General features: G+C 60.7%; 52 protein-coding genes, 1 tRNA gene and 1 pseudogene (2 of these 54 cut by a window edge). 30 read left to right on the plus strand and 24 right to left on the minus strand.

Going from position 1 to position 56,751, the window contains the following annotated elements:
* The 3 genes in view from J3P92_RS15645 to J3P92_RS15655 are tightly spaced (at most 10 nt apart) and all read right to left on the minus strand, a layout consistent with a single transcriptional unit that may run on beyond the window.
* Positions 1 to 62, minus strand: the beginning of a protein-coding gene (locus J3P92_RS15645; RefSeq protein WP_434648144.1) for a MaoC family dehydratase. The gene continues 463 nt to the left of window position 1, outside the view; 62 of the gene's 525 nt are visible here — the first part of the coding sequence; it begins with the start codon at positions 60 to 62; its stop codon lies off the left edge, out of view.
* Between the two features lie 10 nt (positions 63 to 72).
* Positions 73 to 900 carry an HpcH/HpaI aldolase/citrate lyase family protein gene (locus J3P92_RS15650; protein ID WP_434648147.1) on the minus strand — a complete coding sequence of 276 codons (828 nt, stop codon included), beginning with the start codon at positions 898 to 900 and terminating at the stop codon, positions 73 to 75.
* A gap of 8 nt (positions 901 to 908) precedes the next feature.
* Complete coding sequence (locus tag J3P92_RS15655; RefSeq protein ID WP_434648150.1) at positions 909 to 2,147, minus strand: aminotransferase class I/II-fold pyridoxal phosphate-dependent enzyme; 1,239 nt, start codon at positions 2,145 to 2,147, stop codon at positions 909 to 911.
* Positions 2,148 to 3,284: 1,137 nt separating this feature from the next.
* Between J3P92_RS15655 and J3P92_RS15660 the strand changes: the two genes are divergently transcribed.
* From J3P92_RS15660 to J3P92_RS15730, 15 genes are all read left to right on the plus strand, one after another.
* Entirely contained in the window at positions 3,285 to 3,698 is a 414-nt protein-coding gene (locus tag J3P92_RS15660; protein ID WP_030141323.1) for an NADH-quinone oxidoreductase subunit A, read from the plus strand.
* Positions 3,699 to 3,708: 10 nt separating this feature from the next.
* The gene (locus J3P92_RS15665) at positions 3,709 to 4,383 is read left to right on the plus strand and encodes a NuoB/complex I 20 kDa subunit family protein (RefSeq protein ID WP_039592874.1); all 675 of its coding nucleotides are present in this window, start codon (positions 3,709 to 3,711) and stop codon (positions 4,381 to 4,383) included.
* Positions 4,384 to 4,455: 72 nt separating this feature from the next.
* Complete coding sequence (gene nuoC, locus J3P92_RS15670) at positions 4,456 to 6,237, plus strand: NADH-quinone oxidoreductase subunit C/D (RefSeq protein WP_434559593.1); 1,782 nt, start codon at positions 4,456 to 4,458, stop codon at positions 6,235 to 6,237.
* Positions 6,238 to 6,239: 2 nt separating this feature from the next.
* Complete coding sequence (gene nuoE / locus J3P92_RS15675) at positions 6,240 to 6,737, plus strand: NADH-quinone oxidoreductase subunit NuoE (protein ID WP_092196990.1); 498 nt, start codon at positions 6,240 to 6,242, stop codon at positions 6,735 to 6,737.
* The gene (gene nuoF / locus J3P92_RS15680) at positions 6,734 to 8,092 is read left to right on the plus strand and encodes an NADH-quinone oxidoreductase subunit NuoF (RefSeq protein WP_420765866.1); all 1,359 of its coding nucleotides are present in this window, start codon (positions 6,734 to 6,736) and stop codon (positions 8,090 to 8,092) included. Before nuoE ends, nuoF begins: the two co-directional genes overlap by 4 nt.
* A 142-nt stretch (positions 8,093 to 8,234) precedes the next feature.
* Positions 8,235 to 10,949, plus strand: coding sequence for an NADH-quinone oxidoreductase subunit NuoG (gene nuoG / locus J3P92_RS15685; protein WP_420765865.1), 2,715 nt, complete (start codon positions 8,235 to 8,237; stop codon positions 10,947 to 10,949).
* Positions 10,946 to 11,953: an NADH-quinone oxidoreductase subunit NuoH gene (nuoH, locus tag J3P92_RS15690; protein ID WP_039592869.1), complete on the plus strand. Its 1,008-nt coding sequence runs from the start codon at positions 10,946 to 10,948 to the stop codon at positions 11,951 to 11,953. Before nuoG ends, nuoH begins: the two co-directional genes overlap by 4 nt.
* An 11-nt stretch (positions 11,954 to 11,964) precedes the next feature.
* Positions 11,965 to 12,513, plus strand: coding sequence for an NADH-quinone oxidoreductase subunit NuoI (gene nuoI, locus J3P92_RS15695; protein WP_215005602.1), 549 nt, complete (start codon positions 11,965 to 11,967; stop codon positions 12,511 to 12,513).
* A gap of 9 nt (positions 12,514 to 12,522) precedes the next feature.
* Positions 12,523 to 13,023, plus strand: a complete 501-nt coding sequence (gene nuoJ / locus J3P92_RS15700) for an NADH-quinone oxidoreductase subunit J (RefSeq protein WP_186609331.1) — start codon at positions 12,523 to 12,525, stop codon at positions 13,021 to 13,023.
* Positions 13,024 to 13,027: 4 nt separating this feature from the next.
* Entirely contained in the window at positions 13,028 to 13,336 is a 309-nt protein-coding gene (nuoK, locus tag J3P92_RS15705; RefSeq protein ID WP_003180046.1) for an NADH-quinone oxidoreductase subunit NuoK, read from the plus strand.
* Complete coding sequence (gene nuoL, locus J3P92_RS15710) at positions 13,333 to 15,186, plus strand: NADH-quinone oxidoreductase subunit L (RefSeq protein WP_420765863.1); 1,854 nt, start codon at positions 13,333 to 13,335, stop codon at positions 15,184 to 15,186. Before nuoK ends, nuoL begins: the two co-directional genes overlap by 4 nt.
* Positions 15,187 to 15,225: 39 nt before the next feature.
* Positions 15,226 to 16,758: an NADH-quinone oxidoreductase subunit M gene (gene nuoM / locus J3P92_RS15715; protein ID WP_434648153.1), complete on the plus strand. Its 1,533-nt coding sequence runs from the start codon at positions 15,226 to 15,228 to the stop codon at positions 16,756 to 16,758.
* Between the two features lie 7 nt (positions 16,759 to 16,765).
* Positions 16,766 to 18,229 (plus strand): NADH-quinone oxidoreductase subunit NuoN, encoded by a 1,464-nt coding sequence (nuoN, locus tag J3P92_RS15720; protein ID WP_186609337.1) that lies wholly within the window; start codon positions 16,766 to 16,768, stop codon positions 18,227 to 18,229.
* Positions 18,230 to 18,483: 254 nt separating this feature from the next.
* Entirely contained in the window at positions 18,484 to 19,593 is a 1,110-nt protein-coding gene (locus J3P92_RS15725) for an NAD(P)/FAD-dependent oxidoreductase (protein ID WP_434648155.1), read from the plus strand.
* A gap of 202 nt (positions 19,594 to 19,795) precedes the next feature.
* Positions 19,796 to 20,272 (plus strand): hemerythrin domain-containing protein, encoded by a 477-nt coding sequence (locus tag J3P92_RS15730; protein ID WP_420765859.1) that lies wholly within the window; start codon positions 19,796 to 19,798, stop codon positions 20,270 to 20,272.
* A gap of 51 nt (positions 20,273 to 20,323) precedes the next feature.
* Here the strand turns inward: J3P92_RS15730 and J3P92_RS15735 are convergent, their stop codons facing one another.
* The 7 genes from J3P92_RS15735 to J3P92_RS15765 all read right to left on the minus strand — a co-directional run bounded on the left by J3P92_RS15735 (position 20,324) and on the right by J3P92_RS15765 (position 27,110).
* Positions 20,324 to 21,202 carry a LysR family transcriptional regulator gene (locus J3P92_RS15735; protein ID WP_434648158.1) on the minus strand — a complete coding sequence of 293 codons (879 nt, stop codon included), beginning with the start codon at positions 21,200 to 21,202 and terminating at the stop codon, positions 20,324 to 20,326.
* A gap of 238 nt (positions 21,203 to 21,440) precedes the next feature.
* Positions 21,441 to 22,070, minus strand: a complete 630-nt coding sequence (ycaC, locus tag J3P92_RS15740; protein ID WP_014337664.1) for an isochorismate family cysteine hydrolase YcaC — start codon at positions 22,068 to 22,070, stop codon at positions 21,441 to 21,443.
* Positions 22,071 to 22,213: 143 nt separating this feature from the next.
* Positions 22,214 to 24,052 carry an amidohydrolase gene (locus tag J3P92_RS15745; protein ID WP_434564125.1) on the minus strand — a complete coding sequence of 613 codons (1,839 nt, stop codon included), beginning with the start codon at positions 24,050 to 24,052 and terminating at the stop codon, positions 22,214 to 22,216.
* Between the two features lie 118 nt (positions 24,053 to 24,170).
* On the minus strand, positions 24,171 to 24,809 hold the full coding sequence (locus J3P92_RS15750) for an antibiotic biosynthesis monooxygenase (protein ID WP_434606563.1): 639 nt from the start codon (positions 24,807 to 24,809) through the stop codon (positions 24,171 to 24,173).
* Complete coding sequence (locus J3P92_RS15755; RefSeq protein ID WP_434648160.1) at positions 24,802 to 25,215, minus strand: DoxX family protein; 414 nt, start codon at positions 25,213 to 25,215, stop codon at positions 24,802 to 24,804. The genes J3P92_RS15750 and J3P92_RS15755 overlap by 8 nt, the downstream gene beginning before the upstream one ends.
* Positions 25,212 to 26,159: a LysR family transcriptional regulator gene (locus J3P92_RS15760; RefSeq protein ID WP_434559605.1), complete on the minus strand. Its 948-nt coding sequence runs from the start codon at positions 26,157 to 26,159 to the stop codon at positions 25,212 to 25,214. The genes J3P92_RS15755 and J3P92_RS15760 overlap by 4 nt, the downstream gene beginning before the upstream one ends.
* A 129-nt stretch (positions 26,160 to 26,288) precedes the next feature.
* Positions 26,289 to 27,110: an alpha/beta fold hydrolase gene (locus tag J3P92_RS15765; RefSeq protein ID WP_434559607.1), complete on the minus strand. Its 822-nt coding sequence runs from the start codon at positions 27,108 to 27,110 to the stop codon at positions 26,289 to 26,291.
* 245 nt (positions 27,111 to 27,355) lie between these two features.
* Between J3P92_RS15765 and J3P92_RS15770 the strand changes: the two genes are divergently transcribed.
* Positions 27,356 to 30,166 carry an ATP-binding protein gene (locus J3P92_RS15770; RefSeq protein WP_434648162.1) on the plus strand — a complete coding sequence of 937 codons (2,811 nt, stop codon included), beginning with the start codon at positions 27,356 to 27,358 and terminating at the stop codon, positions 30,164 to 30,166.
* On the opposite strand, the gene J3P92_RS15775 is transcribed toward J3P92_RS15770, so the two are convergent.
* Together J3P92_RS15775 and J3P92_RS15780 are read right to left on the minus strand one after the other, a co-directional pair.
* The gene (locus J3P92_RS15775; protein WP_434648165.1) at positions 30,113 to 31,597 is read right to left on the minus strand and encodes an ATP-binding protein; all 1,485 of its coding nucleotides are present in this window, start codon (positions 31,595 to 31,597) and stop codon (positions 30,113 to 30,115) included. The genes J3P92_RS15770 and J3P92_RS15775 overlap by 54 nt on opposite strands.
* Before the next feature lie 183 nt (positions 31,598 to 31,780).
* A complete protein-coding gene (locus tag J3P92_RS15780) occupies positions 31,781 to 32,731 on the minus strand; it encodes a GlxA family transcriptional regulator (RefSeq protein WP_434648168.1) in 951 nt (316 codons plus the stop codon).
* Between the two features lie 237 nt (positions 32,732 to 32,968).
* Between J3P92_RS15780 and J3P92_RS15785 the strand changes: the two genes are divergently transcribed.
* Positions 32,969 to 33,691: a pirin family protein gene (locus J3P92_RS15785; protein WP_434648171.1), complete on the plus strand. Its 723-nt coding sequence runs from the start codon at positions 32,969 to 32,971 to the stop codon at positions 33,689 to 33,691.
* Between the two features lie 65 nt (positions 33,692 to 33,756).
* On the opposite strand, the gene J3P92_RS15790 is transcribed toward J3P92_RS15785, so the two are convergent.
* On the minus strand, positions 33,757 to 34,632 hold the full coding sequence (locus J3P92_RS15790) for a LysR family transcriptional regulator (protein WP_434648174.1): 876 nt from the start codon (positions 34,630 to 34,632) through the stop codon (positions 33,757 to 33,759).
* A gap of 111 nt (positions 34,633 to 34,743) precedes the next feature.
* On the opposite strand from J3P92_RS15790, the gene J3P92_RS15795 reads away from it, so the two are divergent.
* The 3 genes from J3P92_RS15795 (at position 34,744) to J3P92_RS15805 (ending at position 36,873) form a co-directional block, all read left to right on the plus strand.
* Positions 34,744 to 35,949, plus strand: a complete 1,206-nt coding sequence (locus J3P92_RS15795; protein WP_434648176.1) for a YbfB/YjiJ family MFS transporter — start codon at positions 34,744 to 34,746, stop codon at positions 35,947 to 35,949.
* Between the two features lie 138 nt (positions 35,950 to 36,087).
* A complete protein-coding gene (locus tag J3P92_RS15800) occupies positions 36,088 to 36,489 on the plus strand; it encodes a hypothetical protein (RefSeq protein WP_434648178.1) in 402 nt (133 codons plus the stop codon).
* A gap of 177 nt (positions 36,490 to 36,666) precedes the next feature.
* The gene (locus J3P92_RS15805; protein WP_434648180.1) at positions 36,667 to 36,873 is read left to right on the plus strand and encodes a hypothetical protein; all 207 of its coding nucleotides are present in this window, start codon (positions 36,667 to 36,669) and stop codon (positions 36,871 to 36,873) included.
* A gap of 6 nt (positions 36,874 to 36,879) precedes the next feature.
* Here J3P92_RS15805 and J3P92_RS15810 read toward each other — a convergent pair whose 3' ends face one another.
* The gene (locus J3P92_RS15810) at positions 36,880 to 37,923 is read right to left on the minus strand and encodes a GlxA family transcriptional regulator (RefSeq protein ID WP_420765854.1); all 1,044 of its coding nucleotides are present in this window, start codon (positions 37,921 to 37,923) and stop codon (positions 36,880 to 36,882) included.
* 447 nt (positions 37,924 to 38,370) lie between these two features.
* Here J3P92_RS15810 and J3P92_RS15815 point away from each other — a divergent pair.
* Together J3P92_RS15815 and J3P92_RS15820 are read left to right on the plus strand one after the other, a co-directional pair.
* Positions 38,371 to 39,225, plus strand: a pseudogene (locus J3P92_RS15815) (cache domain-containing protein); the annotation flags it as partial.
* A 204-nt stretch (positions 39,226 to 39,429) separates the two neighbouring features.
* A complete protein-coding gene (locus J3P92_RS15820) occupies positions 39,430 to 40,134 on the plus strand; it encodes a methyl-accepting chemotaxis protein (protein ID WP_434564126.1) in 705 nt (234 codons plus the stop codon).
* Positions 40,135 to 40,272: 138 nt separating this feature from the next.
* On the opposite strand, the gene J3P92_RS15825 is transcribed toward J3P92_RS15820, so the two are convergent.
* Entirely contained in the window at positions 40,273 to 41,079 is an 807-nt protein-coding gene (locus tag J3P92_RS15825) for a DMT family transporter (RefSeq protein ID WP_434648183.1), read from the minus strand.
* A 239-nt stretch (positions 41,080 to 41,318) separates the two neighbouring features.
* Positions 41,319 to 42,218, minus strand: coding sequence for a glycine betaine ABC transporter substrate-binding protein (locus J3P92_RS15830; protein ID WP_434606590.1), 900 nt, complete (start codon positions 42,216 to 42,218; stop codon positions 41,319 to 41,321).
* Positions 42,219 to 42,698: 480 nt separating this feature from the next.
* On the opposite strand from J3P92_RS15830, the gene J3P92_RS15835 reads away from it, so the two are divergent.
* The gene (locus J3P92_RS15835) at positions 42,699 to 44,735 is read left to right on the plus strand and encodes an FAD-dependent oxidoreductase (protein WP_434606592.1); all 2,037 of its coding nucleotides are present in this window, start codon (positions 42,699 to 42,701) and stop codon (positions 44,733 to 44,735) included.
* A gap of 158 nt (positions 44,736 to 44,893) precedes the next feature.
* Here J3P92_RS15835 and J3P92_RS15840 read toward each other — a convergent pair whose 3' ends face one another.
* Complete coding sequence (locus J3P92_RS15840) at positions 44,894 to 45,679, minus strand: pyrroline-5-carboxylate reductase family protein (protein ID WP_434648185.1); 786 nt, start codon at positions 45,677 to 45,679, stop codon at positions 44,894 to 44,896.
* Complete coding sequence (locus J3P92_RS15845; RefSeq protein ID WP_434648188.1) at positions 45,676 to 46,377, minus strand: TetR/AcrR family transcriptional regulator; 702 nt, start codon at positions 46,375 to 46,377, stop codon at positions 45,676 to 45,678. Before J3P92_RS15845 ends, J3P92_RS15840 begins: the two co-directional genes overlap by 4 nt.
* Positions 46,378 to 46,835: 458 nt before the next feature.
* Here J3P92_RS15845 and J3P92_RS15850 point away from each other — a divergent pair, with 458 nt between their 5' ends.
* Positions 46,836 to 47,099, plus strand: a complete 264-nt coding sequence (locus tag J3P92_RS15850; RefSeq protein WP_420765848.1) for a hypothetical protein — start codon at positions 46,836 to 46,838, stop codon at positions 47,097 to 47,099.
* Positions 47,100 to 47,324: 225 nt separating this feature from the next.
* Here the strand turns inward: J3P92_RS15850 and J3P92_RS15855 are convergent, their stop codons facing one another.
* Positions 47,325 to 47,894, minus strand: a complete 570-nt coding sequence (locus J3P92_RS15855; RefSeq protein WP_434606601.1) for a TetR family transcriptional regulator — start codon at positions 47,892 to 47,894, stop codon at positions 47,325 to 47,327.
* A gap of 202 nt (positions 47,895 to 48,096) precedes the next feature.
* Between J3P92_RS15855 and J3P92_RS15860 the strand changes: the two genes are divergently transcribed.
* The 5 genes from J3P92_RS15860 to J3P92_RS15880 all read left to right on the plus strand — a co-directional run bounded on the left by J3P92_RS15860 (position 48,097) and on the right by J3P92_RS15880 (position 52,356).
* Positions 48,097 to 48,879 carry an SDR family NAD(P)-dependent oxidoreductase gene (locus tag J3P92_RS15860; RefSeq protein WP_434606603.1) on the plus strand — a complete coding sequence of 261 codons (783 nt, stop codon included), beginning with the start codon at positions 48,097 to 48,099 and terminating at the stop codon, positions 48,877 to 48,879.
* A gap of 136 nt (positions 48,880 to 49,015) precedes the next feature.
* Positions 49,016 to 49,624, plus strand: coding sequence for a LysE family translocator (locus tag J3P92_RS15865; protein WP_420765845.1), 609 nt, complete (start codon positions 49,016 to 49,018; stop codon positions 49,622 to 49,624).
* A 131-nt stretch (positions 49,625 to 49,755) separates the two neighbouring features.
* Complete coding sequence (gcvA, locus tag J3P92_RS15870) at positions 49,756 to 50,661, plus strand: transcriptional regulator GcvA (RefSeq protein WP_420765844.1); 906 nt, start codon at positions 49,756 to 49,758, stop codon at positions 50,659 to 50,661.
* Positions 50,662 to 50,737: 76 nt separating this feature from the next.
* Positions 50,738 to 51,565 carry an EamA family transporter gene (locus tag J3P92_RS15875; RefSeq protein ID WP_420765843.1) on the plus strand — a complete coding sequence of 276 codons (828 nt, stop codon included), beginning with the start codon at positions 50,738 to 50,740 and terminating at the stop codon, positions 51,563 to 51,565.
* 29 nt (positions 51,566 to 51,594) lie between these two features.
* Positions 51,595 to 52,356 (plus strand): SDR family oxidoreductase, encoded by a 762-nt coding sequence (locus J3P92_RS15880; protein ID WP_434606608.1) that lies wholly within the window; start codon positions 51,595 to 51,597, stop codon positions 52,354 to 52,356.
* A gap of 81 nt (positions 52,357 to 52,437) precedes the next feature.
* Here J3P92_RS15880 and dctA read toward each other — a convergent pair whose 3' ends face one another.
* Together dctA and J3P92_RS15890 are read right to left on the minus strand one after the other, a co-directional pair.
* Positions 52,438 to 53,745, minus strand: a complete 1,308-nt coding sequence (gene dctA, locus J3P92_RS15885; RefSeq protein ID WP_434559639.1) for a C4-dicarboxylate transporter DctA — start codon at positions 53,743 to 53,745, stop codon at positions 52,438 to 52,440.
* A gap of 100 nt (positions 53,746 to 53,845) precedes the next feature.
* Complete coding sequence (locus tag J3P92_RS15890) at positions 53,846 to 55,015, minus strand: mandelate racemase/muconate lactonizing enzyme family protein (RefSeq protein ID WP_434648191.1); 1,170 nt, start codon at positions 55,013 to 55,015, stop codon at positions 53,846 to 53,848.
* A gap of 99 nt (positions 55,016 to 55,114) precedes the next feature.
* Between J3P92_RS15890 and J3P92_RS15895 the strand changes: the two genes are divergently transcribed.
* Positions 55,115 to 55,990, plus strand: a complete 876-nt coding sequence (locus J3P92_RS15895) for a LysR family transcriptional regulator (RefSeq protein WP_434648193.1) — start codon at positions 55,115 to 55,117, stop codon at positions 55,988 to 55,990.
* Between the two features lie 108 nt (positions 55,991 to 56,098).
* Here J3P92_RS15895 and J3P92_RS15900 read toward each other — a convergent pair.
* The 3 genes from J3P92_RS15900 to ihfA all read right to left on the minus strand — a co-directional run.
* Positions 56,099 to 56,175, minus strand: a tRNA-Pro gene (locus J3P92_RS15900).
* 90 nt (positions 56,176 to 56,265) lie between these two features.
* Positions 56,266 to 56,622, minus strand: coding sequence for a MerR family transcriptional regulator (locus tag J3P92_RS15905; RefSeq protein WP_003179985.1), 357 nt, complete (start codon positions 56,620 to 56,622; stop codon positions 56,266 to 56,268).
* Positions 56,603 to 56,751, minus strand: partial view of an integration host factor subunit alpha gene (gene ihfA / locus J3P92_RS15910; protein ID WP_002553164.1) — the end only. Its footprint extends 154 nt past the window's final position; only the last 149 of its 303 coding nucleotides appear in the window; the start codon falls outside the window, past its right edge — the gene reads right to left on this strand; its stop codon occupies positions 56,603 to 56,605. The genes J3P92_RS15905 and ihfA overlap by 20 nt, the downstream gene beginning before the upstream one ends.

Raw genomic sequence — 56,751 nt, forward strand, 5'->3', positions numbered from 1 at the left:
CCATGCGATTCGCGGTATCGGTTCTCACCAATCCGGTCGTGAGCCAAAACCATCGGTCCCATAAACTATTCCTTATCGCCCCAACTCGTGAGCCCGCTGAATCACTTTTATTGCTTGTTTTACAAACGGGGGCCCGACCATAAGATTCTTCAATTTAGTAATCTTTTCGCCGCTATTCTCCGCTGCCTGCACAACTGCCAGTGCGTGTTCATACTCAGCATTGGACGGTGTAAACATCTCATTGATAAGAGGAATTTGCTTTGGATGTACGGCTGTCTTGCCACTAAAACCCATATTACGAACATCGCTACATTCTTGCAGGAGGCCTGCCTCGTTATCGAGTTGGAAATAAGCTGTGTCAAACACAGGTATGCCCCCCGCGCTACCAGCGGACACGATACTCGCGCGCGCATGCAGCATATTGTTCCACCCTCCGATCGTGACACCTAGGCTGGCCGCATAGTCCGCCGAACCAAAAATCAGTCCGTCAGCGCTGGAAGCAATGTCATGAATATTACGCAAACATCCCGGCGTCTCGACCGTAACCAATATTTTGGGACTTTCTTCGCTACGGCTCAAATTGGCCCGAACAACGTCTATTTCAGCAGCCGCTTCGGTCATAGCCATAATGATGAATTCCGGGCGATGATTAAGTGACTGCACTAAAAGCAAATCTAGCAATCCCTGATTATCACGCAGCGGGTTAATGCGCAGGGCCGTGCGCTGTATAACACTGGAATTATAAAACTGTGCCACAAATGTTCTGGCTTGGGCTTTTTGCAATACCGGAACGCCATCCTCTAAATCTATGACCATGACATCAGCCAAGGCACTTTTAACATACTGTTCAGGATGCAAGGCGGAGCAGTACAACAAGCTTCTTGGTACGAGATTAGACATTACGGCCTCTATATATTTGCAGATTTCGGGAGCAGGCTGGCCATTTCAATCTCGGCTTTGACTGCGGAGCAAAAGCCCAAAATATCGCTCGACGACATATCGGCACGCATCATTACGCGCAAGCCAGATTTATTTCTTGCCACGATAGGGAAAAACACGGCGGATGAATAATATCCCCGCTTGAACACACCCTCGGAAACGCTTATAGCCATATCCGGGCTTTCGAGTGGAATAACCCGAATCGGTAGACGCGACCCGGCATGATCAGTAGCAAACACGCTGTCAAAAAGTCGAATATTGGAGTTGAGCCTATCTTGCAGCGTGGCCAGTTCACCGGTTTCATGGATATCCAGAGAGGCCATTGCCGCGCCCATTGTGGCTGGATTAACATATTGAGAGTAGGACATCGGCCCGCCAAAACGCCTAAAAACCTGGTGGTACTTAGCTTTACTGGACATAAAAATACCGCCACCATTGGCCCCAAAAGCTTTTGCCAAGGAATAGACTAATATTGTTCGCGGATTCAGTTCCGGCGTAAAAGTTCGAACATAGCCTTCGCCCTTCTCGCCGTAGGCACTCAAGGAATGAGAGTCATCAAAATAAAGAAACAAACCATACTTATCCTGCAACATCAAAAGCTTTTCAACTGGCGCACTCCCTCCCATGCTATAGGCTCCGTCAGCAACGTAAGCCACCAGTGGATATCGCTTGCACATGTCCTCGATAAAATCAACGTCATTATGGTTGCACGTCACAACTTGAGTTTCATCACCACAAATAGCTTTGACCTGATTCAAGGCAAAATGGGCATGCTTATCAAAAATCAAAAACGGCCGCTGTCCCTCGGTAAACATACCGGCTGCGAGCAGGGGTAAAGAAGCAACGATACCCGCACTGCAGGACGTCGCCGTGAATGCTGTGCAGTCAAAATGCGCCGACAAGCGGTCTTCCAGCTCGTCGAGCTCCTTCAATCTTATTCTGATGCAAGAGGTGGGTAAATTCACCGTACCGCAGCTCAACACATAATCCGCCGCACGCTGAGCCAGACGCTCGTCGACCTCAAGGCCGAGATATGAGCAAGAACACATATTTATGAAGGAATGACCATTCTGATCTTCCATCCGGCCCCGCTGGACATGCCGAATACTTAAATCAGTCAAACCAGATATCTGTGCAAGAGCCCAAGAAGGGTTGCCAATCTCAACAGAGCGGGCTGTATTTATGTAATTATTTATTTTCTCCGACATACGAGACTTCCTTGCATTTTGAATGGAAAGCCAAACAAGAATACCTTTATACCTTCGGGCATTAGCCTCGCTCAGCCCTCGCCCAACAATCAACTCTAATATCCCGCAAAATTACAGCCCAGGAACACTCCGGCATACAAAATTCAATATTCCGTAGGAAATTACTTACAATTATCACCAGCTTGTATTATTCCGCACTGGATGTTTCTAAAAGATCCTGATCGCAGCATCAAAACCGCACTTTTATTTTTGATTTATCTAATCTGCACTCGGACCAATATTGAAGACACCGCAAGTGCTACCGACCTTGCCTTGAATGGCCCGGCGCCAAGCACTGATCTCAACCGAATGACGGGAAGCATCAGAAACGGGATGACTCCATTGCCATACGCCGAGTCTTTACGATTCAAAGGTCCTGCGGCTTTGTGGCTGAGCTATGGTTGCCATAGCCAGCCGGAGACATGGGGTCACCGGGGGGACAAGCACAAATAAGGCACTGCAGAGCCAGCCAAGGAAAGCCACCTCGTTTCTCCACGCGGTTTCGCTGAAGCGACCTACTCTATAGAAGCAAGTCCGCACCTGTGGGAGCCTGACTCACCTGCGCCGAACGACAATGCTGTCTGCCTCGGGACCGCATCTGTGACATCGCGAGCGAGCTTGGCTCCCACAGGAGCGGCCCTGCATAAGGAGTCGCCGCCAGAGCGCCACACCACATTTCGTCGATGCGCTCCGACAAAAAATTGATCGAACGCAGTATCGGGCAGTCTGAAAAGGAGTAAAACGGCCGCCGCCGACAACAGCAGTTGCGACGAGGCAAGGCAGGTTCTCAGTTACAACATCAAGATCCGATAGAAACACTGCCACAAACAATAACAATTATCATTTGAGAATCATCATCATTGTTACAAACGATAAGAAATTCGATTGAGAATTTAACAGCCAATCCCCGCCCCGCCGGGGCTGCGGGGTCACGGAGGCGCGCTATGTCCTTATCCCAATAAATAATTTCGCCATTGGAATTTTACTTGCCCGGTGTTTAGCCATAAAATCACCGCGATTGATTGCTGCGACATATCGTCACTGCGTTATTTCTTTTTGAAGCTCAGAGACCTTTGCTCTCTGTTAAGGATTTCCAGCATGCCCGAAGCGACAGGACTCATGGCCCACAATTGGGGCTTTGCCATTTTCCTTCTGGGCGTCGTCGGCCTGTGTGCCTTCATGCTCGGCGTGTCGAGCCTGCTCGGGTCAAAAGCCTGGGGCCGCAGCAAGAATGAACCGTTCGAGTCCGGCATGCTGCCTACCGGTGGCGCCCGCTTGCGGCTCTCAGCCAAATTCTATCTGGTCGCGATGCTCTTCGTGATCTTCGATATCGAAGCCCTTTTTCTCTTTGCATGGTCTGTGTCCGTCCGCGAAAGCGGCTGGACCGGATTCGTCGAAGCTCTCGTTTTCATAGCAATTCTGTTGGCAGGTCTTGTCTACCTTTACCGGGTGGGAGCTCTTGATTGGGCTCCGGAAGCTCGGCGCAAGCGGCAAGCGAAGCTGAAACAATGAGGCTTTGGCAATGCAATACAATCTCACCAGGATCGACCCCGATGCTCCTAACGAGCAGTATCCGATCGGCAAGCGGGAAACCGTCGCCGATCCGTTAGAAGATCAAGTCCACAAGAACATCTTCATGGGCAAGCTCGAAGACGTGCTGAACAGCACGGTCAACTGGGGTCGCAAGAACTCCCTTTGGCCGTACAACTTCGGCCTTTCGTGCTGCTACGTGGAAATGACCACCGCCTTCACGGCGCCCCACGACATCGCGCGCTTTGGCGCCGAAGTGATCCGGGCATCGCCGCGCCAGGCGGATTTCATGGTTATCGCCGGTACGCCGTTCCTGAAAATGGCCCCCATCATCCAGCGCCTGTACGAACAGATGCTGGAACCCAAGTGGGTCATTTCCATGGGCGCCTGTGCCAACTCCGGCGGCATGTATGACATTTACTCCGTGGTCCAGGGGGTCGACAAATTCCTCCCCGTGGATGTCTACGTGCCCGGCTGCCCGCCCCGCCCCGAAGCGTTCCTGCAAGGCTTGATGCTGCTGCAGGAATCCATCGGCCAGGAGCGTCGCCCACTGTCCTGGGTCGTCGGTGATCAAGGCGTCTATCGCGCCGACATGCCGTCGCAAAAGGAACAGCGCCGCGAACAGCGAATCGCAGTCACGAATCTGCGCAGCCCCGACGAAGTCTGATCCAGCTCTGCTCTGTAGAAGAAACGAGAACCTGGCTTCATTCTTTACGTTGACCGAAAGCGATAAATAACCATGACTACAGGCAGTGCTCTGTACATCCCGCCTTACAAGGCAGACGACCAGGATGTGGTCGTCGAACTGAACAACCGTTTTGGCGCAGAGGCGTTCACGCTCCAGTCGACCCGCACCGGCATGCCGGTGCTTTGGGTTGCCCGCGCCAAGCTGATCGAAGTCCTGACCTTCCTGCGCAACCTGCCCAAGCCGTACGTCATGCTCTATGACCTGCATGGCGTGGACGAGCGTCTGCGCACCAAGCGCCAGGGCTTGCCTGGTGCCGATTTCACCGTGTTCTACCACCTGTTGTCGGTGGAGCGTAATAGTGACGTAATGATCAAGGTCGCCTTGTCCGAAAGCGACCTCAGCGTGCCGACCGTGACCGGCATCTGGCCGAACGCCAACTGGTACGAGCGTGAAGTCTGGGACATGTTCGGCATCGATTTCCCCGGCCACCCGCACCTGACGCGCATCATGATGCCGCCGACCTGGGAAGGTCACCCGCTGCGCAAGGACTTCCCGGCCCGTGCCACGGAGTTCGACCCGTACAGCCTGACCCTGGCCAAGCAGCAACTCGAAGAAGAGTCCGCGCGCTTCAAGCCTGAAGACTGGGGGATGAAGCGTTCCGGTGCCAACGAGGACTACATGTTCCTCAACCTGGGCCCGAACCACCCTTCGGCCCACGGTGCGTTCCGCATCATCCTGCAGCTGGACGGCGAAGAGATCGTCGATTGCGTTCCGGACATCGGCTACCACCACCGTGGCGCCGAGAAAATGGGTGAGCGCCAGTCCTGGCACAGCTACATCCCCTACACCGATCGCATCGACTACCTTGGCGGGGTAATGAACAACCTGCCGTACGTCCTGTCGGTGGAAAAACTGGCGGGCATCACGGTGCCGGACCGTGTCAACGTGATTCGCATCATGATGGCCGAGTTCTTCCGTATCACCAGCCACCTGCTGTTCCTGGGCACCTACATCCAGGACGTGGGCGCGATGACGCCGGTGTTCTTCACGTTCACCGACCGCCAGAAAGCCTACACCGTGATCGAAGCCGTCACCGGTTTCCGCCTGCACCCGGCCTGGTACCGCATCGGCGGCGTGGCCCACGACCTGCCGCGCGGCTGGGAAAAGCTGGTCAAGGATTTCGTCGAGTGGATGCCCAAGCGCCTGGACGAATACACCAAGGCCGCCCTGAAGAACAGCATCCTTCGCGGCCGAACCGAAGGCGTGGCCGCCTACAACACCAAGGAAGCGCTGGAATGGGGCGTTACCGGCCCGAACCTGCGCGCCACCGGCCTGGACTTCGACCTGCGCAAGGCGCGCCCGTATTCCGGCTACGAGAACTTCGAGTTCGAAGTCCCGCTGGCGACTCACGGTGACGCCTATGACCGCTGCATGGTTCGCGTCGAGGAAATGCGCCAGAGCGTCAAGATCATCGAGCAGTGCATGCGCAACATGCCGGAAGGCCCGTACAAGGCGGACCACCCGCTGACCACGCCGCCACCGAAAGAACGCACGCTGCAACACATCGAGACCCTGATCACCCACTTCCTGCAAGTTTCGTGGGGCCCGGTCATGCCGGCCAACGAATCCTTCCAGATGATCGAAGCGACCAAGGGCATCAACAGTTATTACCTGACGAGCGACGGCGGCACCATGAGCTACCGCACCCGGATTCGCACCCCAAGCTACCCGCACCTGCAGCAGATCCCTTCGGTGATCAAAGGCAGCATGGTCGCGGACTTGATCGCGTACCTGGGTAGTATCGATTTCGTTATGGCCGACGTGGACCGCTAAGCATGAACAGCACGCTTATCCAGACTGACCGTTTCGCCCTGAGCGAAACCGAGCGCTCGGCCATCGAGCATGAGCTGCATCACTACGAAGACCCGCGCGCGGCGTCGATCGAAGCCTTGAAGATCGTCCAGAAGGAACGTGGCTGGGTGCCTGACGGCGCACTCTACGCCATCGGCGAGATCCTCGGCATCCCGGCCAGCGACGTCGAAGGCGTCGCTACCTTCTACAGCCAGATTTTCCGCCAGCCCGTAGGCCGCCACATCATTCGCGTCTGCGACAGCATGGTCTGCTACATCGGCGGCCACGAATCGGTGGTCGGCGAGCTCCAGAGCAAGCTGGGCATCGGCCTGGGCCAGACCACCGCCGACGGCCGCTTCACCCTGCTGCCCGTGTGCTGCCTGGGCAACTGCGACAAGGCACCGGCGCTGATGATCGATGACGACACCTTTGGTGACGTCAAGCCGGACGGCGTCGCCAAACTGCTGGAGGGCTACGTATGACCCTGACTTCCTTCGGGCCCGCCAACCGCATCCAGCGTTCGGCCGAAACCCATCCCCTGACGTGGCGTCTGCGTGACGACGGCGAAGCGGTATGGCTGGACGAATACCAGGCGAAGAACGGCTATGCCGCCGCGCGCAAGGCATTCGCCGACATGGCCGCCGATGACATCGTCCAGACCGTGAAGGACGCCGGCCTCAAGGGCCGTGGCGGCGCGGGCTTCCCCACCGGCGTGAAATGGGGCCTGATGCCAAAGGACGAGTCCATCAACATCCGCTACCTGCTGTGCAACGCGGACGAGATGGAACCCAACACCTGGAAAGACCGCATGCTGATGGAGCAACTGCCCCATCTGCTGATCGAAGGCATGCTGATCAGTGCCCGCGCGCTGAAGACCTACCGTGGCTACATCTTCCTGCGTGGCGAATACACCACCGCCGCCAAGCACCTGAACCGTGCCGTGGAAGAAGCCAAGGCCGCTGGCCTGCTGGGCAAGAACATCCTGGGCTCAGGCTTCGATTTCGAGCTGTTCGTCCACACCGGCGCCGGGCGTTACATCTGCGGTGAAGAAACCGCGCTGATCAACTCCCTGGAAGGCCGCCGCGCCAACCCACGCTCCAAGCCGCCCTTCCCCGCCGCCGTCGGCGTGTGGGGCAAGCCGACCTGCGTGAACAACGTCGAGACCCTGTGCAACGTTCCGGCGATCATCGCCGACGGCGTCGACTGGTACAAATCCCTGGCCCGTGACGGCAGTGAAGACATGGGCACCAAGCTCATGGGCTTCTCCGGCAAGGTCAAGAACCCTGGCCTGTGGGAACTGCCGTTCGGCGTCACCGCTCGCGAGCTGTTCGAAGACTACGCCGGTGGCATGCGCGACGGCTACAAGCTCAAGTGCTGGCAGCCCGGCGGCGCCGGCACCGGTTTCCTGTTGCCGGAACACCTGGACGCACAAATGTATGCCGGTGGCATCGCCAAGGTGGGCACCCGGATGGGTACCGGCCTGGCGATGGCGGTGGACGACAGCGTCAACATGGTTTCGCTTCTGCGCAACATGGAGCAGTTTTTCTCGCGCGAATCCTGCGGTTTCTGCACCCCTTGCCGCGACGGCCTGCCCTGGAGCGTCAAGCTCTTGATGGCCATCGAGAAAGGCCAAGGCCAACCCGGCGACATCGAGACCCTGCTGGGCCTGGTGGGTTTCCTCGGCCCAGGCAAGACCTTCTGTGCTCACGCACCGGGTGCCGTGGAGCCGTTGGGCAGCGCCATCAAATACTTCCGCCCTGAATTCGAGGCCGGCATCGCGCCAACCCGCGCGGACGATCTCAATCAGGTGGTCTCGCCGACCATGGTCGGCGCGTAACGACGCTTAAAAAGGCGAAGGGTCCGTGCCCTTCGCCTTTCGTTCGATGACGCCTCTTTACCGAGGCTGTTTGGAATCGGACGAACGACAAGATTCCATTAGCCACGCCCGCTGACACCGGGCCAACGAAGAACTTTGAACCATGGCCACTATCCACGTAGACGGCAAAGAGCTCGAAGTCGATGGCGCAGACAACCTGTTACAGGCATGTCTGTCGCTGGGCCTCGACATTCCTTATTTCTGCTGGCACCCCGCCCTTGGCAGCGTTGGCGCCTGCCGCCAGTGCGCGGTCAAGCAGTACACCGACGAGAACGACAAGCGTGGTCGGATCGTCATGTCTTGCATGACCCCCGCCACCGACGGCAGCTGGATCTCCATCGACGACGAAGAAGCGAAAGTGTTTCGCGCCAGCGTCGTCGAATGGTTGATGACCAACCACCCTCACGACTGCCCGGTCTGTGAGGAAGGCGGCCATTGCCACCTGCAAGACATGACCGTGATGACCGGCCACAACGAGCGCCGTTATCGCTTCACCAAGCGTACCCACCAGAACCAGGATCTCGGCCCGTTCATTTCCCACGAGATGAACCGCTGCATCGCCTGCTACCGTTGCGTGCGTTTCTACAAGGACTACGCCGGCGGCACCGACCTGGGCGTATTCGGCGCCCACGACAACGTCTACTTCGGTCGCGTTGAAGACGGCACCCTGGAAAGTGAATTCTCCGGCAACCTCACCGAGGTCTGCCCGACCGGTGTGTTCACCGACAAGACCCACTCCGAGCGCTACAACCGCAAGTGGGACATGCAGTTCGCGCCAAGCATCTGCCACGGCTGCTCCAGCGGTTGCAACATCAGCCCGGGCGAGCGTTACGGCGAACTGCGCCGCATCGAAAACCGCTACAACGGTTCGGTGAACCAGTACTTCCTGTGCGACCGTGGCCGTTTCGGCTATGGCTACGTCAACCGCAAGGATCGCCCGCGCCAGCCGCTGCTCGCAAACGGCGCCAAGCTGAGCCTGGACGAAGCCCTGGACAAGGCCGCCGAGCTGCTGCGCGGACGCAACATCGTCGGCATCGGTTCGCCTCGCGCCAGCCTGGAAAGCAACTACGCCCTGCGTGAGCTGGTCGGCGCCGAGCACTTCTACAGTGGCATCGAGGCCGGCGAGCTGGAACGCATCCGCCTGGTGCTGCAAGTGCTCAAGGACAGCCCACTGCCCGTGCCGACGATGCGCGACATCGAAGACCACGACGCAGTGTTCGTCCTCGGCGAAGACCTGACCCAGACCGCCGCCCGCATGGCCCTCGCCCTGCGCCAGTCGGTCAAGGGCAAGGCCGAGGACATGGCCGACGCCATGCGCGTCCAGCCATGGCTCGACGCCGCCGTGAAGAACATCGGCCAGCACGCGCTGAACCCGCTGTTCATCGCCAGCCTCGCTGAAACCAAGCTCGACGACGTGGCCGAAGAATGCGTCCACGCCGCTCCGGACGATCTGGCGCGCATCGGTTTTGCCGTGGCCCACGCCCTGGATGCCAGCGCCCCGGCCGTCGACGGCCTGGACAGTGAAGCAGCCGCCCTCGCCCAACGCATCGCCGACGCCCTGCTGGCCGCCAAGCGTCCGCTGATCATCGCCGGCACCTCCCTGGGTTCCAAGGCGCTGATCCAAGCCGCGGCCAACATCGCCAAGGCACTGAAGCTACGCGAAAAAAATGGCTCCATCAGCCTGGTTGTACCTGAGGCCAACAGCCTCGGCCTGGCCATGCTTGGTGGCGAATCGGTCGACGCGGCGCTGCAAGCGGTGATCGACGGCAACGCCGACGCCATCGTCGTGCTGGAGAACGACCTGTTCACCCGCACCGACAATGCCAAGGTCGATGCCGCCCTGAGCGCCGCCAAGGTCTTGATCGTCGCCGACCATCAGAAAACCGCCACCACCGACCGCGCCGACCTGGTGCTGCCGGCGGCAAGCTTCGCCGAAGGCGACGGTACGCTGGTCAGCCAGGAAGGCCGCGCCCAGCGCTTTTTCCAGGTTTTCGACCCGCAATACCTGGACGCCAGCATTCTGGTCCACGAAGGCTGGCGCTGGCTGCACGCCCTGCGCGCCACCCTGCTGAACCAGCCGATCGACTGGACGCAACTGGACCACGTCACGGCCGCCGTTGCCTCGAGCACTGCGCAACTGGCCGGTGTGGTCGACGCCGCGCCGTCCGCCGCGTTCCGCATCAAGGGCCTGAAACTGGCTCGCGAACCGCTGCGCTACTCCGGTCGCACCGCGATGCGCGCCAATATCAGCGTCCACGAACCGCGTACTCCGCAGGACAAGGACACCGCGTTCGCCTTCTCCATGGAAGGTTACTCGGGCTCCGCCGAACCGCGCTCGCAAGTGCCGTTCGCCTGGTCGCCGGGCTGGAACTCGCCGCAGGCCTGGAACAAGTTCCAGGACGAAGTCGGCGGCCACCTGCGTGCCGGTGATCCGGGCACTCGCCTGATCGAAAGCCAGGGCGATGGCCTGGGCTGGTTCGCCAGCGTCCCACGTGCCTTCAACCCGGCACCGGGCACCTGGCAGGTCGTGCCGTTCCATCACCTGTTCGGCAGCGAAGAGAACTCTTCCAAGGCCGAGCCTGTGCAGGAGCGCATCCCGGCCGCCTACGTGTCGCTGGCCAAGTCCGAAGCCGATCGCCTGGGCGTCAACGACGGTGCCCTGCTGAGCCTGAACGTGGCTGGCCAGACCTTGCGTCTGCCGCTGCGCATCAATGAAGAACTGGGCGCCGGCCTGGTGGCCCTGCCGGCTGGCCTGGCGGGTATTCCACCGGCGATTTTCGGCAAAACCGTCGACGGTCTGCAGGAGGCAGCGCAATGAGCTGGTTCACCCCTGAAGTGATCGCCGTGATCCTGACGGTCCTCAAGGCCATCGTGGTCTTGCTGGCCGTGGTGGTCTGCGGCGCGTTGCTGAGCTTCGTCGAACGTCGCCTGCTGGGCTGGTGGCAGGACCGCTACGGTCCGAACCGCGTCGGCCCGTTCGGCATGTTCCAGATCGCCGCCGACATGGTGAAGATGTTCTTCAAGGAAGACTGGACGCCACCGTTCGCCGACAAGGTGATCTTCACCCTGGCACCGGTCGTGGCCATGAGCGCCTTGCTGATCGCCTTCGCGGTCATCCCGATCACCCCGACCTGGGGCGTGGCGGACCTGAACATCGGCCTGCTGTTCTTCTTCGCCATGGCCGGCCTGTCGGTGTACGCGGTGTTGTTCGCCGGTTGGTCGAGTAACAACAAGTTCGCCCTGCTCGGCAGCCTGCGGGCCTCGGCCCAGACCGTGTCCTATGAAGTGTTCATGGGCCTGTCGCTGATGGGCATCGTGATTCAGGCCGGCTCGTTCAACATGCGCGACATCGTCGAGTACCAGGCCCAGAACCTGTGGTTCATCATTCCGCAGTTCTTCGGCTTCTGTACCTTCTTCATCGCTGGCGTGGCCGTGACTCACCGTCACCCCTTCGACCAGCCGGAAGCGGAACAGGAACTGGCCGACGGTTACCACATTGAATATGCCGGCATGAAATGGGGCATGTTCTTCGTTGGCGAGTACATCGGCATCATCCTGATCTCGGCACTGCTGGTGACGCTGTTCTTCGGTGGCTGGCACGGTCCGTTCGGCATCCTGCCGCAACTGTCCTTCGTCTGGTTCGCCCTGAAGACCGCGTTTTTCATCATGCTGTTCGTTCTGTTGCGCGCCTCGATCCCGCGCCCACGCTACGACCAGGTGATGGATTTCAGCTGGAAATTCTGCCTGCCGCTGACCCTGATCAACATGCTGGTGACCGCTGCGATCGTTTTGATGAACGCGCCCGCGGCCGCGGTTCAGTGAGGATTTGACCCATGTTCAAATATATTGGCGACATCGTTAAGGGTACCGGTACCCAACTGCGAAGCCTGGTCATGATCTTCGGCCATGGCTTTCGCAAGCGCGACACCCTGCAATACCCGGAAGAACAGGTCTACCTGGCGCCGCGTTATCGCGGGCGCATCGTCCTGACCCGCGACCCTGACGGCGAAGAGCGCTGCGTGGCCTGCAACCTGTGCGCCGTGGCGTGCCCGGTAGGCTGCATCTCGCTGCAGAAAGCCGAGACCGAAGACGGTCGCTGGTACCCGGACTTTTTCCGCATCAACTTCTCGCGCTGCATCTTCTGCGGTTTGTGCGAGGAAGCGTGCCCGACCACCGCGATCCAGCTCACGCCGGATTTCGAAATGGCTGACTTCAAGCGTCAGGACCTGGTGTACGAGAAAGAAGACCTGCTGATTTCCGGTCCCGGTAAAAACCCTGATTACAACTTCTATCGTGTTGCAGGTATGGCCATTGCCGGCAAGCCGAAAGGCGCCGCGCAGAACGAAGCCGAACCGATCAACGTGAAGAGCTTGCTGCCTTAAGGAAGAAAGATGGAATTCGCTTTCTATTTCGCATCGGGTATCGCGGTGGTGTCCACGCTTCGTGTGGTCACCAACACCAACCCCGTGCACGCCCTGCTCTACCTGATCATTTCGCTGATCGCCGTGGCCATGACCTTCTTCGCCCTCGGCGCGCCGTTCGCCGGTGCCTTGGAAGTGATCGCTTACGCCGGCGCCATCATGGTGCTGTTCGTGTTCGTGGTGATGATGCTCAACCTCGGCCCGGCGGCGATCCAACAGGAACGCGCCTGGCTCAAGCCTGGCATCTGGGCGGGGCCGGTGATTCTCGCCGCCCTGCTGCTGGGAGAACTGTTGTATGTGCTGTTCGCCCACCAGAGCGGCCAGGCCATCGGCCACACCACCGTAGACGCCAAGGCCGTGGGCATCAGCCTGTTCGGCCCGTATCTGCTGGTGGTCGAACTCGCCTCGATGCTGCTGCTTGCCGCAGTCGTCACGGCGTTCCATTTGGGCCGTAATGAGGCGAAGGAGTAATCACATGCCTGCTATCCCTCTCGAGCATGGTCTGGCGGTTGCCGGCATCCTGTTCTGTCTCGGTCTGGTCGGCCTGATGGTCCGCCGCAACATTCTGTTCGTGCTGATGAGCCTGGAGGTGATGATGAATGCCTCCGCCCTGGCCTTCATCGTTGCGGGCGCTCGCTGGGCGCAACCGGATGGACAGATCATGTTCATCCTGGTGATCAGCCTGGCAGCCGCCGAGGCCAGTATTGGCCTGGCGATCCTGTTGCAGCTGTATCGCCGCTTCCACACTCTCGATATTGACGCTGCCAGCGAGATGCGCGGATGAACCTTCTTTTCCTGACTTTCATATTTCCCCTCATCGGTTTCCTGCTGCTGTCGTTCTCCCGTGGACGCTGGTCGGAAAACCTTTCGGCGCTGGTTGGCGTGGGCTCCATCGGCCTGTCTGCCATCGTTACCGCGTATGTGATCTGGCAATTCAACGTCGCCCCGCCGGAAGGTGGCGCGTACGTGCAGGTGCTGTGGCAGTGGATGGCGGTGGAAGGCTTCACGCCGAACTTCGCCCTTTACCTGGACGGCCTGTCGGTGACCATGCTCGGCGTGGTGGTCGGCGTGGGTTTCCTGATCCACCTGTTCGCCTCGTGGTACATGCGCGGTGAAGCCGGTTACTCGCGCTTCTTCGCCTACACCAACCTGTTCATCGCCAGCATGCTGTTCCTGGTGCTCGGCGATAACCTGTTGTTCCTGTACTTCGGCTGGGAAGGCGTGGGCCTGTGCTCGTACCTGTTGATCGGTTTCTACTACAGCAACCGCAACAACGGTAACGCCGCGCTCAAGGCCTTCATCGTGACCCGCATCGGCGACGTGTTCATGGCCATCGGCCTGTTCATCCTGTTCCAGCAGCTGGGCACGCTGAATATCCAGGAATTGCTGGTCAAGGCGCCCGAGCACTTCAAGGCCGGCGACTTCTGGATCGTCCTGGCGACCCTGATGCTGCTGGGCGGCGCTGTCGGCAAATCCGCGCAACTGCCGCTGCAGACCTGGTTGGCGGACGCGATGGCGGGCCCGACGCCGGTTTCGGCACTGATCCACGCGGCGACCATGGTCACCGCCGGTGTCTACCTGATCGCCCGTACCCACGGCCTGTTCGCCCTGGCGCCGGACATCCTGCACCTGGTCGGCCTGGTTGGCGGCGTGACCCTGGTGCTGGCCGGTTTTGCCGCGCTGGTACAGACCGACATCAAGCGCATCCTCGCCTACTCGACCATGAGCCAGATCGGCTACATGTTCCTGGCCCTGGGCGTCGGTGCCTGGGAAGGCGCGATCTTCCACCTGATGACCCACGCCTTCTTCAAGGCCCTGCTGTTCCTTGCCTCCGGTGCGGTGATCGTTGCCTGCCACCACGAGCAGAACATCTTCAAGATGGGCGGCCTGTGGAAGAAACTGCCGTTGGCCTATGCCAGCTTCATCGTCGGTGGCGCGGCCCTGGCGGCCCTGCCATTGGTCACCGCCGGCTTCTACTCCAAGGACGAGATCCTCTGGGAAGCGTTCGCCAGCGGTAACCAGGGTCTGCTTTATGCCGGCCTGGTGGGTGCGTTCATGACCTCGCTGTACACCTTCCGCCTGATCTTCATCGCATTCCACGGTGAAGCCAAGACCGAAGCCCACGCCGGCCACGGCATTGCCCACTGGCTGCCGCTGTCGGTGCTGATCGTGCTGTCGACCTTCGTCGGCGCCATGATCACCCCACCGCTGGCCGATGTGCTGCCGCAAAGCGTCGGCCATGCCGGCGGCGAAGCCAAGCACAGCCTTGAGATTGCCTCGGGCGCCATCGCCCTGGCGGGTATCCTGCTGGCTGCCCTGCTGTTCCTCGGCAAGCGTCGCTTCGTCACGGCCATCGCCAACAGCGGCATCGGGCGTTTCCTCTCGGCCTGGTGGTTCGCCGCCTGGGGCTTCGATTGGATCTACGACAAACTGTTCGTCAAGCCATACCTTGCGATCAGCCACATTCTGCGCAAAGACCCGCTCGACCAGACCATTGGCCTGATCCCGCGCATGGCAAAGGGTGGCCACACTGCCCTGAGCCGTACCGAGACCGGTCAACTGCGTTGGTATGCGGCTTCCATGGCGGCTGGCGCCGTGCTGGTTATCGGCGCCATCGTGCTGGTAGCGGTCTGATATGAACCTTGCGAACTTGCGAAAGGAAACGAGCCCGTCATGATTCTGCCCTGGCTAATCCTGATCCCCTTCATCGGCGGCCTGCTGTGCTGGATGGCGGAGCGTTCCAGCTCTACCCTCCCGCGCTGGATTGCGCTGCTGACCATGTCCCTGGAACTCGCGCTCGGCCTCTGGCTGTGGGCGACCGGCGACTATTCATTCGCACCGGCCCCTGGCGCCGATCCGACCTGGGCACTTGAATTCAAGCACGCCTGGATCGAGCGCTTCGGCATCAGCGTGCACCTGGCCCTCGACGGCCTGTCGCTGCTGATGATCCTGCTGACCGGCTTGCTGGGTATTCTCTCGGTGCTCTGCTCCTGGAAAGAGATTCAGCGTCACGTCGGTTTCTTCCACCTGAACCTGATGTGGATCCTGGGCGGTGTCGTCGGCGTGTTCCTGGCGCTGGACCTGTTCATGTTCTTCTTCTTCTGGGAAATGATGCTGGTGCCGATGTATTTCCTCATCGCGCTCTGGGGTCACAGTTCTTCGGACGGCAAGAAGACCCGGATCTACGCAGCGACCAAGTTCTTCATCTTCACCCAGGCTTCCGGCCTGATCATGTTGGTGGCGATCCTTGGCCTGGTTCTGGTGAACTTCAATAACACTGGCGTGATTACTTTCAACTACGCCGACCTGTTGAAAGTGCAGATGTCCAAGACCACCGAGTACGTGCTGATGCTGGGCTTCTTCATCGCCTTCGCGGTGAAGCTGCCGGTGGTGCCATTCCACTCCTGGCTGCCCGACGCCCACGCCCAGGCGCCGACGGCCGGTTCCGTGGACCTGGCCGGTATCTTGTTGAAGACAGCGGCTTACGGCCTGCTGCGCTTTGCCTTGCCGCTGTTCCCGAACGCCTCGGCCGAGTTTGCGCCGATCGCCATGACCCTTGGCCTGATCGGTATTTTCTACGGTGCGTTCCTGGCCTTCGCCCAGACCGACATCAAGCGCCTGATCGCGTTCTCCAGCGTTTCGCACATGGGCTTCGTGCTGATCGGGATCTACTCCGGTAGCCAGTTGGCCCTGCAAGGCGCGGTGATCCAGATGCTGGCCCACGGCCTGTCGGCTGCGGCGCTGTTTATCCTCAGCGGCCAGTTGTACGAGCGCCTGCATACCCGGGACATGCGTGAAATGGGCGGCATCTGGTCGCGCATCGCCTACCTGCCGGCCATCAGCCTGTTCTTCGCAGCCGCTTCCCTGGGCCTGCCAGGCACCGGCAACTTCGTCGGCGAGTTCCTGATCCTGATCGGCTCGTTCGTCAGCGCGCCATGGATCACCGCGATTGCCACGTCCGGCCTGGTGTTCGGTTCGGTCTACTCGCTGATCATGATCCACCGCGCCTACTTCGGTCCGGCCAAGTCCGATGAAGTGCTGCGCGGCATGGACGGTCGCGAACTGATCATGGTGCTTGGCCTTGCGGTGCTGCTGGTTTACCTCGGCGTCTATCCGCAGCCATTCCTCGACACTTCCGCCGCCACGATGCATGGCGTGCAGCAGTGGCTCGGCACCGCCTTCTCTCAACTCGCTTCGGCCCGGTAAGAGCGCTATGGAATTCACGATTCAACACTTTATCGCGCTTGCGCCGCTGTTGATCACCAGCGCCACGATCATCGTGGTGATGCTGGCGATCGCCTGGCGCCGCAATCACGCACAAACCTTCCTGCTGTCGGTGGCGGGGCTGAACCTGGCCCTGCTGTCGATCCTGCCGGCCCTGAAAGTCGCGCCCCTGGCGGTCACGCCACTGATACAGATCGACAGCTTCGCCTGCCTGTATATGGCGCTGATCCTGGTCGCCACCCTCGCCTGCGTCACCCTCGCCCACGCCTATCTGGGTGATGGGGGTTCGGGTTACCCGGGCAACCGCGAAGAACTGTACCTGCTGATCCTGATGGCCGCCGCCGGTGGCCTGGTCCTGGTCAGCGCACAGCACCTGGCGAGCCTGTTCATCGGCCTGGAACTGCTGTCGGTGCCGGTCTATGGCCTGGTGGCCTACGCCTTCTTCAACAAGCGCTCCCTGGAAGCCGGCATCAAGTACATGGTGTTGTCGGCCGCCGGTTCCGCGTTCCTGTTGTTCGGCATGGCCCTGCTTTACGCTGAAGCCGGCACCCTGAGCTTCGTCGGTATCGGCCAGGCCCTGGCGGCCACCGGCCTGCCTAGCCCGATCGCTCAACTGGGCCTGGGCATGATGCTGATCGGCCTGGCGTTCAAGCTGTCGCTGGTTCCGTTCCACCTCTGGACCCCGGACGTCTACGAAGGCGCCCCGGCGCCCGTGGCGGCGTTCCTCGCCACCGCATCGAAGGTGGCGGTGTTCGCGGTCATGGTGCGTCTGTTCCAGATCTCGCCAGTGGCCAGCAGCGGCGTGTTGAGTAACGTGCTGACCATCATCGCCATCGCGTCGATCCTGTTCGGTAACCTGCTGGCGCTGACTCAGAGCAACCTCAAGCGTCTGCTGGGTTACTCGTCCATCGCCCACTTCGGCTACCTGCTGATCGCTCTGATCGCCAGCAAGGGCCTGGCCGTGGAAGCCATCGGCGTATACCTGGTCACCTACGTGATCACCAGCCTCGGCGCTTTCGGCGTGATCACTCTGATGTCCTCGCCGTACAACGGCCGCGACGCCGATGCCCTGTACGAATACCGTGGCCTGTTCTGGCGCCGTCCGTACCTGACCGCCGTGCTGACCGTGATGATGCTGTCCCTGGCCGGCATCCCGCTGACCGCCGGCTTCATCGGCAAGTTCTACATCATTGCCACCGGCGTCGAGGCTCACCAATGGTGGCTGGTCGGCTCCCTGGTGCTGGGCAGTGCCATCGGCGTGTTCTACTACCTGCGCGTCATGGTCACCCTGTACCTGATGGAACCGAACCTGCGTCGCCACGATGCCGAGTTGCACTGGGAACAAAAGGCAGGCGGCGTCATGCTGCTGGCCATCGCCGTATTGGCGTTCTTCCTGGGTGTGTACCCGCAGCCGTTGCTGACCCTGGTTCAGCAGGCTGGTCTGACCGGCTGATAGCTGAAGCGTCATCGATGACAAAATGCCCGTATCGTGAGATGCGGGCATTTTTTTTGGGATGCAAGTTTGAATTTGCGAGAACCGTGGCGGGGGAGCTTGCTCCCGCTCGATTCTGTAGGAGCTGGCTCCTACACCGCTCCTACACAGCGTCTACCGGCGCAGCCCAGCGGGAGCAAGCTCTCTGTCACAGCTGCACTCCCGCAGAAGGGACTATGCTCAAGCGCTATCGTGCCTTTGAAGGAGATCCAGCGTTGAATGTGGATATAGATTGCATGGTCGTCGGCGCAGGCGTCGTCGGCCTGGCCGTGGCGCGGGAGATGGCGCAGGCCGGGCATGAAGTGCTGGTGATCGAAGCAGGCGATGCCATCGGCGCGGGTATCAGCTCGCGCAATTCGGAAGTGATCCATGCCGGGCTGTATTACCCGCCCGGCAGCCTCAAGGCGCAGCTGTGTGTCGAAGGCCGGCGACGGCTGTATGACTACTGCGCCAGCCACGGCGTCCAGACTCGCCGGCTCGGCAAACTGATCGTGGCGAAGGATCAGGCACAACTGGCCGAGTTTGAAAAGCTTCTGGCGCGCGGCCTGCTCAACGGCGTGGACGACCTGCGCCTGCTCGATAAAAAGCAGGCACAGGCGCTGGAGCCGGAGCTGTCCTGTGTTGGCGCGCTGTACTCGCCCTCTACCGGTATCGTCGACGCCCACGCCTTGATGTTGGCATTGCAGGGGGATGCCGAGGCGGCGGGCGCCAACGTGGTGTTTCGCACGCCCTTGCTAGAGGCTCGTGTTGTCGACGAGGGCTTCAGCCTGACATTGGGCGGCACGGCGCAGATGACGTTGTCGTGCCGCCGCCTGATCAACGCCGCCGGCCTCCAGGCCCCTGCCCTCGCCCGCCGGATCGAGGGTCTGGACCGGCAGTGGATTCCCGATGGTTACCTGTGCAAGGGCAACTACTTCCAACTGGCCGGGCGGGCACCATTCCGCCATTTGGTCTATCCGGCGCCAGAAGCCGCTGGCCTGGGCATTCATATGACGCTCGATCTGGCGGGCCAGGCGCGTTTCGGTCCTGACACCGAATGGGTCGAAGCAGAAGACTACCGAGTGGATCCGGCCCGGGCCGAAGCGTTCTACCAGGCCATTCGAAACTACTGGCCGGGCTTGCCCGACCGGAGCCTGCAACCCGCCTACAGCGGCATTCGCCCGAAAATCTCCGCCCCGGGGGAACCGGCCCGGGACTTTCTTATCAGCGCTGAAACCGAGCACAAGGTGCCGGGGCTGATCAACCTGTTCGGTATCGAATCCCCGGGGCTGACGTCCTGCCTGGCACTGGCGGAACGGGTCAGGCAATCGATCGACAACGGCTGACGGCCTTGGCAGCGCAAAGTGCAACGCGTTTTGATGGTGACTCTTGCAGCCTGCACGATAGCGAAACTGGCAAAAAAGATAAGCCACTGATTTTTAAGTAATTAATAAAGCGGCTCGGCTGGCACGACGGATGCACCTGTCATGTTACGTGGCGTCGGCGCTCGAAGCCGGCCCGCATCCGTGAATGACCGAGGAGCAGCACATGAACGCCATCGACCTGTTGAAAGCCGACCATGAACGCGTCAAAGCCATTCTCACTCAATTGAGTGAGTCCACTGATCGCGCGGTCAAGAAACGCACCGAGCTACTGGCGAAGCTGGAAATGGAAGTCACCATCCACACCCGCCTGGAAGAAGAAATCCTGTACCCGGCCTTCAAGCAGGAAGGCGGCAAGGAAGAAGCCGAGATGTATTACGAAGCCAAGGAAGAGCACCGCACCGTCGATTCGCTGGTGCTGCCCGACCTGAAAGCCACCGACCCTTCCCAGCCTGAATTCGCGGGCCGCGTCAAAGTGGTGAAAGAGCTGCTGGAGCACCACATCGAGGAAGAAGAGAAAGAAATGTTCCCTCAAGCCAAGAAGGTGCTGGGCAAGGCCAAGCTGGACGCCTTGGGCGAGCAGATGGAAACCATGAAAGCGCAGTACAAGAAAGAACTGAGCAGCGCCAACCTCGCCGCTTGATCCATGGCCGCGAACGCTTCAACCACCGATCGGGTTGAAGCGTCGCGGCCTTCATATCATCTGCTCGCGCAAGAATTCCACCAGCGCCTGCACCGGTCGCGAAGCCTGGCGATGTTGCGGATAGACCGCCGACAGCGTCAACGGCTCGGTTTCAAACCCCTCCAGCACCTTGACCAGGCGACCATCCTTTAGCGCATCGCCGAGGATGAAGGTTGGCAGATACGTGATCCCCATCCCGGCAATCGCCGCGTCCCTGAGCAGGTCGCCGTTATTGGCCCGCATCCGACCCACCACTTCCAGGACCAGCGGCTTGCCATGCCCCTCGAAACGCCACTGCACCTGACGGCTGTGTCCATAAGGCAAACAGTCGTGATTGCGCAGGTCTTCGGGTCGTATGGGTGTGCCTTTGTCTGACAGATAAGCCGGGCTGGCGCAGTACACCCGTTCGATGCTCGCGATGCGCCGGGCGATCAGCGTTGAATCCTCCAGCACGCCGATCCTCAGTGCCAGGTCATAGCCTTCCCCCAAAAGGTCAACCGAGCGGTCGCTCAGGTCCACCTCGACGCTGACATCCCGGTAGCGTTGCAAGAACAGCGGCAGCAGGCTGCCCAGGTGCGCCACGGCGAATGACAACGGCGCGCTGAGCCGAATGGTCCCACGCGGCTCGCTGGTCTGGCCGCTGATACCCTGCTCCACTTGCTCGACTTCGCTGAGCAGGCGCAACGCCGCTTCGTAGTAGCGCTGGCCGAGCGGCGTGACATCCAGCCGACGGGTCGAGCGATTGAGCAGGCGCACCCCCAGGCGTTGCTCCAGCTCCATGAGCTTGCGGCTGACGAATTGCTTGGACAGCCCGAGCTTGTCCGCTGCGGCGGTGAAACTGCCCGACTCCATGACCTGGGCAAAGATGCGCATCTCTTCGAAGGGGTTCATTGTCATTCCGTGGGTGGACAGTCAGGGGGATGAGTTGGGCATTGTGGTCTTGGTGAGTCTGATTGCCTAGCTGTTGAATGTGCCGCCGCCATCGCGAGCAAGCTCGCTCCCACAATGTTCGAGTCGTCACAAAACCTGTGGGAGCGAGCTTGCTCGCGATGGCGGTGGGTCAGCTGCAAGGCTCTGATGCCGGGCACAAAAACGCCCGCAAAAGCGGGCGTCGTCAAGCATGGACAGCTTACTTGGCCGTCAGTGCCGAGTAGCTGTTCATCAGGTTGCGGTAGTTCGGAATGCGCTGGGACAGCAGGTTGCCCAGGCCTTCGATGTCGTTGCGCCAGTCGCGGTGCAGCTCACAGGCCACCGAGAACCAGTTCATCATCTGCGCGCCAGCAGCAGTCATGCGTACCCAGGCGGCTTGTTGCACGGTTTCGTTGAAGGTACCCGAAGCGTCGGTGACGACAAACACGTCGAAGCCTTCGGCCAGCGCCGACAGGGTGGGGAACGCCACGCAGACATCCGTGACCACGCCGGCGATGATCAGTTGCTTGCGGCCGGTGGCCTTGATCGCCTTGACGAAGTCTTCGTTGTCCCAGGCATTGATCTGACCTGGACGGGGGATGTACGGCGCGTCCGGGAACATTTCCTTGAGTTCCGGCACGATCGGGCCGTTGGGGCCTTGTTCGAAGCTGGTGGTCAGGATGGTCGGCAGTTCAAAGAACTTCGCCAGGTCGGCCAAGGCCAACACGTTGTTCTTGAACTCGTTGGGCGAGAAGTCCTGGACCAGGGAAATCAGACCGGTCTGGTGATCGACCAGCAGGACGACCGCGTCGTCTTTGTTCAGACGGTTGTAGGCGGGAACGTTGCTCATGGGGTGACTCCTTTGGGATGGATGTTACGAAACCTTGTGGGAGCGAGCTTGCTCGCGATGGCGGAGTGTCAGGCGGCGGCGATGTTGAATGTTGCGCCGCCATCGCGAGCAAGCTCGCTCCCACAGGAGAAAAGTGTTGTTACTTAGAAGGCAAAGCACGAACAGCCAAACGCGCCCCAGAAACCCTGGAAGTCGCTGACCGGGACGTTCGACAGGCGCGCCCGCTCGTGGCTATGGGAATGCACCGTGCAAGGACCGCTGCACTGGTGGACTTGCGCCTGCAAGGGCGATGTCGGGCGCCAGTGGCCCGGGACCTTGACCACCGGCGACCAGTCCGGCAACACCGGGACGCTCGCTGGGCCAAGTTTCTCGAAATCGCCAGCCCCGTAGACCACCTTGCCGTCCACCACCGTCAGCACCGATTCGATCCACTTGATGGCTTCTTCCTCGACGCTGAAGAAATCCGCGCTCAGGGCCGCCAGGTCCGCCAGTTGGCCGACCTTGATCTGGCCTTTCTTGCCCTGCTCCGACGAGAACCAGGCACTGCCGTGGGTAAACAGCTCCAGCGCGGTCAGGCGCGGCAACCCTTCTTCATGCAATGACAGGCCGCCGACGGTGCGGCCGCTGACCATCCAGTACAACGAGGTCCACGGGTTGTAGCTGGAGACGCGAGTGGCGTCGGTGCCAGCGCCCACCGGCACGCCTTCGGCGAGCATCCGCTTGATCGGCGGTGTGGCTTCGGCGGCTTTGGCGCCGTAGCGATCGACAAAATATTCACCCTGGAAAGCCATGCGGTCCTGGATTGCGATACCGCCGCCCAGCGCCCGCACGCGTTCGATGTTCTTCGGCGTGATGGTCTCGGCGTGGTCGAAGAACCACGGCAGGCCGTTGAACGGAATGTCGCGGTTGACCTTCTCGAACACGTCGAGCATGCGGCTGATGGATTCGTCGTAGGTCGCGTGCAGGCGGAATGGCCAGCGCTGTTCCACCAGGTGACGCACCACTGGCTCCAGGTCCTGTTCCATGCCCGGCGGCAGGTCTGGGCGCGGTTCAAGGAAGTCTTCGAAGTCTGCCGCAGAGAACACCAGCATTTCGCCGGCGCCGTTGTGCCGCAAAAAGTCATCGCCCTGGTGCAGCTTGACGCTGCCGGTCCAGTTCTTGAAGTCGGTGAGTTCTTCCTTGGGCTTCTGGGTGAACAGGTTGTAGGCGATGCGCACCGTCAACTGTTGCTCGCGGGCCAACTGCTCGATGACTTCGTAGTCGTCCGGGTAGTTCTGGTAGCCGCCGCCGGCGTCGATGGCGCTGGTCAGGCCCAGGCGATTGAGCTCGCGCATGAACTGGCGCGTGGAGTTGACTTGGTACTCCAGCGGCAGTTTCGGCCCTTTCGCCAGCGTCGAGTAAAGGATCATCGCGTTGGGGCGCGCCACCAGCATGCCGGTGGGTTCCCCCCTGCTGTCACGCACGATCTCGCCGCCCGGCGGGTTCGGCGTGTCACGGGTGTAGCCGGCCACGCGCAGCGCGGCGCGGTTGAGCAAGGCACGATCGTAGAGGTGCAACACGAACACGGGCGTATCGGGAGCGGCCTGGTTGAGTTCTTCCAGGGTCGGCATGCGTTTTTCGGCGAACTGGAATTCGTTCCAGCCGCCCACCACTCGGACCCATTGCGGGGTCGGCGTGCGATCAGCCTGGTCCTTGAGCATGCGCAAGGCATCGGCCAACGAGGGCACACCTTCCCAGCGCAGCTCCAGGTTGTAGTTCAAGCCACCACGGATCAGGTGCAGGTGCGAATCGTTGAGGCCGGGGATGACGGTGCGGCCCTTGAGGTCGATGACCTGGGTGCCGCTGCCACGCAGGGCCATGGCCTCGGCGTCGGTGCCCACGGCGACGAAGCGGCCCTGGCTGATGGCAACCGCGCTGGCGCGAGGCTTCTCACGGTCGACGGTGTGGAATTGGCCATTGAACAGAATCAGATCGGCGTTCATCGGGTTTCCTTGTGAATGGGAAGAAGCAAGGGACAGGCGCGGCCAGAAAGCGGCGGCGGCGCTGAGCAAGGATCCGGCGGCAAGCAACTGGCGGCGCAGTGGATCGGTTGGGTCGTCGTTATTGGCCATGGCCGGGCTCCAGGTGTTCGTGGGTTTTGGAGGATTCCAACCAGGGCGCGAACAACCGGGTCGCCAACGGCATGCACACGTACACCACCGAGAGCACGATGGTCACGGTGATAAGAAACGTGGCGACCACGTAGTTGGACAGAAATGCGTTGAGCTGCAGCAGCGGGCCCCAGAGCAACGGCACCAGCAAGGTGTGCGGCAGGATGACCAGCAGCGTCACCACCGATTGCTTCCAGCGCGGTGGCGGCGTGGCGGCATCGGCCAGCGGGGCGAACCAGAATTCCTTATGGGAACCGACCTCGATCTTGTCGCCGTCGGCCAAGAGTGGCGCTGCCTCGGCCACCAATTCACGACGCTCGGAGGAATCCAGCCAGCGTTGCATGGCCTCGGTGGAGCGAAAACGCAGCACGCAGGTAAACAACGACAGTCCGTCCTGCTTGCCCCGCACAACGTCGACGCCCAAATGGCCCGGCCACTGGCCGGCCACGGTGACGATGCGCCGCAACCAGGCCTCATAGGCATCGTTCTGCCCGGCTTTGATCCGGTGCTTGACCACCAGGGTGACGATTTCATCGAAACCGGGTACCGCCGGGCTCGCGGTGGATCCGAGGGTTTGGGACTCAGGCATGACGCAGCACTCCAGCAAAGCGCGCGTTCATCGCCAAACGTCCAGGGCCGGCAATGAACACGCTGGTAAATATGATCAACAGCAACCAGCCGAACTGGCCTTCTTCCAGGCTCCACTGCGGATGCACGACCAGCAGCGCCACGGCCAGCAGGAACAGGATGGGCAGGCACGCCAACCGCACCAGCACGCCGGCCATGATCAGCAAGGGACACAGCACCTCGGCAAAAATCGCCAAGACCAGCGTGGTCGCCGCGCCGAGGTGGAACGGGTCTTCGATGCGGGTCAGCTCGGCGCTGTAATTCAGCAATTTCGGCAAGCCATGCACCCATAACAGGAACAGCGCGCCGCTCAGGCGCAGCAACAGCAGGCCAAGGTCCTGCAAGCGGCTTTCGTCAGTGGTATTCATCGGTGGGCTCCGGCCGGGTCCGTTGAAGCGGCGGCCGGCAGCGGTTGGGACATGTGGGCCGCAATGCGCGAGCGCAGCCAGCGCTCGGCGGGGTCGTTGTCATGCACGCCGCTCCAGACCATCGACAACTCGGCGGCATTGATTTCGAACGGCGGATCTTCGGCGCGTAACGCGCACCCTTCCACCAGTGCGCAGGCGGCATAGTCCGGCACGGTGGCGATCAGCTCGGTGCCGGCCAGCAAGGCGCGCAGCCCGCTGAATTGCGGCACCGCCAGCACGACCTTGCGCGCCCGGCCGATGCGGGCCAGGTCCAGGTCGATGTTGCCGCTCAGGTCGCCGGAGAACGAAACCATCGCATGGGGCCGCGAGCAATATTCGTCCAGGGTCAACGGACCCGGGCGCTTGTCGCCACGCAAGACCTTGCAAGGAATGTCCCGCAGTTTCTTGCGCTTGGCGTTAGCAGGGAGATCGGTGGTGTAGCTGACGCCGACGCTGATCTCACCGCTGGCCAGCAGCGACGACATCAGCAGGAAATTGGCCCGGCGCACCACCACGATGATGCCCGGTGCTTCCTCGCGCAGTTGGCTCAGCAAGGGTGGAAACAGGCCGAATTCGGCATCGTCGGACAGACCGATGCGAAACACATCGCAACTGGTGGACGGGTCGAACGCCTTGGCCCGGCTGACCGCACCGGAAATCGTGTCCATGGCCGGCTGCAATTCCTGCAGGATCGCCAGGGCCCGAGGCGTCGGTTCCATGCCCCGGCCATGACGGATCAGCAGCGGGTCATCGAACAGATCCCGCAGCCGCCCAAGCGCCGCGCTCACCGCCGGCTGGCCCATGAACAGTTTTTCGGCAACGCGGGTCAGGTTCTTCTCGAACATCAGCGCCTCGAAGATCACTAGCAGGTTCATGTCGAGACGGCGTAGATCATTGCGGTTCATGGGTGTTGTTCCTGTTTTAACTGTGGGAGCGAGCCTGCTCGCGAAGAGGCCGGCACGGCAAATATCGATGCAAGCTGAGCCACCGCCTTCGCGAGCAGGCTCGCTCCCACAGGTCTTAGCTTGCTTGCGTCAGCCCTGGATGAACGCCAACAGGTCCGCGTTCAAGCGGTCCTTATGGGTATCGGTCAGGCCGTGGGGCGCGCCCGGGTAAACCAGCAGCTGCGAGTTCTTGAGCAATTTGGCGGCCGCGATGCCGGCGGTTTCGATCGGCACGACTTGGTCGTCATCGCCATGGACCACCAGGGTCGGCACGTCGATGTTGCGCAGGTCGTCGGAAAGATCGGTCTCCGAGAACGCCTTGATGCAGTCGTAGGTGTTCTTGTGGCCGGCGAGCATGCCTTGCATCCAGAACCAGTCGATCATGCCTTGGGAGACCTTGGCGCCCGGACGGTTGGCGCCGAAAAACGCGCTGGCTACATCCTTGTATAGCTGAGAACGGTCGGCCAGGGAGGCCTGGCGGAAACCGTCGAAGACTTCGACAGGCAAGCCACCGGGGTTGGCCGCGGTCCTGAGCATCAGCGGCGTGACAGCCGAGATCAGGCCGAGCTTGGCGACGCGGGCGGCGCCGTGACGGCCGATGTAGCGGGCCACTTCGCCACCGCCGGTGGAGAAGCCGAGCAACACGGCATTCTTCAGGTCCAGGCGTTCGATCAGCTCCGCCAGGTCGTCGGCGTAAGTGTCCATGTCATTGCCGTCCCACGGCTGGCTGGAACGCCCATGACCGCGACGGTCGTGGGCAATCACCCGGTAGCCATTGGACGCCAGGAACATCATCTGCGCCTCCCAACTGTCGGAGTTCAACGGCCAGCCGTGACTGAAGACCACCGGTTGACCAGTACCCCAATCCTTGTAGTAGATCTCCGTGCCGTCGCGGGTGATGAATGTGCTCATGACATGACTCCTTGAGGTGGGTGGATTGCTCCATGGTCCGGTCAGGGGGTGTATGTGCGTGAGTTAAACGTTGTTAATTTTTTCGGGACGGTGGTGTTAAAAGCCCCAATGAAGATTGCTTTTGTAGGGGGGATTTGTATCTGTCGATGGCTCTGGATAAGGCTGTTCACCGTTGCGCTTGTCACAAAACCTGACGAATATGCTCAGGTACAGCCATCTCCAGGGAACAGAACAATGAGCTCGCCATGAGCCAGTACCTCAGCCTGCCCGTCGAAAAGACGCTGCATTTCGGCCCTTACCGGGTTCATCCCCGCCAGCGCCTGGTGCTGGAGGGCGGGCAGCCGTTGCGCCTGGGTCGGCGCGCGGTGGAGATTCTGTTGGTGTTGCTCGAACACGCAGGCCAAGTGGTGAGCAAGCAGCAACTGATCGCCCGTGTCTGGCCCAAGAGCGTGGTGGAAGACACCAACCTTCGGGTTCACGTGGCGGCGCTGCGCAAGGCGTTGGGCGATGGACAGGCAGGCCAGCGCTACATCGTCACCGTGGCGCAGCGCGGCTACAGCTTCGTCGCGCCGGTGACTTTCGAGTCGCCCGAGCCACTGGCACGTATCCCCCACCCTGCCCTGGCGCGCAACCTGCCGCCGCGCCGAACCCGGGTGATCGGGCGCCAGGGGCTGGTGGAAAGCCTGGTCGCCCAGTTGCCGCGAAAACGCTTCATCACCCTGGTCGGCAGCGGCGGCATCGGCAAGACCACCGTCGCGTTGCGGGTCGCCGAGCGGCTGATCGGCCATTACCGCGACGGCGCGTATCTGCTGGACCTCGGCTCGCTCAATGACCCTTCCATGATCGCGCCCAACCTCTGCGCCCTGTTGGAGCTGTCGCCACAAGACGGCGAGCCCTTGGAAGCCGTCGTCCGGCCCCTGAAGGAACGGCATCTGCTGCTGGTGATCGATACTTGCGAACATCTGGTCGACGCCGTGGCCCTGCTCTGCGAGACGCTGCTGCGCGCCGCACCGCACTTGCATATCCTGGCCACCAGCCGCGAAGGCCTGCGCGCCGAAGGCGAACATGTGCAGCGCCTCGATTCACTGGCGATCCCACCCCGGGGGATGGTCATCGAAGGTTATCCGGCCCTGGAATATCCAGCGCTGCAACTGTTTGCTGAACGTGCGATGGCCAGCCAGGACGACTTCGAGCTGACCGACCATGAGGTGCCGCTGATCGTCGACATCTGCCAGCGCCTGGACGGCATTCCCCTGGCCATCGAACTGGCCGCTGCCCAGGTCGGGCACTTTGGGCTGGAGCAGTTGTGCCGGCAACTGCGAGACAGCGTCGCACTGCTCGACCATGACAAGCGCGCCAGCGCACCGCGACAACAGACCCTGCGCGCCACGCTGGACTGGAGCTTCGCGCTGCTCACTGCCTGCGAGCAGACCTGCCTGCGGCGCCTGGCGGTGTTCATGGGCAGTTTCAACCTCGCCTCGGCGGCGGCCGTCATCGTCGGCCAGCATGTCGCGCCCGACCAGGTGCTGGTATCGGTCAGCCAGTTGGTCGCCAAGTCGCTGCTCAACGTGGAGATCGGTGACGACGAGGTGCGCTACCGCCTGCTGGACACCACGCGCAGCTACGCGTTGGAAAAACTGCTGGAGACAGGCGAACTGGCCGCGAGCCAGGCGCGACACGCCGAACGTTGCCTGACGTTGATGGAACAGGCTGAAAAAGATTGGGAAACCACCCCGACGCAGCTTTGGATCGCGCGCTACGCGTCCTACCGAGACGACATCCGTGCGGCGTTGGACCGGGGGCTGGCTGCCCACGGCTCCCACGCCGTGGCGATCCGCTTGACGGCCCGTAGCCTGCCCCTCTGGCAGGAGCTGTCGCTGCTCAAGGAACATGGCCTTTACGTGAGCAAAGCCCGGGCCCTGCTGCACGGCACCGCCTCGCCATGCCCCAGGTTGACCCTTGCGCTGGAACTGGCCCACGCCAGTCTCAACTACCACACCGAGGGCGGCACGCCGGCCACGGTCGAGGCGTTCGTCACGGCCCGGCGCCTGGCCCGGCAGTGCCACGACCTGGCCGGTGAGCTGCGGGCCGTGTCCGGCCACATGGCCGTCAACCTCAGTTGCGGCCGCTACCAACAGGCGCTGGAACAATGCCAGGACTTCGACCGGCTGGGCCCCCCGGGCGACCCGGTGCTGTCCCTGAGCACCCAGCGCCTGCGGGTGCTGGCGTTGCATTTCATTGGCGACCAGGGCGCGGCGCGGCGCGATGCCGAACAGGTCATCCAGCGCCTGGCCCAGAACGGCCATCTGGGCCGCTTCACCCACGGTTTTGGCGTGCAGTACGAACAGAGCGTGGCGGCGCTGACAATCCTGGCGCGCATCCTCTGGCTGCAAGGGTTCGCCGATAAAGCCCGGCGCACCGCCAATCTCGCGCTGCAGATTGCCCTGCAGATCAATCACGGTCTTTCGATTTGCTACACGCTGGTGATCAGCGGTTGCTTGATCGCCCATTACACCGGTGAACATTCAATCGCACGGGAACGGCTCGGCATGTTGAAACACCAGGCCCGGAAGCATTCGGTGATGTTGTTCCATGAGTGGGCCTGCCAGTACGAGAACGCGTTCGATGGAGCGTCCCTGGAGGCCTGCCCGACCAAGAGCGGCTTGATGCAGGACATCGTCGTGACGCTGCGGGCGGATGCCGTGGGACCGGGGCAGATCGAACGCGCCCACAGCGGCGCCGCAGGCTGGTGCTGCGCCGAGATCCTGCGAGCCAGCGCCGAAGCCCTGTTGGCGCAGGATGACCCATCGGCCGAAAAACAAGCCGAAGAGCAACTGCTCGCCGCCCTGGCCGTCGCCCGGCAGCAAGGCGCGCTGGCGTGGGAATTGCGCAGCGCCTTTTCCCTGGCGCGGCTGTGGCAACGGCGTGGCCAGGATGAGGCCGCCGCGGATCTGCTGCGCCCCGTCTATCGGCGTTTCAATGAGGGCTTCGACACGCCCGACCTAAAGCAAGCCGACGCGCTGCTGCGTACGCTGGATGGGCACCTCGGGTCTTGACCGGGTTTGCCACGCCTGTTGCAGTGCGTAACGCCGATGCCAAAGCGGCCACTGCCCACTGTGACGCAGTTTCTCCAAAGCATAGGCGCGGGTGGTGCGCAGCAGATGGAAACGCGTCCCTTCGGCGCGTTGCTCAACCATCACCAATGATTGGATGACCAACCGCGACAACAACCAGGGCAATCGTCCCGCTTCCACTTCAGGGCAGCTGATCACCGCCAGGGCGGTCTTGAGGCTGAACCGTTCTTCGAACACCGCCAGGCGTTGGAACACCGTTCGCTCATCGTGGCTCAAGCGCTCGAAGCTCCAATCCAGGGCAGCTTCCAGGCTACGGTGGCGAGGCACGGCGGTTCGACGTCCGTGGCTCAGCAGCGACAGACCATGGTCCAACTGCTCCAGGACCCCGGCCACGCCCAGCACATTGACTTGGGCCGCTGCCAGTTCCAGGGCAAGCGGCAACCCGTCGAGGCGCCGGCAGATCTGCGCAAGGGCCGCCAGGTCGCGTTCTCCCGGCTGGAAACCCTGCTGGCGGGCGCCGACTCGCTCGACCAGCAACTGCACCGCCGGGCACCCCAGTACATAATCGGACTCATCGGCCGACGCCATCCCCAGACCGGACAGTTGCACGACATTTTCGTCGGCCAGGTTGAGGATTTCCCGACTGCTCACCAACAGTGATACGCCAGGCGCCCCTGCGCGCAACGTCAAGGCCAATTCCCGGCAGGTATCGATCAGTTGTTCACAACCGTCGAGCACCAGCAGTATCCGACGGGCTTGCAGCTGCTGGGCCAGGCAACCGTCCGCCAGGCCCAGGGCATGCTTAATCCGCAGCGCAACCTGCGCCGGGTCGCCGATGCCGGCCAGGTCGATAAACCAGGCGCCATCGGCAAAGTGCTCCAGTAACAGTTCCGCCACCCGCAACGCCACGGTGGTCTTGCCGATGCCACCCGGGCCGGTGACGGTGGTGAGGGATTGGCGCGGCACTTCCACCAACAGCCGGCCCAGGATTTTGTCGCGACCGATTACCGGGCTCAGCCGGGCGGGCAGATTGTGCCGTTCGGAGGGCTCCGCGCTCGATGACTCGCCCACGGATTCCAGGGTCAGGGGCACCGCAAAGCAGTAGCCCTGGCGAGGATGATTGAGGATGTAGCGATTGCCTTCGCGCGTCTCGCCGAAGGCCCGTCGCAGCGCGGCGATGTGCACCCGCAGATTGATGTCTTCGACCACGCTGTCGGGCCAGACCTGGTCGATCAGCGCTTGCTTGCTGACGAAAGCGCCGGCGTGCGCGACCAGTATCTGCAGGATGTCGAGGGCGCGACCGCCCAATGCCAGAGGTTGACCTTCGCGAGAGACCAGCCGCTGCTGTCGGTGAAAGACGAACGGGCCAAAGCACACCGTTGGCCCGGTGCAGGGTTTGACGAAACTGTTCATGAGCGATCCAGCGCCAGATGACCGGTCCAGGCATGTCGTTGCGAAGCGCCGCACGCGTCTGCCCTGGCTCTCGCGCATCCTTTCCAGAGGGTTCGCGGTAATCTTGGCAGCCCTGCGCCCGATAACAATGCTGGCACAGGCCCCATCACGGACATCACGGTGCCCTGGACGGACACCCGAGGCTCAACTGAACTGCTGGCGGTACTGGATCGGCGTCAGGCCAAGCTTTTCGCTGAACAGCTGACGCATATGCCGCACGCTGCCAAAGCCACTGCGAAACGCCACGGTCTTGAGCGGCAAGTCGGTGGATTCGAGCAACTGACGCGCCCGATCGATGCGCGCCCCTTGAAGGAATTCCATGGGCGTCATCTTCACTTCGCGGACAAACAGCCGGGCAAAATGCCGGGTGCTCATGGCCGCGACCGCCGCCATGCGTTCCACGGTGAAGGGCTCCTCCAGATGCTCCATCACGTGGTTCTGCACCCGCGTGACCGCCGACTCCTGGGCCGCCACGGTCGCCACCAGCGGGCTGAACTGCGCTTGCCCGCCCTGGCGCTTCATCAGCACCAGCAGCACTTTGGCGACGTCCAGCGCGACTTTGCGGCCGTGGTCCTGGGCGACGATGGCCAAGGCCATGTCGATGCCGGCCGTGACACCGCCGGAGGTGATCAGCCGTCGGTCGCGCAAGAAGATTTTGTCGGTCTCGATCAATGCCTTGGGAAAACGCTGGATCAAGCGCTCGGTGTAGTGCCAGTGGGTGGTAACCCGGTGTCCATCGAGCAACCCCGCTTCGCCGAGCACAAACGCGCCGGTACAAATCGAGCCATAGCAGGTGGCCCTTGGCGCCGCCGCCCGCAACCATGTGTGCAAGCCCGGGTGCCGGTCGTTATAGGCACCGGGACCACCCGGCACGAGCAGTACGTCGTAGGCGGCCCAGGCCTGATCGATATGGATATCGGCATGGACAGTCACACCGTTGGACGCCCGCAACGGGCCTCGCTCGGTGCCCAGGGTCAGCAACTGATAGTGCTGGTCGGGTGCAAGAAAACGGTTGGCGATGGAAAACACTTCAAGCGGCCCGGCCATGTCGAGCAGCAGGAAATCGGGGAACAGCGCCATTGCTACGGTTTTCATGGGAAGACGCCAAGATCGAGAAGAACATGCCGGACCCTGTGGGAGCGAGCTTGTTCGCTTGCACAAGGATCATCGGTTGGCATTATGACCAAGCGAAGCGCCCGCTGCGAGATTGTCCACTCACAACGGACAGTATTTCCCTATTCACCTGCTTATTGAACAATCCGATAACCATTAACCTTCTTCTGAACCCGGCGAACGGCCACGGCCACCGCCCACTGAACCAGGAGAATTTCAATGCTGACCCTTCGCAAAGCTTCTGATCGCGGTATTGCCCGTCACGGCTGGCTGACGTCGTTCCACACCTTTTCGTTCGCCAGCTACCGCGACCTCAATCAACAGGGTTTTTCCGACCTGCTGGTGATCAACGACGACCGGGTCGCCGCCGCCAAAGGTTTCGGCCAGCACCCACACCGCGACATGGAGATTTTCTCCTACGTGCTCGAAGGGGCGCTGGAGCACAAGGACACCTTGGGCACCGGTTCGGTCATTCGCCCCGGTGATGTGCAATTGATGAGTGCTGGCAGTGGCGTAGCGCACAGTGAATTCAATCACAGCGCCGACGAGCCGGTGCATTTCCTGCAGATCTGGATCGTGCCCAACGTGGTGGGCGCCACGCCGCGTTATCAGCAGGAACATTTCAGTACCGAGCAGAAACGTGGCCGCCTGCAATTGATCATTTCGCCGGACGGGGCCCAGGAATCGCTCCACGTTCGCCAGGACGCGCGGGTTTATGCCGGGCTGTTCGACGGACAGGAAAGCGCCACGCTGACGTTGGCTGCCGATCGCTATGCCTATGTCCACGTGGCCCGGGGCAGCGTAGAGCTCAATGGCGTGCCGTTGCACGAAGGCGATGGCGTGCGGGTGCGCCAGGAACAGGTACTGACGCTGGGCAATGGCCAGGATGCCGAAGTGCTGGTATTTGACCTGCGGCCGCAGGAACTGCCGCAAATGCCGTGAGGCCAGTGTGCGGGACATCCTGTGGGAGCGAGCTTGCTCGCTCCCACAGGTTCTCTTATCCAGCGTTATTCGTTTTCCTGGGAAAACGCCGCGACAATCTCATCGATCACCGCCCGCACCCGCGCCGTGTGGCGCAAGTCCGCATGGGTCACCAGCCAGACCTCGTACGGCAGCGGTCGCGTGCGCTCAGGCCATAGGCGCACCAACCCGTCGCGTTCGCCCATGTACACCGGGATTTCCCCCACTCCGATACCCGCCGCAATCGAGCGACGCACCAACAGGCTCGAACTCAGGCTGGCAACGATCCGCCCGCGACTGACCGGCTCGGCGACCAGGGTAAAATCTTTTTGCGCCTGCAAATACGGCTGGTAGACAACCAGGTCATGGCCCTCGAACGCGCTGCCCGGCGTCGGCTCCCCATGGACATCGACATACTCGCGCGCCGCGAACAACCCCACCGGCCAGCGCGCGATCCGCCGTGCGATCAGGTCAGGGTTTTCTGGCCGGGTGTTGCGCACGGCAACGTCCGCTTCGCGCTTGACCAGGCTGATGATCTGCGTGGAGGCGTCCAACTGCACGCGCACGTCCGGGTGACGTTGGTGCAGGCGGGCAATGGCCGGGATCAGGAAGTCGATCGCCAATGAATCAGTCGTGGAGACGCGCACATTGCCCATCAGCCGATCGTCCAGTCCTTGTATCCGACGCTCCAGTTCCAGGGCCGACTGCTCCATTTTTTCCACGGACCTGAGCGCGGCCTCGCCCATTGACGTCAGGGCATAACCGTCGGGTGTGCGCAGAAACAGCGCGGCGCTCAGGGATTTCTCCAACGCGGCGATACGCCGGCCCACAGTCGCCTGGTCCACCCCCAGCACACGCGCCGCGCCTCGCAGGGTCGACTCCCGACACACCGCCAGGAATACCCGCGCATCGTCCCAATTCATCCGTCCTCCTATCGATGCAGAATTGCATCGCTGCGCCGCGCAATCGCTGCATAAACGCAACAACGATAGCCGATATGCTGGGCGCCATAAACCTTCTATGGGATCGCTACCATGCGTACATCATCCGCGGCGCTCGCTTCACCTTCCACGGGCATCTGGCTACCGATTTTCGCTGGCCTCTGTGCCAGCCTCGTCAGCATTGGCCTGGCGCGCTTCGCCTATACCCCCTTGATTCCGCCGCTGATCCAAGCGCATTGGTTCAGCCCCGGCGACGTGGTCTACCTCGGGGCCGCCAACCTTGTCGGATACCTGATCGGCGCCCTGCTCGGCCGGCCGATGGCCCGTCGACTGTCCCATAAAAACGCCTTGCGGCTGATGATGCTGGCCGTGACGGCCGCGTTTTTTGCCTGTGCCTTTCCTGTGTCCGTGGCTTGGTATTTCGCTTGGCGATTGCTGTCGGGCATCGCCGGCGGCGCGATCATGGTGCTGGTGGCGGCCACCGTGCTGCCCCATGTACCTGCCGCCCGCCGGGGGCTGGCCAGTGGCGCGATTTTCCTGGGCATCGGGCTGGGCATCGCCGGCTCCGGAACCCTTGTGCCGCCGCTGTTGAGCCTCGGCCTCGAAGCCACCTGGCTCGGGCTCGGCGTGCTGTCACTGGTCCTGACCGGGCTGAGCTGGTTCGGCTGGCCGCAGGATCTGCCCCAGGCAGGCGTGAGCGTGAAACATGACCCGCAAAAAGCACCCATGCCCCGCGCCGTCCATCAATTGTTTGCACAGTACGCATTCATGGCGGCGGGGTTGGTCCCGGCGATGGTGTTTTTGGTGGACTATGTCGCCCGCGGCCTTGAGGCCGGCGCCCATGTCGGTGCGCTGGTATGGGTGATGTACGGCTTGGGGGCGATTATCGGCCCGGTGACCTATGGCTTCCTGGCGGACCACCTGGGCGCGCGCAAAAGCATCCGATGGGTGCTGGCCGTGCAGGCGACTGCCCTTGTCTTGCTGGCGACCGCCCATTCATTCCTGGCGTTGGCGCTGCTGGCTGTGGTCATCGGTTCGTTCCCACCGGGTATCGTGCCGCTGGCCCTGGCCCGGGTGCATGAACTGGTACCGAACCATCATGGCCAGCAAGTCGCCTGGAGCCGGGCGACCGTTTCATTCGCCACATTTCAGGCGGTGGCGGGTTTTGCGTATTCGGCGCTGTTCAACGCCAGCGGCGGGCATCATGGGCTGCTGTTTTTGATTTCCGCAGGCGCAATTGTCGTCGCGTTGCTGGTGGACTATGTTCCTTCCATTGCGAGTTATGTATCAAAAGATTAAAGTTCCGCACGATCGTCGCCGCCCGACCAACGGTCAACTTTGTCATCATCTTGCAATGTTGACTCGGGCCGACAAGCCAAGCAGAATGATCTCACTTGGCCATCATTCTTTGTTGCAGGCCAATCACGGAAGAAAGAAATGAAAAGGATTGTTTCACTGGTCGCCGTCCTGACCGCTTACCCAGCCGCAGCGGACGTACATAAAATTCAGTACAGCTACGATGATTCGAATGCCGAATACGCCATCGTCTCGTTCGTTGAAAGTGGTTCGGCTGTACAGGCCACGGTAAAAAGAACCGGTGCCTATTTCACCAATTACACAAAGCTTGAACTTGATTGCGCCAGTCGCAATGTCCGTCACATGGGCATGTATAACAGCGTCGAGGGATTGGAAAAGGCTGATTTCGACCAGATGCAGGGCCGCATCGTCGAGGGCTCGATCGCTGGCGAAGTGGGCAAGGTGCTCTGCAAAGGCACTACCCTGACCGCCTCGCAAATGGAAGAAGTGCCAATCGAAAATCTGCTGGACGACCAGGGCTGAACCAAAGCCGTTTCCTGGAAGCTTTCTGACATGGAATGTCTGTGCAGTTGATCGACGAGGCTCGCAACCGCTCGCCATCCGCTGCCTTAAGACTCTTTTATTTCTGCCCAGACAGAAAAAAAGCCAACCTGACCGATAGCTTGAACACCCGTCTTTTACGACGGGCGGGGAATTGCAATGCACGCAAGAAAGATCTTCGAACTCCTGATGTCGTCCCTGGCCTATGTCCTCATCTCCTTGCTTTGGTTCGCCTACGCCGTGCCGGGGATGGTCGAGCTCGACTCTGACTTCTCCGTGATAACGGCCGCCTGCGGCTCGATTATCTGGCTGTGCGCCACGGGTTGTATCGCCTTGTACTTCGTTCAGAAAATGCGTACCGCCTGACAAGGCTCACGGCGATATCTGCTTGCGTCCAAACGTCGAGCGATAGCTGCCAGGCGGTACGCCGAAAAAATCCCGGAAGCGTCGCTGGAAATGCGGTGAGCTGACGAAACCCGTCGCGACGGCGATCTCGGTGACGGACCGGTTGGTCTGTTGGATCAGCTGGCGTGCACGGGTCAGGCGCAGCTCCAGGTAATAACGCGTCGGGGTCGCGCCGAGAAACCGGCAGAACCGCCGTTCCAGCTGGCGTTTGGAAACCTTGACGCACGCCGCCAGCTCATCGATCGTCAACGGCTCCTCGACGTTCTGCCACATCAGTTCCAGCGCCAGCTTGAGGCTTTCCGGCAGCGTCGGGTCCGTCTCGACGAAGATTGGCGGCAGGTCCGAGGCGTCATCCCCTGACTCATCGCAGCGAAGGATCTCTTCGATGGCTCCCACCAGCGTCTCCCCGCCCGTGCGGCGGATCAGTTGGAGCATCATGCGCAGCGAACTGTTGGCGCCCGCGCAACTGACCCGCTCACGGTCCACGACATAAGCGCGACTTGACACTTTCACGCCAGGGAACATCTCAGCCATCGTTGCGCGACTTTCCGGGTGGACCGCGCATTCGAAACCGTCGAGCAGGTTCGCCTCGGCCACGAAAAACACGCCATTCCACAACCCGCCCAACAACGCCCCGCAAGCCGCATTGGCGCGCAGCTTGCGCCGCAGTAATGGCGTACCCGCAAGCTTCACGCGAAAGCCGCCGGCGACAATCAGCACGTCCAGGTTGTCCGGCAACTGCGCCAGCTCAAGATCGGTTGAGATGACGATTCCCAGGTCGCTCGTCACCTGCCCGCCCGAAGCGCCTACCGTCAGCACTTCATACAGTGGCGTGTCGTTCATCAGGTTGGCGGTGACCAGTGCGTCCACCGCTCCGGTGAAGGACATCATCGAGAAGTTGTCCATCAGCACAAACGCGACGCGCACCGGCGCCTGGCTGACCGACGCAGTCCCTTGGGGCCGATAAGCCATGTTCTTGTTCTTGAGTACGCTTTCGAATGCGCTTGGCATGGGGCCTCGGATGCAGGAAGGCGATCTGGTGGGGAGCCGGCGCAAAGCCCGGAGCATGCCATCTTGCGGATTAACCGCAGGAGCGGCTTGTGTTCCCGCGACATAACCATCGGCATTAACGACGTCCGACAAATGGTGCTCTCAAGGGAATACGACCTTGGTCGATAGCGTGGATGTAGGCATGGGCGCTTTCCGTTCCAGAGTTCGCAATGCTCACCGCTAATGTTTCCGCCGTTCCAATACCGATAAATACCCGCGGGAGAAGTCATGAATATCAAACAGAAGCTGACCTGGGCGTTCGCAACCATTGCCTGCCTCCCGGTTATCCTGGTGGCGGTGCTCGTGGTGATGAACCTGCGCGATGCGGCACAAGCCAACTTCCTGGACAGCAGCGGCCGCGAAATCCGCCAGATCGACAACGGCATGAAGCAGTTCTTCGACGGCATCATGCAGAACGTTGAATTCTTCGCCAAGGACCCGCGGATCGTCGCGGCCAAAGACCTGAAGAACTACTCCGGCGCTGATGCTGCGCAAATTCCTCTTACCGAGAACAACAAACAACTGCTGGATATCTTCGATCGGTTCGCCAAGAGCCACCCGACCACCGCCTACCTATCCCTGGGCCTGGCGGACGGTGGCTACGCCAGTTGGCCGGATGATCCGAAAATCTCCAACTACGACCCGCGCCAGCGCCCCTGGTACAAGGCTGCCGTTGCCGCGCCGGGCACTACCGTGAAGACCGATGCCTATTACTGGGCCCCCGACGACGTGTCGCTGATCGGCATCGTGCACACCGTCGCCGATGCCAGCGGCAAGCTGGTTGGCGTGGTGGGCCTGGACGTGTCGCTCAAGCAACTGACCGAACTGGTGAAGAACATCAAGCTGGGCGACAGTGGCTACCTGATGCTGGTGGAAGGCAGCGGCAACGTCTTGGTGGACCCCGCCGACGCCAAGCACAACTTCAAACCCTTGGCCGACCTCGGTCCCAACTACGCAGCACTGGCCAAGAGCAGCGATGGCGCTACTCAGATCGAGATCGACGGCGTGCCGTACATGGCCAACATCGTCACCTCTAAAAGCCTGGGCTGGCGGTTCATCGGCCTGATCAAGCGTGACGAGGTGATGGCCGAAGCCGCGAGCCTGACCTGGTTGATCGCTATCATCGCCGCCGCGCTGGCCGTGGTCTTCGCGATCGTCGGCGCCAGCTTCGCCAGCGTTATCGTCCGGCCGATCCGCGGCGTTGCCAACGGCCTGCAGGAAATCGCTGAAGGTGAAGGCGACCTCACCCGCCAACTCGCTGTACAGGGCAAGGATGAAACCGCCACCCTGGCAAGCTGGTTCAACCAGTTCCTGGGCATGATTGCGCAACTGGTTCAACGCATCGGCAGCGCCTCCTCCGACCTGCAAACCGCAGCCGCGGACACCCGCGACGTCGCACAGAACATGAACGAAGCCGCCGGGCGCCAGCGCCAGGCCGTGGAGCTGGTGAGCACCGCGTTCAACGAAATGGTCGCCACCGCCAACGAAGTGGCCCGCTCGTGCAGCCAGGCCGCCGTCAGCGCGGACACCGGTTATCGGGATGTACACGACGGCCAGCACCACATCGGCGAAGCCACGGGCAGCGTGTTGAGGCTCAGTGAAGAATTGCAGCAGTCGACCCAGACCATGCAGGCGCTGGAACAGGACAGCAAGAACATCAACACGATCCTGGACACCATTCGCTCGATCGCCGAACAGACCAACCTGCTGGCCCTCAACGCGGCGATTGAAGCCGCACGCGCCGGCGACCAAGGCCGCGGCTTTGCCGTGGTGGCCGACGAAGTACGCGCCCTGGCGCGGCGCACCGCTGACTCCACCGGCGAGATCGACAGCTTGCTCGGCAACCTCGCCCGGCGCACCCAGGAAGTGACGCAACAGATGCAGAACAGCCTGCACGTGTCGCAAACCAGCGTCGAGCGCATCCAGCAGGCCCGCGACAGTTTCGACAAGATCCGCACCTCGGTGGACTCGATCCGCGACCAGAACACGCAGATCGCCACCGCTGCGGAACAACAGCACCAAGTGGCCGAAGACATCAACCGGCACATCGCGCAGATCCACTCCGATGCGCAGCTGGTTGAAGAGTTTGCTCACACCGCACAAACCGGTTCGGGGCGTTTGACGGATATCTCCGGACAGCTCAAGGGCTTGGTGGGACGCTTCAAGTTCTAAACTGGGCTTAAGTCCACTGAAGATCAAATGTGGGAAGCCTGCTCGCGAAAGCGTCGTCACAATCAGCGAAGGAGCTGAACGTGCCGACCTCTTCGCGAGCAGGCTCGCTCCCACAGGATTATGGGTTTGATGGAATCACTACCCTTTTGCCTTGATCGCATACATCCCGCCGGCAATTACCAGAAAGGCCCCTACGACTGTCCATGTGTCGGGCAGCTCGCCGAATACCAATAGGCCAATCAGCGTAGCGAACACCAGAAGAGAATAATTGAACGGTTGAAGTGTGGCTGCCGTTGCAACCTTCAGCGCCTGAAGCAATAACAGCTGGGCCACCACACCGGTCATGGAGAGCACCGCTATCAGGCCCCATTGCGCCGGGTTCGGTGCTACCCAACCTGGTAGACCCAACAAGGTAATCGCTATCGCGCCGAAAAAACCCATGTGAAGCATGTTCGTGGCGAACGAGTCTCCCCGGCTGATTCGTCGGGTCAGCACGCTGAAAATCGCAAAACCCAAGGCAGACAACAGCGGAATCAGCGCCGCCAGTTCGAAAACACTGGAGCCGGGACGAAGGATAACCAGCGTCCCCGTGAAGCCAATGGCGGCGGCAACCCATCGACGCACGCCAATGAACTCCCCTAGAAACGCCCCCGCCAACGCCAGTGTCATCAAGGGGAATACCGCGTACAGGGCATGCATTTCAGCGAGTCCCAGATAGCGCAGCCCCAATCCGAACAAGGCGCTCTCACCCACGCCAATGAGCGCACGAATGATCTGCTGGTAGGGATGGCGGCTTCGGCACGCGGTCCATAGGCTGCCCTGATAGGCGCTATAACCGACAGCAAAAGCCAGGAACACCCAATAACGCACCATCACCAATTGTGCGATCGGGAGCTCCTTGACCAGCACTTTGGTGACCCCATCCTGAGCTGCAAAGATCAGCATGGACAGAAGGCAAAGGACGATACCTAAGCGCGGTCGCGGGGCGTCATGATCATGCACCGCGCGCACCAGCCTCGGTCGAGGCCGACTTCAACCTGACGGGCGGTTCTTCATCAAGTTTGATATCCCATGTCGTGACCGTCATCGCTCAGCCTCTGAATAGAACAAGGACTCATCCAGCAGCGCCCTTGGCTCTCGACCAAGGGCACCGGACTGCAACAGCTATCGGACAGCAACGGCCATCACTGGGCTGGTGTCGCGGACGCCGTCTGGCTGCCAAACATCGCTTCGAAACGCGGTTTGTTGGCTGCGTAATACTCTGCCACCACCTTGTCCGCCGAGCTGTCACGGGCGTCCGCCATCAACTTCTCAAGGTCCGCTTTCGGAATCTTGAAGTTGGCGAAGAATCGGGCCACATCAGGGTGCTCCGCGCTGAAACCTTTGCGTGCGAAGGCGTGGATCTGCTCAGCGCCACCGAAAATCTGCTTCGGATCATCCAGGTAGCGCAGCGGCCATTTGGCGAACATCCAGTGCGGGCTCCAGGCGTTGACCAGTGACCATTTGTCACGCTTGAGGTTGCGATCCAATTCACTCAGCATCCCGGACTCTGAAGAAGCGACCATCTTGTAGCCGTCGAGCTTGTATTGCTCGATGGCTTTTTCCGTCAGCTTGTACTGACCATTGCCCACTTCCGAAGTGAGGATCTTGCCGCCGAGTTTCTCCCGCACTTCAGGCTTGTTGAGGTCTTCGACGCTGGCGATCTCGCTGGTTGGAATGGAGGTGGGCACCGCCATGCCGATCCGGCCTTCGTACAGCACGCCGAGGTCTTCGAGCCTGTCCTTGTACTTGTCATAGAACGACTTGTGGGTGCTGGGCAGCCAGACCATCGGGATCAGGTCGATATTGCCGTTGGCCAGGGCCTGGAACTGGATGCCGATATCGGCCAGCACCAACTTGACCGGTTGCTTGAGGTGATCCTGCAACGCGGTGTTCGCCAGTTTCACCGCGATCTCCGTATCCGACCAGTTCACCCAGCCGATGCGGATGGGCGCGGGTTCATCGGCCTGAGCGATCAGACTGCCGCAGGCAAATGCAAGGCCTGCAAACCAGCCGATAAAATTTTTACTGGATAACGTCATCATGTGCATCTCCGCAGACTGTATTAATAGTTATTGGCAGGGCAGCAGAAGCATTCATTTTCCATCACGACCGCAAGCGGCCATCCGGTGAGTTCTAGTTATCAAAATACAGGGACTTGTGTTTTCGGCCCTCCTCCGCCCTTTGGCGTTTCCAACCGCAATGACCGGCTCATTCACAGCGCTTTCTCGCGTGCCGGCAAAGCCTCGAACAAATCCCCCTCAGCAGGTAATCCGCCCAGCCTCCAGACCGTTGGGGGCAAACCCTGAATCCACCGCTGCGTGGGAGGCACCCATCGCGCCACCACGCTGATGCAGGCGAGCGGCCGCACGTGCCGAATCCCCCTGTTTCGACTGGATGGTAATCCTGGTTTTCCTGCCACGCAAGAAAAATGTACACCCGTGTCTTACTCGTTGACACACCTGAACATTCAACATACCGTTATGTCAAAACCCAGCCTGATGTTCTGTTCCCGGAGCAACACCATGTCCAGCGATCCTTTGCTGCAGCCCTACAAAATCAAGCATCTGACGCTCAAGAATCGGATCATGACCACCTCGCATGAGCCCGCGTATCCCGTCGATGGCATGCCGAAGGATCTGTACCGTGCCTATCATGTCGAGCGGGCGAAGGCCGGCGTGGCGCTGACCATGACTGCCGGCTCCGCTGCCGTTTCTCGGGATAGCCCGCCGGTATTCAACAACGTGCTGGCGTACAAGGACGAAGTGGTCAAATGGATGAAAGACCTGACCGATGAGTGCCACGAACACGGCGCGGCGGTGATGATCCAGCTCACCCACCTGGGACGCCGCACGCGCTGGGACAAGGCCGACTGGCTGCCGGTTGTCTCGCCGTCCCATCGCCGCGAAGCGTCCCACCGGGCGTTTCCGAAAAAGCTGGAAGACTGGGACATCGACCGCATCATCAAGGATTACGTCGATGCCGCCGAGCGCATGAAAGCCGCGGGACTTGATGGCCTGGAGTTGCAGGCCTACGGGCACCTCATGGATCAATTTTGGTCGCCACTGACCAATGAGCTTGATGGGCCCTACGGCGGTTCCCTGGAAAACCGAATGCGCTTTACCTTCGATGTGTTGCGCGGTATCCGCCAGCGTTGCGGCGAGGACTTCCTCCTTGGTGTGCGCTACACCGGCGACGAGGATCTTCCCGGCGGTTTTGGTTTCAGCGACGGCATCCAGATTTCCCACATGCTCAAGGACAGCGGCCTGGTGGATTTCCTAAACGTCGTGCGCGGTCATATCGATACCGATGCGGGCCTCACCGACGTGATACCGATCCAGGGCATGCGCAACTCGCCGCACCTGGATTTTGCCGGGGAGATCCGCTCGGCAACCGGTTTCCCGACGTTCCATGCGGCCAAGATTCCGGACGTCGCCACGGCGCGACACGCCATCGCCTCTGGCAAGGTGGACATGATCGGCATGACCCGCGCCCACATGACCGACCCGCACATCGTGCGCAAGATCATCGAAAAACGTGAAGAAGAGATCCGTCCTTGCGTTGGCGCCAACTACTGCCTGGACCGTATCTATCAGGGCGGCGCGGCGTACTGCATCCACAACGCCGCCACCGGCCGCGAAACCACCATGCCCCATGAGATTCCCAAGGCATCGGTCAAGCGCAAGGTGGTGGTGATTGGCACCGGCCCGGCGGGCCTGGAAGCAGCACGGGTGGCCGGCGAACGCGGCCATGACGTCACGGTGTTCGAAGTGGCGGATCAGCCCGGGGGGCAGATCCGCTTGACCGCGCAAAGCGAACGGCGGCGCGAGATGATCAGCATCATCGATTGGCGCATGACGCAGTGCGAACGGCTGGGCGTAAGGTTCCACTTCAACACCTGGGCCGAAGCCGAGACGGTCCTGGCCGAAGAACCGGATGTGGTGATCGTTGCCACAGGCGGCTTGCCCCATACCGAGGTGCTCAAGCTAGGCAATGAGCTGGTGGTGTCGACCTGGGACATCATCTGCGGCGATGTCAAGCCTGGCCAGAACGTGCTGATCTTCGATGACGCCGGCGACCACGCGGCGCTCCAGGCCGCCGAGGTCATCGCCAACAGCGGCGCGAAACTGGAGATCGTCACGCCGGACCGGTCGTTTTCGCCGGAGGTGATGGCGATGAACCTGGTGCCGTACATGCGCAGCCTGCAAGACCTGAACGTCACGTTCACGGTCACGTATCGGGTCGACTCGGTGGAGCAACGCGACGGGCAGCTGGTTGCCCACTTCGGTAGCGATTACGGCCAGGTGCACAAGCAGCGCGTGGTCGATCAGGTGGTGGTCAACCATGGCACCCTGCCGCTGGACGATCTGTACTTCGAACTGCGCCCATATTCGAGCAACAACGGCGCGGTCGAACAGCACAACCTGATCGCAGGGAACCCCCAGAACATCGTGACCAACCCCGAGGGCCGCTTCCAGTTGTTCCGGATCGGCGACGCGGTGTCGGCGCGTAATACCCACGCGGCCATCTATGATGCGCTGCGGCTGGTCAAGGACATCTGAAGTCGTGCCCAACATGATCTTTTCAATTGCTGAAAACTGAAGTGGGAGCGGGCTTGCTCCCGATAGCGGTGCCTCAGTCACAGGGATGTAGGACCGGCTGCCGTCATCGCGAGCAAGCTCGCTCCCATAAGGGTTTTGCGGACGCGGGACTCTTGGGGTCAGGCTTGAAGCCCTTTGCGCGCCACGGCGGCGCCCGCTTGCAATGCCCTTCCCACCTGCGCCTCGAAATGCCCCTGGGTCATCGATTGCAAGGCGGCGGCTGTCACGCCGCGGTAGGCAACCAGAGTATCGATCATTTGCTGGGCGTCGCGGGTGGCCAGCAACTGGCTGCTGTTGATCACGACATTGCTTGCGGCAAGCTGCGCAATCTCGCCGGGGATACCGGCTGCCATCGCCTGATTCGCCAACGCTGTCATCAACAAGGCAGGAAAGGCCGGGCCGGTGCCCGAAAGCGCAGAGAGGTAATCGATAAAGTCTTCCTGCTGGACCTCTGCAGCAGTGCCCACGCATTCGAACAACTGCTGAATGAGGGTCTTCGTCATCGGTTCCACCGCGCCAGCGCAATACCAAGGCGTAAAGGACTGCCCGATTTCCACCGCCGCGTTGGGCATCGCCCGCACGACTCTTGAGGCCAAGGTCCGTGCGGCGATTGCCTGCGCCGTGATCCCGGCCATCAATGAGATCACCGTCTTGCCCGATGCGTCGAGGGTCAGGCTGGCGAATTGCTCGGGTCTTACTGCGATGATGATGACGTCGCTGCGATCCGCCAGTGCCTGGTTATCGGTGACCAGGCAAACGCCTTGCTTCGCCAATGGATGGGCACCTGAGCGATTGGAAATAATCAGATTACCCGCCGGCAACCAGGCCTTCGCCAACACGGCCTTGGCAATCGCCGCGCCCAACCACCCCGTTCCGCCGACGATTCCCAGCGTCACTTCATTCATTTTTCAGCCGTTTCTTCAAAGGTTTCCATCAGCGGCACGAACACCCCTGACTCTTTTTCGGCATAACCGAATTTGCCATAAAACCGATCCAGCTCACGCTGCTTGGGCACCTTGCCGGTGAAAATGCTCACGTAATGCGGGATGCGCTGGAAGCGCACGGTGATCAGCTCGCTGGTGTTCATGGTGATGTAGCCGATCTGCGTCAGATAAATCGTCCGAGCCCGTGCGTCGGCCCCCTGGCTGTCGTAGCCGAAGCGCTTGAACATGCTTGCCAGGGCGCCCATACGTTGCTCGTCGACAATGGCGACCTGTTGCGCGACGTCTGCGGACTGGAGCGCCCAACTGCGCACCGCAAATTCAAACTGAGAATCGAACAATCGCGGATTGAGCCAACATTCAAAAACATTCAGGATCGCCTCGGAGATGCTCTCGGCGTAGCTTTCGCTTTGCCGGATCAAACCCCCGGTGTTGGTTTCGCGCCAGCGCGACAGCAAGGCCGCCAGCAACTGTTCGCGATCCTCGAAAAACCAATAGAAGCTGGTGCGTGACAAACCTAGGCGTTTGGCCAACGGCATGACCCGGACCGCATCGATGCCGGACTCCTTCAAAGCCTCATAGGCCGCTTCCAGCCACCCTTCGGGCGACCCTCGCCAACCTGCGTCCTGGGCCTTGCCACGCGTCTTTCCCACCTGGGGCATCTTGCATCCACCTTATTGAACATACGTAACGCGAATGTACTCGGATGACCGCTAAATGTACACCTAAGTACATTTGATTGACGAGCCGTTCCCTCCTCTCCCCGAGGTCGCGAAAGGACCAATGAGCGCAAGTCATGGGTCGCCCAAAGTGTCGCCCTGGCCCGGTCGCGGTTGCTCGGCGATCACTTGCAGACGAGCAACCTGGTCCGTCCCACCCCAACCCTCTTACGCACTGATGCCAAGCTCTGCCTCCTGGGCCCGTTGGGCCGGACGTCTGAGCGGCAAAGTGTCAGGCGTTTTCGCGAACGGCTGATGACACATCTGGCCCAAACGAAGGATGTTTGATCGGTGGCGCCTCGACCCGTTTTTTATCAATCTGCTTAAAAAACCGGGCCTGCGGCCGATACCCATGACAAGAGCCCAGCGACTGGGTAGCTGGATGGCGGCGGGAACCGGTAATGACAGACATATATCTGCTGATAGCGAGCGGTACGGACCAGAGCGATGCGTACGTCCTGGGTTGGTTCGATGACCGAACCAAGGCCCGGGAAGTGGCCGAGCAGAAGGAATGGGAAGCTTATCGAGCCAGTCTGAAGGCGGAACACCCTTGGTCAAGCCATAAACCACTGGCACCGGACAAGACCGAATACCGGCGCTACTGGATCAAGACCGTTTCGAAATTCGAACACGTTTCCATCCCGAGGTCCCTCGCGGTGCACTGACAGCCCTGCCCCTCATAGCATCGATTCATTGCGAAAATTTAACGAACCGCGCGCGCTCGCCAAGGGTCTAGAAAACTAAGCCCATCCGATGAGAGCGTTCCTATGTTGAAATTTCTTGGTGGTACCGTTGGGATCATTTTCCTGATCGGCCTGATCGTGGTCATAGCCTTGTTCAAGTTCATTTTCTGATCCGGCCAGCGGTAGCGCATTGCGCTACCGCTGGCTTTACACGGGTTCGGACGCGGGCAATAACGCCAGGATCCGATCACGGCAGACTTGCAGTATCTCATCCGCCAACGGAGCATCATCCGGACAGGCCCGCGACAGCATGACTGCGCCGACGGCCTGGGCGAACAGGTTGATCATCGCTGCCCGGCCCCCTTCTTCTGTCGCCCCGAGCTTTTCCTCCAGTGCAGCCAGGGTGCCCTCCAATCCAGTGGCAAACGTGGTTTTCACCTCATCGTCCTGACGCGCCGCGTCGCCGCACAATGCCGCCATCGTGCAGCCGTTGCCCCGCGCATCGCGGTGCTCGCGCGAGACATACATGGCGAAAAAACCCGCGACATCCAGTTTGCTTGCGCTGGTCAATGAGCGCGAAAGACTGTCTGCGGCGGCTTCCGCCATCAGGTCGGCTTTCGAACCGAAATGCTTGTAGAAACCACCGTGAGTGAAGCCGGCGGCGGCCATCAGGTCCGCCACACCGATGCCGTCAAAGCCACGTTCACGAAACAGAACAGACGCCGTCTCGACGATATGTTGCCGGTTTGCCTGTGCCTGAGCCTTAGTCACTCTCATTTTTCATCACCTCGTACCGCTCGAATCATGCCTCGCATCATACATAGATGCCGACCATAATCAAATTCATTGACATCTTAGATTTCGGTCATCATCCTAACAACCAACCCACACGCCCCCCCTAAGCTCGATGTGGACCGCCAACGGCGGCGAAAAACCCCGCCGTAGATCCCACGTCTTAATCCCTGAAGAGACCGACACCATGACCACTCGCAAAACCGTCCTCATCACTGGCGCTTCCACCGGTATCGGCGCTGTCTATGCCAAGCGCTTTGCCCAACGCGGCCACGATCTCGTGCTGGTGGCCCGTGACAACGCCCGGCTGGAAGCATTGGCAACCGAGCTGCGCAACGAACACCATATTACCGTCGATGTGCTCCAGGCCGACCTCACCCAATCCGCTGACTTGAACCGGGTCGAAGCGCGCCTGCGAGATGACGACCGTATCGGCATCCTGATCAACAACGCGGGCGCGGCCCAATCCGGCAGTTTTATCGAACAGACCACCGACAGCGTCGCGCACCTGGTTTCGCTCAACACCACCGCGTTGGTACGGCTCGCCAGCGCCGTCGCTCCACGCCTGGCAAAGGCCGGCGACGGCGCGATCATCAATATTGGCTCGGTGGTCGGCTTGGCGCCGGAATTCGGCATGTCGGTATATGGCGCGACCAAGGCATTCGTGTTGTTCCTCTCCCAGGGGCTCAGCCTCGAACTCAACCCCAAGGGCGTCTACGTCCAAGCCGTCCTGCCGGCGGCTACCCGGACCGAAATCTGGGAACGCGCGGGCATCGACGTCAATACGCTGAGTGAAATCATGGAAGTGGACGATCTGGTCGACGCGGCGCTGATCGGCTTCGATCGTCGCGAACCGGTGACCATTCCGCCACTGCAGGACGGCGCTCGCTGGGATGCGTTGCAGGCCGCGCGCCAAGGGTTGCTGGGGCAGATCAAGCAATCGGCGGTGGCTGAGCGGTACAAGGCCTGACGGTTCCAAGGTCACCGCTGCGCCGCCGCGGTTCCCTCTATCGGTTAGCCAAATGGCGGTGAAGTGGATTAAGCGCTTTCCATGATCGCTGTTCACCCGCAGGATGTGCTCGGGATCACCACACCTGGACTGGATCATGCCATTTGAGACTTGGTTGCTCTATCTGCTCACCTGCTGCGGCATTGCGGTAGCGCCAGGCCCCAATGCGTTGTTGGCGCTTACCCATGGGGCAATTCATGGAACCCGCAAGACGTTGTTCACTATCGCAGGCGGCGTACTCGGCTTTTCAGTCGTGCTTTCGCTTTGCGCATTGGGGCTGGGTGCGCTGATCCAGGCATCCGCCACTTGGTTCACGGCACTGAAGATCGTTGGCGGGCTCTACCTGATCTGGTTGGGCTTCGGTCTGTGGCGATCCCCGCCCGTCAGTCTCGACGCGACGAGTAACGAAGGCTTTCGACGGTGGTCGCTGTTCCGCCAAGGCTTGGTATCGGCCATCTCCAATCCCAAGGCGCTGCTGCTGTTCACCGCGTTCATCCCGCCCTTCCTTGATCCGCACCGCAATATCATTGCGCAGACACTCACTATTGCGCTGACTTACGCCGTGGTCGAATTCATCGTTGAATACTTTGTCGCCAGCGCAGCTCACCGGGTCAGGCCTTGGCTGGCTCGAACCGGGCGCCGGTTCAACAAAGTCTGCGGTGGCTTTTTTGTGGCTTTTGGGGTGAGCTTGCCCATTCATAGCTGAATACCTGAACCGCAATCATTGCCTACCCATCGGACCATCGCGTAGAAAGCGCCCCCGACTCCAGGCCCTGGCTCTATCATGAGCTAACGTTCATGATTTGCTTTTGCGCCGAATTGCCGGGATACCTATACATGAGAGACCTGCCGCCGACCGCCACATTGCGTGCCTTTGAAGTCGCCACCCGACACCCCACGTTCACCGCGGCCGCGCAGGAGCTGCACGTGACGCAGAGCGCAGTCAGTCACCAGCTCAAGCACCTGGAGGCGCTTTGGGGGTTGCAGTTGTTCGAGCGTGGCAAGTCACTGACCCTCACGGCAGCGGGGGCTACGCTGGCGCCCATCGTGCGGGAATTTTTCATGAGCCTGGAAGCGACCCTGGGCGATCTGCGCGAGCAGAAAGGCAGGGTCAGGCTCGAAGTCAGCACCACGTATTCCTTCGCGCTGAAATGGCTGCTGCCGCGCTTGCCGGGGCTTTCCCGCCATTATCCGGAACTGTTGGTCGCGCTGGACACCACCGATAAGATCATCCATTTCTCCAACGCCCAAGCCGATGTTGCGATCCGGCTTGGCAAAGGCAACTATCCCGGCCTGTATTCGGAATTCCTGTTCGGCGAGCAGGTGTTTCCAGTGGCGAGCCCCGATCTGCTGCAGCGCTTGGGCATGCCACACAGCCCCGCCGAACTGCTGCATTACCCGCTGCTGACCCGTGACGGCGCCGAGCTGGTACCAAAATGGGAGGACTGGTTTCAGAAGGTTGGGTTGGAATTGTCGCCGCTCAAGGAGAGCGTCAGGTTCGGCGACACCAACATGACAGTGGAGGCCGCGTTGCTCGGCCAAGGTGTTGCCTTGGTGCGTAGCGGCCACGTTGAAACCGAAATCAGCGACGGCCGCCTGGTGCGGCTGTTCGATGTGCCGTTTGCGTCACCGCTTGCCTATTATTTTGTCTGTCCCAAGGGCATCGAATCGCAACCGCACATCGTCAGCTTCCGCCAATGGCTGGCCAGCGAGGCGTTGAAGGTTCAACACGTCTACGACTGATACATGAGATTTTGCTCATGAACCAATGAGGAGACTTCTCTGTCGCCCGGCCGTCGCGCTGCCTAGAATGGCGACCATGCCTACCCATATCGTCCTGCTGGTCCTGTTCGCCGCGCTCCTGCATGCCAGCTGGAATGCCTTGCTGCGTGGCGGCGCCGATCGACTCTGGTCAATGACGGTCATGTGTATCGTCATCGCCATCGTCTGTGCCATCGCCGCGATATTCATGGTGCCACCGGCGCCGGCCAGCTGGGGCTATGGGTTGCTTTCGGCGTTGCTGCACGTGGGCTACAACCTGTTTCTGGTGCGCAGCTACCGGGTCGGCGACTTGGGGCAGATCTATCCGATTTCCCGCGGATCGTCACCGGCGTTGATCACCCTGGGGGCGGCGATCTTTGCCGGAGAAAACATTACCCCCGGTGAGCTGCTCGGTATCGGCCTGGTGTCCGGCGGCATCATTTCCCTGGCCTTCCGTGGACGCAGCCTGTCGGTTCCCAGCCTGCCCTATGCGCTGGGAACGGGTTGCTTCATCGCGGCCTATAGCGTCGTCGACGGCATGGGCGCCAGGCTTTCCGGCGCGCCGCTCGCCTACACGGTGTGGATGTGCGCCGCGTGGGGTGTGCTGATGCCTCTCGTGTACATCGGCCTGCGCGACGCCCGCAGCTTATTCTCCGTCCGGCCCGGGATACTCGCCGCGTCGGTCGGCGGGCTGGTCTCGCTGATCGCCTATGCAATTGTCATCTACGCCATGAACGAAGCGCCTCTGGGCGCGGTATCGGCATTGCGCGAGACCAGCGTGTTGTTCGCGGTATTGATTGGCTACCTGTTTCTTGGCGAGACGCTCACCGCCCGCCGGGTCTTGGCGTGCACCGTGATCGCCAGCGGCACCTTCATCATCGGCTGACCCATCAACTGCCCAGGAGAATATTCCCAATGGCTGACATCCCGCAGGCGCCCTTGATCCTGATAACCGGTGGAAGCCGCGGCGTGGGTGCCGCCACCGCGCGGCTGGCCGCCGCACAAGGCTACGACGTCGCCATCAGCTATATCGCCAACGAGACCGCGGCACTGACCGTGGTGGCGGACGTGGAGGCATTGGGACGGCGCGCGCTGGCCATGCGCGCCGACAGCTCGGACCCCAAGCAGGTCGCCGATCTATTCGCAGCCATCGACCGCTCGTTCGGACGCATCGACGTCCTGGTCAATAACGCTGGGGTACTGTCGGCTCAGTCACGCCTGGAGGACCTCGGCTTCGAACGCATGCAGCGCATCTTCGCAGTCAATTCCATCGGCCCGATTCTCTGCGCCCAGCAGGCAGTGAAACGCATGTCCCACCGGCACAACGGCCCCGGCGGAGTCGTGATCAATATCTCCTCGGCATCGGCGCGCCTCGGCAGCCCCAATGAATACGTCGACTATGCGGCATCAAAGGGAGCATTGGAGACGTTCACCATCGGGTTCGCCAAAGAGGTGGCCCGAGAAGGCATACGCGTCAACTGCATCCGCCCCGGGCATATCTACACCGAAATGCATGCCAGCGGCGGCGAGCCGGGACGGGTCGATCGGGTCAAGGATTCCATCCCCATGGGGCGTGGCGGTCAGCCGGAGGAAGTGGCGCGGGCCATTCTATGGCTGGCCAGCGCGGAGGCGTCGTTTGTGACCGGGACATTTCTTGATGTGACGGGGGGCAAATGACGTGGATGGCCTCATTGGAACGAAGCCTGGAGGCCAGAGCCGGTCATGCCGCTGAAGCGGAATGACCGGAGGCCTTATCGATTATTTTTGCGCCAACAATGCCTTTCTCGCAGCCTTGTCTTGCTTCATTGCGGCGATTTCACGCTCGCAGGCCTCGACGTCGAAAGAGTTGTCCCACTTGGCAATGGCGATGGTGCCGATGCCGTTGCCAATGAGGTTGGTCACAGCCCGCGCTTCGTTCAGGAACCGGTCAATCCCCAAGAGCAAAACGAGGCCTACCAACGGGATGGAGTGGATGGTCGTGAGCGTTGCCGCCAATGTCACAAACCCAGCGCCCGCCACGCCAGCCGAGCCTTTGGACGTCAGCAGGAACACACCAAGCAGGATCATTTGGTCGACGAAAGTCAGCGGCGTATTGGTGGCTTGGGCAATAAAAATGGCGGCCATGGTGAGATAGATACAAGTGCCGTCAGCGTTGAAGGTATACCCCGTAGGCAGCACCATCCCCACTACTGATTTTTTGCAGCCAAGCTTTTCAAGCTTCACCATCATTCGCGGCAACACAGCCTCGGTTGAACAGGTGCCCAGCGTGATGAGGATTTCATCCTTGAAATAACGCAGAAATTGCAGCAGCGGCATGCCCGACCATCTCGCCACCGTACCCAGCACGACCACGATGAATATCAACGTCGTGACATAGAGCGCGACAAGCAGTTGTCCGAGTGAGAACAAGGTCCCAATTCCGTATTTGCCGATAGTGAATGCCATACCGGCCCCAGCACCAATCGGCGCCAAGCGCATGACCATCGCAACTATTTTGAAGAGGCCTTGCAAGAACAGGTCAATGGTATTGATCAACGGCTTGCTGGTTTCGCCCATTTGAACCAGGGCAACTCCCATCAATACCGAAAGCAGGATGACCTGAAGCATGACGCCATTGGAGAACGCACCAATGAAAGTCTGCGGGATGATATTGAGGAAGAACTCAACGGTGCCGCCCTGTTCATTCGCAACTTGGCTGTATTTGCCAATAGCACTTGCATCAAGCGCGCTGGCATTGATGTTCATACCCACGCCAGGCTTCACGATGTTGACGACGATAAGACCGACAACCAGAGCAATGGTGGACAGGATTTCGAAGTAGATCAATGCCTTCACACCGATCCGACCGACTTCCTTGATGTTGCCCATCTTCGCTATGCCGACCACGACAGTGCCGAAAATAATGGGTGCCAATAGCATCTTTATCAGTTTGATGAAGCCATCGGCAAAGGGTTGGAGCTTGGCTCCGATATCAGGAACGAAGTAACCGATTGCTGCGCCGATCACGATACCGATCAGCACTTGCACGTACAGCTGGCTATACCAGCGGGACTTGGAATTTTCCACGGAAGCACCTCATTTTATTTTTGTGATGGGCTGTGGGCTGGCGCCGGTGGGTGGCGCCTGGTTCTGCGGCCTGCTCTCGCAGGCCGCAGCTTGAGGGTGATCAGCCTTCGCCCAGCTCACGCATGACTGCATACAAGGCAGACTTGGCTTCGAATCCCACACCCGGAATATCCGGCAGACCGACGTAGCCGTTTTCCACCTTGATCCCATCGGCGAACCCACCGAATGGCTGGAACACGTCTGGGTATGATTCGTTACCGCCCAGGTGCAGGCCGGCTGCGATGTTCAGGGACATCTGGTGACCGCCATGGGGCACCACGCGACGGGAAGACCAGCCCAGCTCTTCCATGACTTCAAGGGTGCGCAGGTATTCCACGAGGCCATAAGACAGTGCGCAGTCGAATTGGAGGAAGTCGCGATCGGGCCGCATGCCACCGTGGCGCAACAAGTTGCGAGCATCCTGGTGGGAGAACAGGTTTTCACCGGTGGCCATGGGCAATTCATAGTGGTTGGCCAGCTCAGCCTGCAATGCGTAGTCAAGCGGATCACCGACCTCTTCGTACCAGAAGAGGTTGTACTTTTTGATGGCTTCCGCGTAAGCGATACCCGTCTGAAGATCGAAGCGACCATTGGCGTCGACCGCCAATCGACGACCGTCCCCCACCACTTCAAGTACCGCTTCGATGCGACGGATGTCTTCGTCCAGTGGCACCGCACCGATCTTCATCTTGACCACATCGTAGCCACGATCCAGATAGCTCTGCATTTCCGCCTTGAGCTTTGTCTGATCCTTGCCAGGGTAGTAGTAGCCACCCGCTGCATAGACCCAGACCTTGTCATCCGCCACGCCATTGCGGTAGCGGTCAGCCAGCAGACGATAGAGCGGTTTGCCTTCAATCTTGGCGACGGCATCCCATACGGCCATGTCGATGGTGCCAACTGCGACGGAGCGCTCTCCGTGTCCGCCTGGCTTCTCGTTAGTCATCAGGGTCTTCCAGATCGCGAACGGATCCAGGTTGTCGTTTTCATGATCGACAAGGGAGTCGGGCTCAGCTTCGGTGACACGCGCCAGGAAACGATCACGCATCAGGGCACCCTGGCCGTAGCGGCCATTGGAGTTGAAACCGTATCCGATCACGGGTTTGCCATCGCGAATCACATCCGTGACCACAGCGACGACCGAGCAGGTCATTTTGGAGAAGTCGATGTAGGCGTTGGCGATTGGGGACGCAATGGAAACGGTTTTTTCACGAATATCGACGATGCGCATGAGGGGTTCCTCTTGTTGTTTGTAGCCCCACGTTAGGCTTTGCGATCTTTCCCGCCCAATGCTATTAATGCCGCACCCTATGCACAGGAGGCATGGCCCTTGGAACTCGTTTGGCTCGAAGACCTTTCAGCACTCGCGGAATATGGGAGCTTTGTTCGGGCGGCTGAAGCGCGGCACGTCACTCAGCCAGCGTTCAGTCGCAGAGTGCGCTCGTTGGAAAATTGGATGGGCGTACAGCTGTTCATCCGCACGCCCCATGGCGCGACGCTGACCGAAGCGGGTAGGCAAATATTGCCGAGCGCCCAGGAAGCCGCGCGGCGCTTGTACCGAATGCGCAACGAGGCTCAGGAGGTGGCGGGAATGGCCGCCAGATCACTGCAGTTCGCTGCAACCCATTCCCTGTCGTTTACCTTTTTCCCAAGATGGCTTCGCGGCGCAGAACACGGCGCCCCCATCGAGGCCGTGCAGTTGCATTCAGGTAGCATGGCCGTCTGTGAGCAAATGCTGATACACGGACAGGTTCAGTTTCTGCTCTGTCATCGCCATCCCGACGTTCCCCCGTTGCTGGCGCCTGACCAGTTCACGGGTAAGAAAGTTGGCGAAGACGTCCTGGTTCCCCTGGCGAGTGCTTCTGCCAACTTTGGCACCACCCCAGCGGCACTGCCCTACCTCGCCTACACCCATGAATCAGGATTGGGGCGCATCGTTGCTCATCGATTGCAGGGCAAGGAAGACTACCTCCACCTCAAGCCCCTCTTCAGCAGCCACCTCGCGGCGGTGCTGATGTCGATGGCACTGGAAAGCAAAGGAGTCGCATGGCTACCCAAAAGCCTCACCGAGCAGGAGATACTGGACGGGCGCTTAGTCAGGGCATTGGACGAGAGTTGGGATATCCCTCTGGAAATTCACCTGACCCGCCCGACGGCGCCACTTAGCCAATCCGCGGAAGAGTTCTGGTCCAGGGTGGGCGTCTAGGCTTATCACGCGTGGCCTGAGATTCATCTGAAGCCGTTGTATTGAGGGGTTGGGAACAACCATAAAAAAGGGTCGCGAGATTAAATCTCGCAACCCTTTTGGATTGTATGGTCGGGACGGAGTGATTCGAACACTCGACCCCTAGCACCCCATGCTAGTGCGCTACCGGACTGCGCTACGCCCCGACTAGGCGTGAATCTTGTTCCGCTTCTCAACGGAACGCTCAGGAATATATCGCAAGCTTTTGAAAACTGGAAGTATTTAAAAGCAGAAATTTATTTCTTGAGCACCACCAGTACATCTTCGAGCTCGGCGATCATCTGGCGGATCATCTGTTTGTACTGGGTTGTATCGTCCTTGGCCTCGTCACCGGAGAGGCGCAGGCGCGCTCCGCCGATGGTGAACCCCTGGTCGTACAGCAGCGCGCGGATCTGCCGGATCATCAGCACGTCCTGGCGCTGATAATACCGTCGGTTTCCGCGGCGCTTGACCGGATTGAGTTGAGGAAACTCCTGCTCCCAATAGCGCAGCACGTGCGGTTTAACCGCACACAGCTCGCTGACTTCACCAATGGTGAAGTAGCGTTTGCCCGGGATGACGGGTAGTTCGTCGTTATGACTTGGTTCCAGCATAAGCCTCAACTCGGGCCTTCAACTTCTGCCCTGGACGAAAGGTGACCACACGGCGAGCCGTGATCGGGATTTCTTCTCCCGTTTTCGGATTGCGGCCAGGCCGCTGGCGTTTGTCCCGAAGGTCGAAAT

Origin of the sequence: Pseudomonas sp. D3-27 (assembly GCF_051132165.1) — a bacterium.
Classification (GTDB): Bacteria; Pseudomonadota; Gammaproteobacteria; order Pseudomonadales; family Pseudomonadaceae; genus Aquipseudomonas.

Coding starts and splice junctions, on each gene's coding strand:
- J3P92_RS15730 (WP_420765859.1), top strand. CDS start 19,796: ATGAACGCCATCGACCTGTTGAAAGCCGACCATGAACGCGTCAAAGCC.
- J3P92_RS15785 (WP_434648171.1), top strand. CDS start 32,969: ATGCTGACCCTTCGCAAAGCTTCTGATCGCGGTATTGCCCGTCACGGC.
- J3P92_RS15790 (WP_434648174.1), bottom strand. CDS start 34,632: ATGAATTGGGACGATGCGCGGGTATTCCTGGCGGTGTGTCGGGAGTCG.
- J3P92_RS15845 (WP_434648188.1), bottom strand. CDS start 46,377: ATGCCCCAGGTGGGAAAGACGCGTGGCAAGGCCCAGGACGCAGGTTGG.
- gcvA (WP_420765844.1), top strand. CDS start 49,756: ATGAGAGACCTGCCGCCGACCGCCACATTGCGTGCCTTTGAAGTCGCC.
- nuoL (WP_420765863.1), top strand. CDS start 13,333: ATGAACCTTCTTTTCCTGACTTTCATATTTCCCCTCATCGGTTTCCTG.
- J3P92_RS15660 (WP_030141323.1), top strand. CDS start 3,285: ATGCCCGAAGCGACAGGACTCATGGCCCACAATTGGGGCTTTGCCATT.
- J3P92_RS15770 (WP_434648162.1), top strand. CDS start 27,356: ATGAGCCAGTACCTCAGCCTGCCCGTCGAAAAGACGCTGCATTTCGGC.
- nuoJ (WP_186609331.1), top strand. CDS start 12,523: ATGGAATTCGCTTTCTATTTCGCATCGGGTATCGCGGTGGTGTCCACG.
- J3P92_RS15760 (WP_434559605.1), bottom strand. CDS start 26,159: ATGAACCGCAATGATCTACGCCGTCTCGACATGAACCTGCTAGTGATC.
- J3P92_RS15775 (WP_434648165.1), bottom strand. CDS start 31,597: ATGAACAGTTTCGTCAAACCCTGCACCGGGCCAACGGTGTGCTTTGGC.
- nuoH (WP_039592869.1), top strand. CDS start 10,946: ATGAGCTGGTTCACCCCTGAAGTGATCGCCGTGATCCTGACGGTCCTC.
- nuoC (WP_434559593.1), top strand. CDS start 4,456: ATGACTACAGGCAGTGCTCTGTACATCCCGCCTTACAAGGCAGACGAC.
- J3P92_RS15755 (WP_434648160.1), bottom strand. CDS start 25,215: ATGAATACCACTGACGAAAGCCGCTTGCAGGACCTTGGCCTGCTGTTG.
- J3P92_RS15855 (WP_434606601.1), bottom strand. CDS start 47,894: ATGAGAGTGACTAAGGCTCAGGCACAGGCAAACCGGCAACATATCGTC.
- ycaC (WP_014337664.1), bottom strand. CDS start 22,070: ATGAGCAACGTTCCCGCCTACAACCGTCTGAACAAAGACGACGCGGTC.
- nuoI (WP_215005602.1), top strand. CDS start 11,965: ATGTTCAAATATATTGGCGACATCGTTAAGGGTACCGGTACCCAACTG.
- J3P92_RS15780 (WP_434648168.1), bottom strand. CDS start 32,731: ATGAAAACCGTAGCAATGGCGCTGTTCCCCGATTTCCTGCTGCTCGAC.
- nuoG (WP_420765865.1), top strand. CDS start 8,235: ATGGCCACTATCCACGTAGACGGCAAAGAGCTCGAAGTCGATGGCGCA.
- J3P92_RS15810 (WP_420765854.1), bottom strand. CDS start 37,923: ATGCCAAGCGCATTCGAAAGCGTACTCAAGAACAAGAACATGGCTTAT.
- nuoN (WP_186609337.1), top strand. CDS start 16,766: ATGGAATTCACGATTCAACACTTTATCGCGCTTGCGCCGCTGTTGATC.
- J3P92_RS15820 (WP_434564126.1), top strand. CDS start 39,430: ATGGTCGCCACCGCCAACGAAGTGGCCCGCTCGTGCAGCCAGGCCGCC.
- J3P92_RS15875 (WP_420765843.1), top strand. CDS start 50,738: ATGCCTACCCATATCGTCCTGCTGGTCCTGTTCGCCGCGCTCCTGCAT.
- J3P92_RS15840 (WP_434648185.1), bottom strand. CDS start 45,679: ATGAATGAAGTGACGCTGGGAATCGTCGGCGGAACGGGGTGGTTGGGC.
- nuoE (WP_092196990.1), top strand. CDS start 6,240: ATGAACAGCACGCTTATCCAGACTGACCGTTTCGCCCTGAGCGAAACC.
- nuoM (WP_434648153.1), top strand. CDS start 15,226: ATGATTCTGCCCTGGCTAATCCTGATCCCCTTCATCGGCGGCCTGCTG.
- J3P92_RS15650 (WP_434648147.1), bottom strand. CDS start 900: ATGTCTAATCTCGTACCAAGAAGCTTGTTGTACTGCTCCGCCTTGCAT.
- J3P92_RS15750 (WP_434606563.1), bottom strand. CDS start 24,809: ATGCCTGAGTCCCAAACCCTCGGATCCACCGCGAGCCCGGCGGTACCC.
- J3P92_RS15800 (WP_434648178.1), top strand. CDS start 36,088: ATGAAAAGGATTGTTTCACTGGTCGCCGTCCTGACCGCTTACCCAGCC.
- J3P92_RS15735 (WP_434648158.1), bottom strand. CDS start 21,202: ATGAACCCCTTCGAAGAGATGCGCATCTTTGCCCAGGTCATGGAGTCG.
- J3P92_RS15880 (WP_434606608.1), top strand. CDS start 51,595: ATGGCTGACATCCCGCAGGCGCCCTTGATCCTGATAACCGGTGGAAGC.
- J3P92_RS15865 (WP_420765845.1), top strand. CDS start 49,016: ATGCCATTTGAGACTTGGTTGCTCTATCTGCTCACCTGCTGCGGCATT.
- J3P92_RS15860 (WP_434606603.1), top strand. CDS start 48,097: ATGACCACTCGCAAAACCGTCCTCATCACTGGCGCTTCCACCGGTATC.
- J3P92_RS15655 (WP_434648150.1), bottom strand. CDS start 2,147: ATGTCGGAGAAAATAAATAATTACATAAATACAGCCCGCTCTGTTGAG.
- J3P92_RS15805 (WP_434648180.1), top strand. CDS start 36,667: ATGCACGCAAGAAAGATCTTCGAACTCCTGATGTCGTCCCTGGCCTAT.
- J3P92_RS15665 (WP_039592874.1), top strand. CDS start 3,709: ATGCAATACAATCTCACCAGGATCGACCCCGATGCTCCTAACGAGCAG.
- J3P92_RS15830 (WP_434606590.1), bottom strand. CDS start 42,218: ATGATGACGTTATCCAGTAAAAATTTTATCGGCTGGTTTGCAGGCCTT.
- J3P92_RS15835 (WP_434606592.1), top strand. CDS start 42,699: ATGTCCAGCGATCCTTTGCTGCAGCCCTACAAAATCAAGCATCTGACG.
- J3P92_RS15745 (WP_434564125.1), bottom strand. CDS start 24,052: ATGAACGCCGATCTGATTCTGTTCAATGGCCAATTCCACACCGTCGAC.
- J3P92_RS15850 (WP_420765848.1), top strand. CDS start 46,836: ATGACAGACATATATCTGCTGATAGCGAGCGGTACGGACCAGAGCGAT.
- J3P92_RS15795 (WP_434648176.1), top strand. CDS start 34,744: ATGCGTACATCATCCGCGGCGCTCGCTTCACCTTCCACGGGCATCTGG.
- J3P92_RS15765 (WP_434559607.1), bottom strand. CDS start 27,110: ATGAGCACATTCATCACCCGCGACGGCACGGAGATCTACTACAAGGAT.
- nuoF (WP_420765866.1), top strand. CDS start 6,734: ATGACCCTGACTTCCTTCGGGCCCGCCAACCGCATCCAGCGTTCGGCC.
- J3P92_RS15890 (WP_434648191.1), bottom strand. CDS start 55,015: ATGCGCATCGTCGATATTCGTGAAAAAACCGTTTCCATTGCGTCCCCA.
- J3P92_RS15905 (WP_003179985.1), bottom strand. CDS start 56,622: ATGCTGGAACCAAGTCATAACGACGAACTACCCGTCATCCCGGGCAAA.
- J3P92_RS15825 (WP_434648183.1), bottom strand. CDS start 41,079: ATGCTGATCTTTGCAGCTCAGGATGGGGTCACCAAAGTGCTGGTCAAG.
- nuoK (WP_003180046.1), top strand. CDS start 13,028: ATGCCTGCTATCCCTCTCGAGCATGGTCTGGCGGTTGCCGGCATCCTG.